This is a genomic window from Burkholderia sp. BKH01 (assembly GCF_025685725.1).
Lineage (GTDB): Bacteria > Pseudomonadota > Gammaproteobacteria > Burkholderiales > Burkholderiaceae > Burkholderia > Burkholderia pyrrocinia_C.
In genome coordinates this window covers 1-55,429 of the sequence record NZ_JAOTQT010000031.1, presented here as the reverse complement: position 1 = coordinate 55,429, position 55,429 = coordinate 1, and the positions used below count along the sequence as shown (strand labels likewise).

The following is a 55,429-nucleotide window of genomic DNA, read 5'->3' as shown; positions in this document are numbered from 1 at the left end:
CCAGGGGCGCGGCTACCTGCAGGCGGTGCCGGCAGTGTCGTCGATCACGCTCGGCGACCTGCACAACATCGATCGCCAGAAAGGGCTGATCGAACAGAACACGCGGCAGTTCGTGCAGCAAAAGCCGGCCAACAACGTGCTGCTGACGGGCGCGCGGGGCACCGGCAAGTCGTCGCTGATCAAGGCGTGCCTGAACGCGTATGCGAAGGACGGGCTGCGCCTGATCGAAGTCGACAAGGATGACCTGCACGATCTCGGCGACATCGTCGAGCTGATCTCGCAGCGTCCGGAGCGGTTCATCGTGTTTTGCGACGACCTGTCGTTCGAGGAAGGCGAATCGGGCTACAAGGCGCTGAAAGTCGCGCTCGACGGCTCGATCGCCGCGCAGTCGGACAACGTGCTGATCTACGCGACGTCGAACCGCCGCCATCTGCTGCCCGAGTACATGAGCGACAACGAGTCGTACAAGCATCTCCCGGACGGCGAGATTCACCCCGGCGAAGTCGTCGAGGAGAAGATCTCGCTGTCGGAGCGCTTCGGCCTGTGGGTCAGCTTCTATCCGTTCAAGCAGGACGACTACCTCGGCATCGTCGCGCACTGGCTGCGTCATTTCGGCTGCGCGGATGCGGAGATCGAGTCCGCGCGCGGCGACGCGCTCGTGTGGGCGCTCGAGCGCGGTTCGCGGTCGGGACGCGTTGCGTGGCAATTCGCGCGTGACTGGTCGGGTCGCAAGGAGCAGGCATGAGCACGGATCTCGCACAGGGCGCCGTGCGCGCGCCGGATGGCCGCAAGGTGACGGAAGTCGCGGTCGGCGTGATGGTGCAGCCGGATGGCACGGTCGGCCGCTGCCGTTATCTGCTCGCGCAGCGGCTGCAGGGCAAGCCGTATGAAGGCTACTGGGAGTTTCCGGGCGGCAAGCTGGAGGCCGGCGAGAGCGTCGAGGACGCGCTGGCGCGTGAACTGCACGAGGAACTCGGCATCGTCGTCACGGCGAGCCATCGCTGGCACACGCTCGAACACGATTATCCGCATGCGTACGTGCGGCTTTATTTCTGCAAGGTGACGGGCTGGACCGGCGAGCCGCACAGCAAGGAAGGGCAGGCGTTCGTGTGGCAGCAATTGCCGGTCGACGTCGCGCCGCTACTGCCGGCGGCGCTGCCGGTGCTCGAACTGCTCGAGAAGGAAGCGGCGTCGCAATGATGCCGCGGCGGCCTGCCTGAAAGGCGGGCCATATCGCCGGCGGGCGGTGCCGCGCGCCGCTCAGCTGTCGGGGCGGCCGTCCGTGCCGTCTTCTTCCGACGAAGGGCCTTCGTCGGACGTACCGCCGATCCGGTACTTTTCCGCAGCCCAGGCGCCAAGGTCGAGCTGCTTGCAGCGAGCCGAACAGAACGGGCGGAACTGATTTTCAGGGGCCCAGCGCACTTCGGCGCCGCAGGACGGGCATTTCACAACGGTAGTCATACGAAAGCGTCGATCCGGCACGCGGCCGTTACAGATTGCACAGTGTCAGATGGAACGGCACGTCGATGTCCACCGCGCGCGGCCGCACATCGCCGTCCTGCATGGTGAACCGTACCCACAACATGTATTTGTTCGCGCTCGCTTCGGGAATGACGCGCAACTCCGGCGGCACGCGCACCTGCATCAACTGGTACGTACGGCCGGACAGCATCTGCTGGTAGCTGCCCTGCATCGCCATGACCTTCGACGCCTGGCCCGATTCGCGCGCGAGGCGCAGCACGATCGACGCGGCGTCGCGCAGCGGCAGCATCGGCATGATCCACTTCGCGATGTCCTGGCGTCGCTGCTCGGCGGGCCATTGCTGCCACGCGTAGTACGACGGCAGGTCGAACTTGCAGGTGCCGCCGGGAATCACCGCGCGGCTGCGAATGCTGGCGAGCCACTCGTTGTCGATGAGGTGCTGCCCGGTCTTGCCCTGCATCTGCGCGAGATTCGCGAGCGTCTGCTCGATTTCGCCGAGCACGGCTTCGAGCGCGTTCTGCTCGATGCCCGGATTGCCGCGAAAGGGGGCGAGCGTCTGGCGCTGACGTTCGAGCTCCTTCATCAGATCCGATTTCAGGTCCGCGCGGCCGGTTACCTCGGCGATTTCGAACAGCGTCGTCAGCGCGACGTGGTGTTCACGCGGGTCCTCCTGAGCCAAAAAGAACGCGAAGCGCTCGAACAGGTCTTCGAGGCGCAGCAGCGTGCGAATTCGCTCGTTGAACGGATACTCGTAAAGAATCAAGCGCGCTCGCCTCTTGGGTAGGAATTGAAACAATGCAGCACATTCTAATGCTCACTCTCTACCCTAGCAACGCACCAATTTCGTACGCCATCACGATTGCGCGCGAAGCTTACTGCGCGGCGGCCGCGAACCCGAGATAGCGTTGGTGCAGTGCATCGACCTGCGCGGCGAGCGCATCGGGCGTCGTCGTGTCGTTGACGATCACGTCGTCGGCCGCCGCGAGACGGGCTTCGCGCGTCGCCTGTCTCGCGATGATCGCCTCGACCTGCTCGCGCGTGAACCCGTTGCGCTGCATCACGCGCGCGATCTGCGTCTCGACCGGGCAGTCGACGACGAGCACGCGATCGCTGCGCGCCTTCCAGTTGCCCGACTCGACGAGCAGCGGCACGACGAACATCACGTACGGGCCCTGCGCTTCGCGCGCCTCGCGATCGGTTTCCGCGCGGATCAGCGGGTGCGTGATCGCTTCGAGGCGCCGGCGCGCGTCGTCGTCGCCGAAAATCAGTGCGCGCATCTTCGCGCGATCGAGCGAGCCGTCCGCGGCAACGAAGCCGCGGCCGAATGCCTGTTCGATCGCAGGCATCGCGAGGCCGCCCGGCGCGGTGATGCGGTGGGCGATCAGATCGGTATCGACGAGCGATGCGCCGCGGGCGCCGAACAGGTCCGCGACGGTCGTCTTGCCGCTGCCGATGCCGCCGGTGAGTCCTACTGCGAACATGTCAGCCTCCGAGCGCCGCATAGAAGGGGGTGCCGAAAAACAGCGTCGCGACGCCGCCCGCCGCGAGGAACGGGCCGAATGGAATCGGCTCCTCGAAGCGCATGCGGCCGCGCCAGGTCGCGACGAGCCCGACGATCGCGCCCGTCACCGCGGCGAACAGCACGACCTGCGGCAGTGCGGCCCAGCCCATCCATGCGCCGAGCGCGGCGAGCAGCTTCAGGTCGCCGAAGCCGATGCCCTCGATGCCGCGCAACCATTTGAACAGCCAGTAGATCGACCACAGGAACAGGTAGCCGGCCATTGCGCCGATCACGGCCGCGCGCAGCGACGTGAACGTGCCGCCGAGGTTCAGCACGAGCCCGGCCCAGAGGAGCGGTAGCGTCATCGAATCGGGCAGGTAGCCGGTGCGGATATCGATTGCGCTCATCGCCAGCAGCGCGGCGCATAGCGCGAAGGCGGCAAGCGCGGCAACGGTCGGGCCGAACGCGGCGAGCGAGCCGGCGGCGAGCAGTGCGCACGCGAGTTCGACGAGCGGATAACGGATGCCGATCGCGTGGCCGCAGCGGCGGCAGCGTCCGCGCAGCATCAGGTAGCTGACAAGCGGGATGTTTTCCCATGCGCGCAGCACGTGGCCGCAATGCGGGCATGCGCTGCGCGGGCGCCACAGATCGTAGCGCGGCGGATAACCGTCGTCGGGGGCGCTGCCGGCGTTGCCGGTCGCTTCGGCGATCTCGGCCTGCCATGCGCGCTGCATCATCACGGGCAGCCGGTGCACGACCACGTTCAGGAAGCTGCCGATGCAAAGGCCGATGACGACCGCGAAAGCATACTGCAGCGCGGGCGGCAGCATCGCCAGCGCGAGCAGCGTGCTCTGGGGCGAATCGGGAACGGCGTACAGGGGCGCGGGCGTCATGAGGCTCAAGGTTCGGACTAAAAGGCGACAGAATCGGTTGCGATGCTACACCACGTTGCCGAGCTGAAGGATGGGCAGGTACATCGCGATCACGAGACCGCCGACGAGTGCGCCCAGGACGATGACGATCAGCGGTTCGCCGAGCGCCGCGAGCGTCTCGAGACGCGCGTCGAGCTGGCGTTCGCACAGCGCGGCGAGGTCGGCGAGCATCGTGTCGAGCGCGCCGGTCTCCTCGGCAACGGCGATCGGTTGCACGACGTCGTCCGGAAAGCAGCCGACCGACTGCATCGCGTCGGCGAGACGCGCGCCGCGCAGCACGCGTGCAGCGATGTGCGCGGTGGCCTGCTCGAACACCGGATGGCCGGCCGTGCGCTCGAGCGTGGCGAAGGCGTCTGCGAGCGGGACGCCGGCACTGAGCAGTGTCGCAAGCGAGCGGCACCAGCGTGCGGCCGCGAACCGCGTGAGCGCGCTGCCCGCGAGCGGGGCGTGCAGCAGGCGCCGCGCGAGCGCATGGCGCAGCGGCGCCGACCGCCGAAGCGCGTGATGGGCGGCAAGCGCCGTTGCCGCGGCAGCGGCCAAGAGCACGCCGCCCCACGCCGACAGCGCGGCGGACAGCGCAAGCAGTGCGCGGGTCGGCGCCGGCAGTGCGGTGCCGAAACCGTCGAAGATCTGCTGGAACGTCGGCACGACCCACACCATCAACGCAGCCGAGATCGCGAGCGCGAACAGGATGACGGCTGCCGGATACGCGAGCGCGGCACGCAGCTTGCGCCACTGCGCGTCGGCGCGCTCGCGGTGTTCCGCGACCCGTGTCAGCACGATGCCGAGCGAGCCGGACGCTTCGCCGACCTCGATCAACTGGCGATACAGCGTGCCGAACTGCGCTGGATAGCGTGCGAGCGCATCGGCGAAACGCTGCCCGCCGACGATTTCGCGGGCGAGACCCGCGGCGATGCGCGGCACGCCGTCGCGCGTGCGCGTACGCGCGAGCATCTCGAGCGACGGCGCGAGCGGCAGCCCTGCCTGCAGCAGGCTCGCGAGCTGGCGCGTGAAGCGTGTGATGTCGCGTGCGCCGGCCGTCGGCGGCCGGGCCGGCCCGCCGGTGTCGAGCGACAGCACCGCGATGCCGTCGCGCGCGAGCGCGGCGCGCGCAGCCGCGGCGTCGAAGGCGATGATGGTTCCGCGGCGCGGCGTGCCGTCGCGGCGGCGGCCGCGCCACGCGAAGCGGGTTTCACGCGGCGGCGTGCGCATGCTCACGCCGCCGGTGTCGCGGCGACGGCTTCCGCGATACTGGTCGTGCCGTCGCGGACGCGCGCGAATGCCGCGTCGCGCAGATTGCGCACGCCTTCGGCCGCCGCACATTGCGCGAGTTCGCCGACGCTCGCCCGCGCGACGATGCGTTCCGCCAGCGCGGGCGATACCGGCATCGTCTGATGCAGGCCGATGCGGCCGCGATAGCCGATGCCGTGACACGCGGAACAGCCGCGCGCGACGAACGGCCGCCATCCGGCCGCCAGAGCGGCCGGGTCGCAGCCGGCTTCCCGCAGTACGCGCGCCGGTGCGTCCGAGTGCACGCGGCAGGCGACGCACAAGCGCCGGACGAGGCGCTGCGCGGTGACGAGGTGCAGCGCGGCCGCGAGGTTGTACGGCGCGACGCCGATGTCGAGCAGCCGCGCGACGGCGGCCGGCGCGTCGTTCGTGTGCAGCGTCGACAGCACCAGATGGCCGGTCTGCGCGGCCTTGATCGCGACGTCGGCCGTCTCCGCATCGCGAATCTCGCCGACCATGATGATGTCCGGATCCTGCCGCAGCAGCGCGCGCAGCGCCGTCGCGAACGTGAGCCCCACCTTTTCGGCGACACCGACCTGGCTGATGCCGTCGAGCTGGATCTCGGCGGGATCCTCGACCGTGCAGACGTTGTGCGCGTCGCGATCGAGCATCTGCAGCGCGCAGTAGAGCGACAGCGTCTTGCCGCTGCCGGTCGGGCCCGTGACGAGCACGAGGCCGTGCGGTGCGCGTATCGCGGCCTCCATCGCGGCCGCCTGCTGCGCGTCGAAGCCGAGGCGGGCGAGCGTGAGATCGGGCGGCAGCGTTTCGAGGCGCCGCAGCACGAGCTTTTCGCCGAACAGCGTGGGCAGCGAACTGACGCGGTAGTCGCCGCGTGTGCCGCCGTCGATCGCGATGCGCAGCCTGCCGTCCTGCGGCAGTCGACGCTCGGCGATGTCCATGCGCGCGAGGACCTTGATCCGTGTGACGAGCGCGTCGCGCAGGTGTAACGGCGGCCGTGCATGTTCGTGCAGCACGCCGTCGATGCGCAGCCGGATGCGCCAGCCGGCTTCGAATGGTTCGACGTGGATGTCGGACGCGTCGCGCACGCGTGCCGCATGAAGCGTGTCGGTCAGCAGCCGCACGGCCGGTGCGTCGTCGAGCTGGGCCGCGTCGAGCGCGTGTGGCGCGGCGGCGGGCGGCACATCGGAGTGGGCGGGCGGCTGCTGCGTGCGCAGCGGCGCCCCGGGAGGAGGGAAATGCATGTGAGCCGGCGCATCGGCCGCCTGTTGAACGTGACCCGCAGATGGTCGCGTATCGCGGGCGGCGCCGGCAGTCGGCCGTTTGGTTAGGGCCTGTTCCCGCTGATAACAGGCCCTAACGCAGGGCGGTGCGTGCGGTGCGCGTGCCGCGCGGCTTGAAGAGCTTGACGGTGCGCACGGCCTGGTCGTCGCTGCGCATCACCTCGAGCATCACGTCGCCGATTTTCAGGCACACGTCGTCTTCCGGAATTTCCTCGAGGGTTTCGAGAATCAGCCCGTTCAGCGTCTTCGGCCCGTCGGTCGGCAGCTTCAGGTGCAACCAGCGGTTCAGTTCGCGCAGCGGCATGCCGGCCGTGACGATGCATTCGCCGTTCTCGTCCCAGCCGCCCGCGCGTTCGCTGCGCGGCATCGACGTTGTGAATTCGCCGATCAGCTCCTCGATGATGTCTTCGGGCGTGACGAGCCCTTCGAGTTCGCCGTATTCGTTGACGACGAGCGCGGTACGCTGCCGGGTCTCCTGGAAATACTGGAGCTGCTGAACCACCGGCGTGCCCGACGGCACGTAGTACGGCTCGGCGAGCAGCGAGCGCAGCGTTTCGCGGTCGAACTCCTGGTTGTGCAGCGCGGTCAGCGTCTTGCGCACGTGCAGCACGCCGAGCACCTTGTCGATGTCGCCCTCGTAGACGACGAGCCGGTTGTGATAGCAGGTTTCGAGCTCGTGCAGGACGTCGTCGAGCGGTGCGTAGAAGTTGAGCGATTCGATCTGGCGGCGCGGCACCATCACGTCGTCGACCGTAATGTTCTCGAGATCGAACAGGTTGAGCAGGATGCTGCGGTGCTTGGTCGGCATGAAACTGCTCGACTCGAGCACGATGGCCCGCAACTCGTCGGCCGACATCCGCTGGTCGCGGCCCTTCTTCGTGTTGATGCGCAGCACCCACAGCACGCCGTTCGCGAGCGCGTTGACGAACCAGACGACCGGCTTGAACACGCGCATCAGCGGTGCGATCACGAGGCTCGCGGGCAGGGCGATGCGTTCGGGGAAGGTCGCGCCGACGATCTTCGGCGCGATTTCCGCGAACACGATGATCAGGAACGCGACGATGCCGGTCGCGATCGACAGCGCGAGGTTGTTGCGGCCGAACGTATGCAGCGCGAGCGACGTCGTCAGGACCGGGATGATCGTGTTGAACAGGTTGTTGCCGATCAGGATCACGCTGAGCAGCAGGTCAGTGCGCGTGAGAAGCCCCTGGGTGGTCTTCGCGCCGAGCGCGCCCTGGCCGGCGAGATGCTTCAGCCGATGGCGATTGAGCGCCATCATCGCGGTCTCGGAAATGGAAAAGAAGCTGGAACAGAGGAGAAGCAGGAAGACGGCGCCGATTTGCGCCCATAAGGGAATTTGGTCCACGCGTCGGAAAGGGCAGTGAAGGACAGGGATGTGGGGAATATAGCAGAGGCCGGCGACCGCGATGTGTCGCGCGCGACACGATGGGCCCGCAGCGGCCGGACGAAAAAAAACCGTGCACGCAGTGCACGGTTTTTTCAAATCTGGTCGGGGTGAGAGGATTCGAACCTCCGGCCTCTACGTCCCGAACGTAGCGCTCTACCAGGCTAAGCTACACCCCGATTTGGACTCTTCCGATTTCGCAGTCTTCTTCAAGACCGCTGCGTCGTCAAGCAAGAACATAACTATAACGACGTTTCTTCGAAAATGGAATACCTTGGAGAAGAAATTTTTCGAGACTGGTGATCCCACCATGTCGAACGTGCGTCGTCGCAGCAGTGGCGACGACGCACGCAATGCGTTTACGACTGCCGCGACGTCGAGTAGGAGCACAGCGCGAGCAGGCTCTCCTTATAGATCGAATCGGGGAACGCGGCGATCGCTGCCGCTGCCGCCTGCGCTTCCTGGCGTGCGCATTCGAGCGTGTGATCCAGCGCGCCCGAGCGCGTGATCGCTTCGAAAATCGTGTCGAAGCGATCGGTGCCGCCCTGTTCGATCGCCTCGCGTGCAAGCGCCGACTGTTCGGGCGTGCCGCGTTCGATCAGGTAGATGAGCGGCAGCGTCGGCTTGCCTTCGCGCAGGTCGTCGCCGGCATTCTTGCCCATCGCCTCGACGGTGCCCGCGTAGTCGAGCCAGTCGTCCATGATCTGGAACGCGGTGCCGATCCGGCGGCCGTATTCGGCGGCGGCGGCCTCGGTCGGCGCATCGGCGCCGGCGAGCACCGCGCCCAGGCGCGCCGACGCCTCGAACAGCTTGGCCGTCTTGTAGCGAATCACCTGCATGTAGCGCGTTTCGTCGACGTCCGCGTCGTGCATGTTGAGAAGCTGCAGCACCTCGCCTTCGGAAATGATCGTCGTCGCTTCGGACAGGATCTCCATCACGCGCATCTTGCCGACGCCGACCATCATTTCGAACGAGCGCGAATAGAGGTAATCGCCTACCAGCACGCTCGCGGCGTTGCCGAACAGTGCGTTGGCGGTCTGGCGGCCGCGGCGCAGCTCGGATTCGTCGACGACGTCGTCATGCAGCAGCGTGGCCGTATGGATGAACTCGACGACGGCGGCCAGCACGTGCCGCTGGTGCGACGTCTCGCCTAGCGCACCGGCGACGAGCAGCAGCAATGCCGGACGCAGCCGCTTGCCGCCCGCGCCGATGATGTACTCGGCGATCTGGTTGATCAGCAGCACGTCGGACGCGAGGCTTTGCCGGATAACGCGATTCACCTGCTCCATGTCGCTGGTGATCGGAGCGAGCAGGTGGGCGGCGCTGAGGGTGGGGGAGGCGGTGGACGACGACATGATGATGGAATTGGGTGATGCCGCGGATTATAAGTCGAATCCGAGATCTCCCGGTCTGTCGGACGCGCCGCCGCAGCGATTTTGGCCGTTCGGCCGAGGCTGGCGTACGGCAATCGTCGATCGGTTTTGACTTGGGTGCTAACCCCATGTATAATCACGTGTTTTCCGCGCGTGGTGTGCGGAAAAATTGGATCCAGAGTGAGGTTCTCAATGTACGCGGTCATAAAAACCGGCGGCAAGCAGTACAAGGTTGCCGTTGGCGAAAAACTCAAAGTAGAACAGATACCGGCTGACATTGACGCTGAAATCACGCTCGACCAGGTTCTCGCAGTGGGCGAAGGCGAATCGATTAAGTTCGGTACGCCGCTGGTCAGTGGGGCTTCCGTCAAGGCCACCGTTGTGTCGCACGGTCGTCATGCCAAGGTCACCATCTTCAAGATGCGTCGCCGGAAGCACTACCAAAAGCATGGCGGCCACCGCCAGAACTACACTGAGCTGCGCATCGACGCGATCAACGCGTAAGCGCCTCGGTAAAGGAGCAATCAGATGGCACACAAAAAGGCAGGCGGCTCTTCCCGGAACGGCCGCGACTCCGAGTCGAAACGTCTCGGCGTGAAAGTGTACGGCGGCCAGGCAATCAACGCCGGCGGCATCATCGTGCGTCAGCGCGGCACGCGCATGCACGCAGGCGAGAACGTCGGCATGGGCAAGGATCACACCCTGTTCGCGCTGGTCGACGGTCACGTGAAGTTCGCGACGAAGGGCGCGGACAAGAAGCATCTGGTCATCGTTGTTCCGGCGGCTGCCTAAGTTCAGGCACCCACGGGCTTCGAGCCGAAAGGCCCCGCAGTCTTCGCGGGGCCTTTTTTATTTGGCCGCCGGGCGCATGTGCGTTCCGGCGACCGTCGCGCAACCGGCGTACGATCGGCCGAACGGCAGATTGTTCAAGCACGCCGGCGCGCGGCACAATAGCGGAAATACTGGGCGGAGTGACGAATGAAGTTCATTGACGAAGCACGAATCGAAGTCATCGCCGGCGACGGAGGCGATGGCAGCGCGTCGATGCGCCGCGAGAAATTCGTCCCGTTCGGCGGGCCGGACGGCGGCGACGGCGGCCGGGGCGGTAGCGTCTACGCGATCGCCGACCGCAACATCAACACTCTGATCGACTACCGTTACGCGAAGAAGCACCTGGCGCGCAACGGCGAAAACGGTCGCGGCTCGGATTGCTACGGCAAGGGCGGCGACGACGTCACGCTGCGCATGCCGGTCGGCACGATCATCAGCGACATGGATACCGGCGAGCTGATCGCCGACCTGACCGAGCACGACCAGCAGGTGATGCTCGCACAGGGCGGCGCCGGCGGCCTCGGCAACCTGCATTTCAAGTCGAGCACGAACCGCGCGCCGCGCCAGAAGACGGACGGCAAGCCCGGCGAGCGGCGCATGCTGAAGCTCGAGCTGAAGGTGCTCGCCGATGTCGGCCTGCTCGGCATGCCGAACGCGGGCAAGTCGACGTTCATCTCGTCGGTGTCGAACGCGAGGCCGAAGATCGCCGACTACCCGTTCACGACGCTCGCGCCGAATCTCGGCGTGGTGCGCGTCGGCCCGAGCAAGAGCTTCGTGATCGCCGACATCCCGGGGCTGATCGAGGGCGCAGCCGAAGGCGCGGGCCTCGGGCATCAGTTCCTGCGGCACCTGCAGCGCACCGGCGTGCTGCTGCATCTTGTCGATCTCGCCCCGTTCGACGAAAGCGTCGATCCGGTCGCGGAAGCGACCGCGATCGTCGGCGAGTTGCGCAAGTACGACGAGGCGCTCTACGAGAAGCCGCGCTGGCTCGTGCTCAACAAGCTCGACATGGTGCCGGAAGACGAGCGCGAGGCGCGCGTCGCGGATTTCCTCGACCGCTTCGGCTGGGACGGCCCCGTGTTCGAGATTTCGGCGCTGACGGGGCAGGGCTGCGAGGCGCTGTGCTACGCGATCTACGATTACCTGTCCGAGCATTCGGACGCGCATCGCGCGGCGGAGGCGGAAGATCTCGCGGCGGACGTGCGTTTCCGCGACGCGCCGCCTCCGAACGGCGGTGCAACGCCGGGCGACGACGCCTGAGCGGTTCCGGAACGCGCCGGGCGTGCCGCCCGGCGTCGGCGTTCAATCGCGCCCGGCCGGGCAGGCATCAGATACAGGAGACAGTGCGGGATGCGTTCGATCATCGCGGATTCGAAGCGATTGGTGGTGAAGGTGGGCTCCAGCCTCGTGACCAACGACGGCAAGGGGCTCGATCATGATGCAATCGGCCGCTGGGCCGCCCAGATCGCCGCGCTGCGCGTTCAGGGCAAGGAAGTCGTGCTCGTCAGTTCGGGCGCGATTGCCGAAGGGATGCAGCGGCTCGGCTGGAGCAAGCGGCCGCGGGAAATCGACGAGCTGCAGGCCGCCGCCGCAGTCGGCCAGATGGGGCTCGCGCAGGTCTATGAGAGCCGCTTCACCGAACACGACATCCGCACCGCGCAGATCCTGCTCACGCACGCCGACCTGGCGGATCGCGAGCGTTACCTGAATGCGCGTTCGACGCTGCTCACGCTGCTGCGTCTCGGCGTCGTGCCGATCATCAACGAGAACGACACGGTCGTTACCGACGAAATCAAGTTCGGCGACAACGACACGCTCGGTGCGCTCGTCGCGAACCTGATCGAAGGCGATGCGCTGATCATTCTGACCGACCAGTCGGGGCTGTTCACCGCCGATCCGCGCAAGGATCCGAACGCGACGCTCGTCGCCGAGGCCAATGCGGGCGCGCCGGAACTCGAGGCGATGGCGGGCGGTGCTGGCTCGAGCCTCGGCCGCGGCGGGATGCTGACGAAGATCCTCGCGGCGAAGCGTGCGGCGCACAGCGGCGCGAACACCGTGATCGCGAGTGGCCGGGAGTCCGACGTGCTCGTGCGTCTGGCGGCCGGCGAAGCGATCGGCACGCAACTGATCGCACGTACCGCGCGGATGGCGGCACGCAAGCAATGGATGGCCGATCACCTGCAGGTGCGCGGCCATGTCGTGATCGATGCGGGCGCGGTCGAGAAACTGACGGCCGGCGGCAAGAGCCTGCTGCCGATCGGCGTGACCGACGTGCAGGGCGCGTTCGCGCGCGGCGAGGTGATCGCGTGTGTCGGCCCCGACGGGCGTGAAGTGGCGCGCGGGCTCACGAACTACAGCAGCTCGGAAACGAAGCTGATTCAGCGTAAGCCGAGCGGCGAGATCGAGAGTGTGCTCGGCTACATGCTGGAGCCCGAACTGATCCATCGCGACAACCTCGTGCTGGTGTGACCGTCCGAGCCGGATCCGGCAACCAAACAAAAAGCCCGCGCGACGCGGGCTTTTTGCATGGTGCGGGACGGGGCCGGCGGCCTGTGGCGCGTACCGTCAGCGCAGCTGGCTCATCGCGGTGCGGTGAAACCGGATGTTCTCCAGGATCTGCTGGGTCGAGCCCTGCGGCATCTTGTTCGCGCAGAAGTAGTCCTGATAGAGCGACGAGTGGTACGCATTCAGTTCGCCGTTCTCGATGCGCCGCCAGTCGTTCTCGACCGTGCGGTCCCAGCCGTCGTGTTCCGAATTCAGGCCGGCATACTGCCGCCATTCGTAGGTGTCGCAGCGGATGCCTTCGTAATTTACATTGCGCGCACCGGCCGGGCTCGTGACGACGACGGCGTAGCGCACGACGCCATCGGTGCCGACCGCGAGCGACTTCGCATCGACGAAGAACTTGAGCGGCGTGTTCTGCGATACGTTGAACGGCAGCAGGTCACCCGTCTGCGGCAGCGGCGGCAGCGTGTCGACCGCGTTTTCCTTCCAGGTACCCTGGCGATCCAGCAGATACACGAACTCGCTGTCATCCTTGTTGGTCGGCGTCTTCGAATTCGCGCAACCGGCCAGCGCGGCCGCCGCGACAATCGATGCGAGCGCGAGAGCAATCGCTTTCAATATGCATTCCTCGTAAAAAAAGGGCGCGACACCAAGGTCGCGCCCGGTCATGCAGTCCGACTCGTCATTTGCCGACGATCACGTGGGGCGGCATCTCGTCGAGCGTGCTCGCTTCCACTTCGATCTCCGAACAGACTACCGATGTGTCGACAATCGTCAGCGTCTGCTGGGCCTGTGCGTCGATGACGCGCGGATAGCGCGACAGACGCGGCCCGCGCGGCTTTTCGGCTCGCTGCGCCGGGCGGCGCAGGAAGCGCGACAGTTCCGTCAGCGCCAACTGATAGACATCCCGCTTGAACTCGATCACCGCATCGAGCGGCACCCAGTACTCGTTCCAGCGCCACGCATCGAACTCCGGGTGATCGGTCGCGCGCAAGCAAATGTCGCAATCGCGTCCGACCATCCGCAGCAGGAACCAGATCTGCTTCTGGCCGCGGTAATGACCGCGTACTTCGCGTTTGATGAACTTGTCAGGCACCTCGTAACGCAACCAGTCGCGAGTGCGGCCGATTATCTTGACGTGTTCCGGATGCAGGCCCGTTTCCTCGTGCAGTTCCCGGTACATCGCCTGCATGGGGGTCTCGCCGTACTTGATCCCACCTTGAGGAAACTGCCAGGAATGCTCGCGGAGCCGCTTGCCCCAAAACACCTCGTTGCGCGCGTTCAAGAGGATGATGCCGACGTTCGGGCGAAAGCCTTCACGATCCAGCATACAACCACCTTCGAATCCTTTAAAATTGCTTTGATTATAAACAGATAACGGGCGCTGCGCACCGTGACGGAGCGAATCCGCGCGGGGCGCGCCGGCTGAATTGTCCCTGAATAGTCTGCTACGTCATCTGCGCCATCGTCGTTCGTCGCGCGCAGCTTTTTCACCTTGAAACTTTTTCGGGCGCCCCGCCTGGGGGCGCCGTTTTTGGAACCGTCCGCATGAAAGCTTCCCGTTTCTTTATCGGCACCCTGAAAGAAGCACCCGCCGACGCAGAGATCGTCAGCCACAAGCTGATGGTACGCGCCGGCATGATCCGTCGCGTCGCCGGCGGCATCTATAACTACCTGCCGGTCGGCCTGCGCTCGATTCGCAAGGTCGAGGCAATCGTGCGCGAGGAAATGAACCGGGCGGGCGCGATCGAGCTGCTGATGCCGGCCGTGCAGCCGGCCGAGCTGTGGCAGGAATCGGGCCGCTGGGAACAGTACGGCCCCGAGCTGCTGCGCTTCAAGGACCGCAAGGACAACGATTTCGTGATCGGGCCGACGCACGAGGAAGTCGTCACCGACATCGCGCGCAACCAGATCAAGAGCTACCGGCAGATGCCGGTGAATTTCTATCAGATCCAGACGAAGTTCCGCGACGAGATCCGTCCGCGCTTCGGCGTGATGCGTGGCCGCGAATTCATCATGAAGGACGCATATTCGTTCGACAAGGATGCGGCGGGCCTGAACGAGTCGTATCGCAAGATGTACGACGCGTATGTGCGCATCTTCACGCGCCTCGGTCTCGAATTCCGCGCGGTCGCGGCCGACAGCGGCTCGATCGGCGGCAACTTCTCGCACGAATTCCACGTGATCGCCGACACCGGCGAGGACGCGATCGCCTACTGCCCGACGTCCGAGTTCGCGGCGAACATCGAGGCGGCCGAAGCGCTGCCGCTGATTGCCGAGCGCGCCGCGCCGGCAGAAGCGATGGAAAAGGTCGCGACGCCGGGCAAGGCGAAGTGCGAAGCCGTCGCAGAACTGCTGGCCATCCCGCTCGAGCGCACGATCAAGTCGATCGTGCTCGCGACCGACAACGAAGGCGCCGAGCCGACCATCTTGCTCGTGATGCTGCGCGGCGACCACGACCTGAACGAGATCAAGGTATCGAAGCTGCCGGGCCTGAAGAACCACCGCTTCGCGACCGAGCAGGAAATCGTCGAGTGGTTCGGCACGCCGCCGGGCTACCTCGGCCCGGTCGGCACGAAGAAGCCCGTGAAGGTGATCGCGGATCGCACGGTCGCGAACATGAGCGACTTCGTCGTCGGCGCGAACGAGGTCGACTATCACATCGCGGGCGTGAACTGGGGCCGCGACCTGCCGGAGCCGGACGTCGCCGACGTGCGCAACGTGCAGAAGGGCGACCCGTCGCCGGACGGCAACGGCGTGATCGACATCTGCCGCGGCATCGAGGTCGGCCACGTGTTCCAGCTCGGCACCAAGTACTCGGAAGCGATGGGCGCGACGTTCCTCGACGAGTCGGGCAAACCGCAGCCGATGCTGATGGGCTGCTACGGCGTCGGCGTCACGCGCATTCTCGGCGCGGCGATCGAACAGAACTTCGACGACCGCGGCATCATCTGGCCCGAGTCGATCGCGCCGTTCGAGGTCGTGCTGTGCCCGATGGGCTATGACCGCAGCGAAATGGTGCGCGAGACCGCCGACAAGCTGTACGCGGAACTCGCCGCGGCCGGCATCGACGTGATCCTCGACGATCGCGGCGAGCGCCCGGGTGTGATGTTCGCCGACTGGGAGCTGATCGGCGTGCCGCATCGCCTCGTGATCGGCGAGCGCGGCCTGAAGGAAGGCAAGATCGAGTATCAGGGCCGCCGCGACGCCGAAGCGACGCTGCTGCCGGCCGACGCGGCCGCGGCGACGGTCGCGGAGAAGATCCGCGCCGCGCTCGCGCACTAAGCACGGCGACCGGGGGACACGATGGAATACACGTTCCTGTCGGCCACCGTGCTCCTGGTGCTGATCACCGATCCGCTCGGCAACATCCCGCTGTTCATTACGGCGATGCGGGACGTGCCGCGCGAGCGGCGCGTGAAGCTGATCCTGCGTGAAGTGGGGATCGCGTTCGTGATCCTGCTGTTCTTCATGGTGGTCGGCGACCGCTTCCTGCGGATGATGAGCCTCACCGACCTGTCGCTGCGGCTCGGCGGCGGGATCGTGCTGTTCCTGATCGCACTGCGGATGATCTTCCCGCATCCGGACGGCGCGCTCGGCAGCGATCCGCGCGCGGGCGGCGAACCGTTCATCGTGCCGCTCGCGATTCCGGCACTCGCCGGGCCGTCGGCGCTCGCGACGGTGATGCTGCTGACGTCGCAGGCGCCGGGCAAGATGTTCGAGTGGGTCGGCGCGCTGACGGTCACGATGCTCGTCTGTGCGATCACGCTGGTATTGGCCGAACGGATCCAGCAGTGGCTCGGCGAGCGGACGGTCGCGGCGTTCGAGCGGCTGATGGGCCTCGTGCTCGTCGCGATTTCGGTCGAGATGCTGCTGGCCGGCATCCGCGCGTTCGTGCACCAGCTGTAGGGCGGCGCGCGCACGAAAAAAAGCGGCGCTCCGGGAAACCGGAGCGCCGCTTTCTATTTATATGGCGGGCGGGGCGGCGATCAGACGTTCGTGGTCAGCGCGCGGATCGTCGGCAGGTTGCGCCAGTAGCCCTTCGCATCCATCCCGCAGCCGAACACGTAGCGGTCCGGCACCGAGAAGCCGCAGAAGTCGGGGTGCAGCGGTTTGGCCTTCGCGAGCGTCTTCTCGCACAGCACGGCCGACATGAAGCGCTGCGCGCCCATGTCGAGGATGCGGTCGCGGATCGCGGCCATCGTCTCGCCTTCGTCGAGGATGTCGTCGAGCACGAGCACGATCCGGTCCTTCACCGATTCGCGCGGCGCGACGCGCCAGTGCATCTCCGGGCTGCCCTGCGTCGTGTTGCGGTAGCGGGTCAGGTGGATGTAGTCGAATTCGAGCGGGAAATCGAGATGCGGCAGCAGCATCCCGGTAAACACCGCGGCGCCGCCCATCACCGAGAGAACGAGCGGGAACGCATCGCCGATCTCGGCGCGGATCGCGTCGGCCATCCGGGCGATCGACGCGTTGACGGCGTCGGCCGAGACGATCTCTTCGGAGTGGTCGAAAATGTGGAGGGCTTCTTCGCGGTTCATGTGTTCTGGCGGGCAGTCGGTATACAAATAAGGATGAAGCAGAACGGACGGCGCGCGCTACAGCAAAAACCCGCGCGCCGGCCGACGGGCGGAATCAGCGCATGCCGGGCATCATGCCCTTCAGGCCGCGCATCATCTTCTGCATGTTGCCGCCCTTCAGCTTCTTCATCATCGTACGCATCTGGTCGTACTGGTTCAGCATCCGGTTGACTTCCTGCACCGGCACGCCCGCGCCGGCCGCAATGCGGCGCTTGCGCGTCGCCTTGATGATTTCGGGTTTCGCGCGCTCGGCGGGCGTCATCGAGCTGATGATCCCTTCCATCCGGCGGATCTGCTTTTCGGCCTGGCCCATGTCGGCGCCGGCCGCCGCCTGCTGGAATTGCGCGGGCAGCTTGTCCATCAGCGACGACAGGCCGCCCATGTTCTTCATCTGCGAGATCTGCGCGCGGAAATCGTTCAGGTCGAAGTCGCCGCCTTTCTTGACCTTGTCGGCGAGCTTCTGCGCGGCCTGCACGTCGACGCCGCGCTGCGCTTCCTCGACGAGCGCGAGGATGTCGCCCATGCCGAGGATCCGGTTCGCCATCCGGTCGGGGTGGAACACCTCGAGGCCGTCGAGCTTCTCGGCGACGCCGACGAACTTGATCGGCTTGCCCGTGATATGGCGCACCGACAGCGCGGCGCCGCCGCGCGAATCGCCGTCGAGCTTGGTCAGCACGACGCCCGTGAGCGGCAGCGTGTCGTTGAACGCCTTCGCGGTGTTGACCGCATCCTGGCCGAGCATCGCATCGACGACGAACAGCGTTTCGGCGGGCTTCAGCGTGTCGTGCAGCGCGGCGATTTCCTGCATCATCGCTTCGTCGATGCCGAGGCGGCCGGCCGTGTCGACGATCAGCACGTCATGGTAGTGGCGCTTCGCCCAGTCGACGGCCGCGAGCGCGATGTCGACGGGCTTCTGGTCCGGCGTGGACGGGAAGAAATCGGCGCCGACCTGTTCGCTCACCGTTTTCAGCTGCATGATTGCGGCCGGGCGATACACGTCGCACGACACGGTCAGCACCTTCTTCTTGTACTTCTCGCGCAGCAGCTTCGCGAGCTTGCCGACGGTCGTGGTCTTGCCCGCGCCCTGCAGGCCGGCCATCAGGATCACGGCGGGCGGCGTGACAGCGAGGTTCAGCTCGGCGGCCTTGCCTTCGTAGTCGCCGCCGATCACGGCGGTCAGTTCCTTCTGGACCACGCCGACGAGCGCCTGACCCGGCGACAGGCTGCTGATCACTTCTTCGCCGAGCGCCTTTTCCTTGACCTTGGCGATGAATTCGCGGACGACCGGCAGCGAGACGTCGGCCTCCAGCAGCGCGAGACGCACCTCGCGGAGCATCTCCTGCGTGTTCGCCTCGGTGAGCCGGGCCTCGCCGCGCAGCGTCTTGACGACGCGCGCCATCCGTTGAGTGAGATTGTCGAGCATGGGGAGCGGTGGACAGTGGGGCCCGAAGGCGCGACGGAACCGAACAAAGGGAGCCGTCGCGGGAAGGGGGCCTAGTGTAAACTTCGAACATGGATATTGTACTGTATGCCCTCACCGCATTCCTGTACGGCGGCCTCGCCGTCGCAGGCTGGCGCACGCACCGCCAGGGTGCAACGCCGCTCGTCGCGAGCGTGCCGGCCGTGCCGGTTCCAGCGTCCGCCGCGTCCGGGATGAGCGGGGCCGGCCGCGCGCTGCTGTTCGCCGCGCTCGTTGCGCACGGCGTGCTGCTCCACATGACGATTTTTCCGAACGACGCGATGGTGTTCGGCTTCGCGTTCGCGCTGTCCGCGATGTTCTGGCTCGGCGCCGGCATCTACTGGATCGAGAGCTTTTTCTTCCCGCTCGACAGCCTGCGCCTGCTGGTGTTGCCGCTCGCGTGCGGCGCGTCGCTGCTGCCGCTGGTGTTCGGCGGCGTGCGGGTGCTTCCTTATGCCGCAGCGCCGCTGTTCAAGCTGCACTTCCTGATCGCGAACATCGCGTACGGCCTGTTCGCGATCGCCGCGCTGCACGCGATCCTGATGCTGATGGTCGAGCGGCGCCTGCAGTCGCTGCGCAACGGCGGGCGCGACGGCTCGACCGGCTGGATCGCGAGCTGGCTCGAAACGCTGCCGCCGCTGCTCACGCTCGAGAAGCTGCTGTTCCGCCTGATCGGCGCCGGCTTCGTGCTGCTCACGCTGACGCTCGCGTCGGGCATCCTGTTCAGCGAGCAGGTCGACGCGCGCGCGCTGCGGCTCGACCACAAGACCGTGTTCGCGATCCTGTCGTGGCTGATGTTCGGCGGCCTGCTGGTCGCCCGCAAGACGTCGGGCTGGCGCGGACGCGGCGCCGCGCGCTGGGTGCTCGTGTCGTTCGCCGCGCTGCTGCTCGCGTATGTCGGCAGCCGGTTCGTTTTCGAGGTGCTGCTGCACCGTTCCGTGGTTTGACCGCAGGTTTCCGATGCGACAGATTCTTCTCCTGATTCTTCTCTTCTTCGCTGGCTCGTGGCTCGCGCGCAAGGTGCGCCAGGCCCAGGAGCACGCGCAGGCGCGCACCGGCCGCGGCGCGGGTGACGACGGCGCGCGGGGTGCCGGCGCTGCGCGCCCGAACGGCGACACGCGGTCGCTGCCCGAGCCGATGGTGCGCTGCGCCGAATGCGGCGTGCATGCACCGAAGGGCGAAGCAGTCGTCGCGGGCGGCGAATACTTCTGCAGCGCCGAACACGCACAGCGCCACGCCGCGCGCGCGCGCGGTCACGACGCACGATGAGCGATGCGCCGCCGTTGTCGGTCGACGCGAACGGCTGGGTGCGCGAAGCGCGCCATGCGCCGTCGCCGAACTTCGAGGCGCGGCCCGCGGGTGCGGTGCCGACGCTCGTGGTCGTCCACAACATCAGCCTGCCGCCCGGCGAATTTGGCGGCGACGCGATCGAGGCGCTGTTCCTGAACCGCCTCGACTGCGATGCGCACCCCTATTACCAGAGTCACCTGCGCGGGGTGCGTGTGTCCGCGCACTTCCTGATCCGCCGCGGCGGCGAGCTCGTGCAGTTCGTGTCGTGCGACGAGCGCGCGTGGCACGCGGGCTCGTCCGAGTTCTTCGGTCGGGCGCGCTGCAACGATTTCTCGATCGGCATCGAGCTCGAAGGCGCGGACGACGTGCCGTTCGACGACGCGCAGTACGCGATGCTCGCCGCGCTTTCTCGCGCGCTCGCCGCGCGTTATCCGGTCGACGCGTTCGCGGGGCACTCGGACGTCGCGCCGGGCCGCAAGACCGACCCGGGCCCGCATTTCGATTGGCAACGCTTCGCGAGCGATGCCGGGTTTTCCGCCGAATACTTTCCTTTCCGTCAGCACTGATCGCGGGGTTTTTTGACCGGAGAAAGTTTTTTCTCCGACCAATGCCTTGTCGTGTCGGCGCGTGCGCGATGTCAAGACCTCTATCGCAAATTATCCGTTTTGACGTCGTCCGAATGTCCACTATACTTGGTGCCAGTTGAGCAGTTCTGCACTAGATATAGTGTGTGTCGCAGGGGAAACCCGAGCGGCACCGGCCGGCGGGCAACGCCGGCGGACAGGGTTCTCAGGGCGGCGCGTCAGGCCGGGCGGTCCGGGCGTCGCGATCAGCGCAGCGAACTTCGACGGGGTAGGGTACACATGACGAAGCACACGACCGGCTCGGTTGTCGCGCATCGACCGAACCGGCTTCCCCGGCGCATCGCTCGCCTCTTACCGCTCGCGCACCGCATTGCGCAGCGTTCGTTTTAATCCGCGGTTCTCTCCGCACCATCCAACACCAGGAGCTTTGCACATGCAAACCACCGACAACGCGACGTCCCAGTACGAGAGCGCCTCGAGCCGTCCGCTCGGCGGGACCGAACAGGGCGCGCAAGCGCTCGCGCCGCAGGCCACGTTCGCCGACTACAAGGTGATCCGCCGCAACGGCAGCGTGGTGTCGTTCGAGCCTTCGAAGATCGCGATCGCGGTGACCAAGGCTTTCCTGGCCGTCAACGGCGGGCAGGGCGCGGCATCGGCGCGCGTGCGCGAGCAGGTCGAACAGCTGACGCACAACGTCGTGCGCGCGCTCGTGCGCAGCCGCCCGAACGGCGGTACGTTCCATATCGAAGACATCCAGGATCAGGTCGAACTCGCGCTGATGCGCGGCGGCGAGCACAACGTCGCGCGTGCGTACGTGCTGTATCGCGAGAAGCGTCACCTCGAGCGCCAGCATGCGGGCGAGGAAGCAGCTGCGGCAGGCGGCGAGTCGAGCACCGGCATCAACGTCGTCGACAACGGCGTCTCGCGTCCGCTCGACCTGAACGCGCTGCGCGCGCTGATCGTGTCGTCGTGCGATGGCCTCGGCGCTGCGGTTAACCCTGAGCCGATCGTCGCGGAGACGGTGAAGAACCTGTACGACGGCGTGCCGATGAGCCAGGTCTACGACTCGGCGATCCTCGCTGCGCGCACGATGATCGAGAAGGACCCGGCATACAGCCAGGTCACGGCCCGCATCCTGCTGCACACGATCCGCCGCGAGATCCTCGGCGAGGAAGTCCTGCAGGCCGAGATGTCGGCCCGCTACGCGGAATATTTCCCGCAGTTCCTGAAGCGCGGCGTCGACGCTGGCCTGCTCGACGACAAGCTGCTGCAGTTCGACCTGAAGCGCCTCGGCGAAGCGCTCGATGCGAACCGCGACCTGCAGTTCGGCTATCTCGGCCTGCAGACGCTGTACGACCGCTACTTCCTGCACGTCGAAGGCACCCGCATCGAAATGCCGCAGGCTTTCTTCATGCGTGTTGCGATGGGCCTGTCGCTGAACGAGATCGACCGCGAAACGCGCGCGATCGAGTTCTACAACGTGCTGTCGAGCTTCGACTTCATGAGCTCGACGCCGACGCTGTTCAACTCGGGCACCCACCGCTCGCAACTGTCGTCGTGCTACCTGACGACGGTCGCGGACGATCTCGACGGCATCTATGAAGCGCTGAAGGAAAACGCGCTGCTGTCGAAGTTCGCCGGCGGTCTCGGCAACGACTGGACGCGCGTGCGCGCACTCGGCTCGCATATCAAGGGCACGAACGGCAAGTCGCAAGGCGTGGTCCCGTTCCTGAAGGTCGTGAACGACACGGCCGTCGCGGTCAATCAGGGCGGCAAGCGCAAGGGCGCGGTCTGCGCGTACCTCGAATCCTGGCACCTCGACATCGAGGAGTTCCTCGAGCTGCGCAAGAACACGGGCGACGATCGCCGCCGTACGCATGACATGAACACGGCGAACTGGATTCCCGACCTGTTCATGAAGCGCGTGATGGAAGGCGCCGACTGGACGTTGTTCTCGCCGTCGACCTGCCCGGACCTGCACGACAAGTTCGGCGCCGATTTCGAGAAGGCTTACACGGCTTACGAAGAGAAGGTCGCGCGCGGCGAGATCAAGCTGTTCAAGAAGATCCCGGCGGCGCAGCTCTGGCGCAAGATGCTCGGCATGCTGTTCGAGACGGGCCACCCGTGGATCACGTTCAAGGATCCGTGCAACGTGCGCTCGCCGCAGCAGCACGTCGGCGTCGTCCACTCGTCGAACCTGTGCACGGAAATCACGCTGAACACGAGCGACACCGAAATCGCGGTGTGCAACCTCGGCTCGGTGAACCTGGTCGCTCACCTGGTGAAGCAGGCCGACGGCAGCTACGCGCTCGACCACGACAAGCTGAAGCGCACGATCAGCGTCGCGATGCGCATGCTCGACAACGTGATCGACATCAACTACTACGCGGTGCCGAAGGCGCGTAACTCGAACCTGAAGCACCGCCCGGTCGGCATGGGCATCATGGGCTTCCAGGACTGCCTGCACCTGCTGCGCACGCCGTACGCGTCGGAAGCTGCGGTCGAGTTCGCCGACCGTTCGATGGAAGCCGTCTGCTACTACGCGTACCACGCGTCGACCGAACTGGCCGAGGAACGCGGCCGCTACTCGAGCTACCGCGGCTCGCTGTGGGATCGCGGCATCCTCCCGCAGGACACGCTGAAGCTGCTGGCCGAAGCGCGCGGCGGCTACGTCGAGGTCGACACGTCCGAGTCGCTCGACTGGACGACGCTGCGTTCGCGGATTGCCGCGCACGGCATGCGCAACTCGAACTGCGTCGCGATCGCGCCGACGGCGACGATCTCGAACATCATCGGCGTGTCGGCATGCATCGAGCCGACCTTCCAGAACCTGTACGTGAAGTCGAACCTGTCGGGCGAATTCACGGTGGTGAACGAGTACCTCGTTCGCGACCTGAAGGAACGCGGCCTGTGGGACGAAGTGATGGTCGCCGACCTGAAGTACTTCGACGGCATGCTGTCGCGCATCGACCGCATCCCGGCCGACCTGCGCGCGATCTACGCGACCGCGTTCGAAGTCGACCCGACGTGGCTGGTCGAAGCAGCATCGCGTCGCCAGAAGTGGATCGACCAGGCGCAGTCGCTGAACATCTACATGGGTGGTGCGTCGGGCAAGAAGCTCGACGAGGTCTACAAGCTCGCATGGTTGCGCGGCCTGAAGACGACCTACTACCTCCGCACGATGGCGGCGACGCACGTCGAGAAGTCGACGGTCGCACACGGCGCGCTGAACGCGGTGCCGACGGGGGGCGGTTCGAGCGGCGGCGGCGCGCAAGGCGCGGCAGGCGGCTTCGGTGCGGCGGGTGGCGATGCGTCGTCGGGCGCGATCGGTGCAGCGGCGGCACTCGCGCCGGTCGAGGCGGACGGTCCGGTGTGCACGATGCGTCCGGGCGATCCGGGCTTCGACGAATGCGAAGCGTGCCAATAACGCAGCGCGCTTGACCTGAAGATGTGCCGGGCGGCGCGCACGATGACCGATCGAGGTTGAAGTGTGCGCCGCTCTCAACTAAAAAAATGATAAGGAATCTGTAACGCGGCACCGGCGTTGCAGGCAGTGACAAGCGATCGAAACATCCCCGACGACGTCGCGTTTCGATCAGCGTTCGATGCGTCGAGCGCACCTCGCGATACACGCGCGACACACGTCGCGCTCTGCATGAACGACGATGCGTTGCTCAAAGTGTTGTATCGAGGTCGCAACGCGAATCGAAAAAAGGATTTTTCGTGAGCGAACCCTTTTATCGCTCAGGAAAAGATGGTACAAACCGTTCTAAATTGATGGTGAGAATTTATGCTCAACTGGGATGACGAGAAGACTGCCGTAACTCCCGCGAGCGGAGCGCAGCACAATGCGATGCGCGCCCCCGCAGGAGTGGCTGTCGGAATGCAGGCTGCGTCGCCTGCCGCCCATCAGGTCCGCGACATTTTCGAAGGCGATCTCGCGGTGCCTCCGCAAGCATCGGCTGTTCCCGCCGGCGGTTCGGAAGCGCGGGTCAATGTCGCCGACAAGCGCATCATCAACGGCCAGACTGACGTCAATCAGCTGGTGCCGTTCAAGTACAAGTGGGCGTGGGAAAAGTATCTGGCCGGTTGCGCGAACCACTGGATGCCGCAGGAAATCAACATGTCCCGCGACATCGCTCTGTGGAAGGACCCGAACGGTCTGACCGAGGACGAGCGCCGCATCGTGAAGCGCAACCTCGGCTTCTTCGTGACGGCCGATTCGCTCGCGGCGAACAACATCGTGCTCGGCACGTACCGCCACATCACGGCGCCCGAGTGCCGGCAGTTCCTGCTGCGCCAGGCGTTCGAAGAGGCGATCCACACGCACGCGTACCAATATATTGTCGAATCGCTCGGTCTCGACGAAGGCGAGATCTTCAACGCGTACCACGAGGTCGCGTCGATCCGCGCGAAGGACGAATTCCTGATCCCGTTCATCCACACGCTGACGGACCCGGCCTTCAAGACCGGCACGCTCGAAGCGGATCAGAAGTTGCTGAAGTCGCTGATCGTGTTTGCCTGCATCATGGAAGGCCTGTTCTTCTATGTCGGGTTTACGCAGATCCTCGCACTCGGCCGCCAGAACAAGATGACGGGTGCTGCAGAGCAATATCAGTACATCCTGCGCGACGAGTCGATGCACTGCAACTTCGGCATCGACCTGATCAACCAGATCAAGCTCGAGAACCCGCATCTCTGGACCACGGAATTCCGCGCCGAGATTCGCGAGCTGTTCAAGCAGGCTGTCGAACTCGAATACCGCTACGCCGAGGACACGATGCCGCGCGGCGTGCTGGGTTTGAACGCGTCGATGTTCAAGAGCTATCTGCGCTTCATCAGCAACCGCCGTTGCCAGCAGATCGGCCTCGATCCGCTGTACCCGAACGAGGAAAACCCGTTCCCGTGGATGAGCGAGATGATCGACCTGAAGAAGGAGCGCAACTTCTTCGAGACGCGTGTGATCGAGTATCAGACGGGGGGCGCGCTGTCCTGGGAATGACCCGCAGCAGCGAACCCGTTACATGATGGAGCAGCCGGTGGCCTCTCGGCCCCGGCCCAAGGTTTAGGAGCAAGAACGCCTGATGCAAAGCATGCCCGGTGCCTTAACGGCCCAACGATACGACCGGCACTTTGCGAACCCTTCAGTGGGATGGGCAAACTTCCCTCCGGATAAAGCGGACGGCCGTGTGGCGGTCCGCTTGATCAAGCGATTAGGGGTAGCGGCGCGAGGTGCGCCGGCTACCGACTTGATTTGGCGCGCGAGGCCGGGTGGTCACGCGCGCCATACCGTATTCATTAGCGTAAGCGCGCGGTATCTGCGTACGCCGATGAATAGCCCGCTTCGAAGCGCACGTCCTGAACAGCGTCCGCGGGAAGCGGGTTTTGACGAAGGGTGTAGTTTGAACTGACTCTCATCTGAACCTGAAGGAGAACAACATGGCTACCGCCAAGAAGAAACCGGCTGCTAAGAAAGTTGCTGCCAAGAAGACCGTCGCGAAGAAGGCCGCTGCTCCGGCGAAGAAGGCCGCTGCAGTGAAGAAGGTTGCTGCGAAGAAGGTCGCGGTGAAGAAGGTTGCCGCGAAGAAGGCAGCACCGGCGAAGAAGGCCGCTGCGAAGAAGGTCGCGGCAAAGAAGGTCGCAACGAAGAAGGTTGCAGCCAAGAAGGTCGCAGCAAAGAAAGTCGCAGTGAAGAAGGTTGCTGCCAAGAAGGCAGCGCCGGCCAAGAAGGCCGCTGCGAAGAAGGTTGCAGCCAAGAAAGTCGCAGTGAAGAAGGTTGCTGCGAAGAAGGCCGCACCGGCCAAGAAGGCTGCTGCCAAGAAGGCTGCACCGGCGAAGAAGGCCGCTGCTAAGAAGGCTGCGCCGGCGAAGAAGGCCGCTGCCAAGAAGGCTGCGCCCGCCAAGAAGGCTGCCCCTGCGAAGAAGGCCGCCGCTCCGGCGAAGAAGGCTGCTGCTCCGAAGAAGGCCGTCGTGAAGAAGGCTGCGCCGGCAACGACCGCGTCGACCGCATCGGTTGCGCCGGCATCGGGCGTGAAGACCGCGCTCAACCCGGCAGCGGCATGGCCGTTCCCGACCGGCAGCCGTCCGTAATCGCGGCTGACCAGTACCACCCGGGCACTCACGTGGTGTCCGTGGGTTGAGTAGCGCTACTCAATCAGTCCCGCCATCTGGCTCAGGTGGCGGGATTTTTTTCGTCCGTATTCGCCCAAGTGCGGGCCGTGGCGGGTACGGACGAAAAAAAACGCATGTGCAGCTTCGCACATGCGTTCGACCGCGGCTTGCGCCGCGTGCTGAGGTACCTGGTTAGTGCGTGACGCGCGTGACGCCGCCGCTCGACAGCAGTCGCACACGCTCGCCGGCGCGGAACGCTTCGCCGCTTGCTGCCTGCGTGATCGAGCGCAGGTCGCCGTTGTCGAGGCGCACGGTGATTTCGACACCGTTCGCCGTGCTGAGGTTTTCGCCGACCGCGTTGCCCGCGACCGCACCGACGAGACCGCCGGCGATCGCCGTCAGGATCGATCCCTTGCCGCCGCCGATCGCGCTGCCTGCGACCGCGCCGAGTGCGCCGCCGCCGAGCGTGCCGATCGCGCTGCCGCCGCCGTCGGACTGGATGCGTACCGCACGAACGCTTTCGACCGTGCCCATGCGGACCGTCTGTTCGCGCTGCGCCTGGCCGACGCTATAGACATCCGCCGAACCGGGGGCCGTGAAGCAGCCGGCGAGGGGCAGCGTGACCGTCAGCATGGCCGCGAGCGTGAGGTTTTTTTTCGTCAACATCTTTGCTCTCCCACAATATTCAATTGAGACTGTAACCGAATGCAGCCTCGAAGCGCGCGTCGATTTCGGCGCGCGTCAGTACGTAAGTCTGGGGCCCCTGGTGGGCGATCTTGATCGAGCCCATCAGGCTTGCGAGGCGGCCCGTGGTTGCCCAGTCGAGGTCATTCTCGATGCCGTACAGCAGGCCGCCCCGGAAGGCATCGCCGCAGCCGGTCGGATCGACGACACGCTCGGCACCCACGACGGGAATCTGTTCTTCGCCGTTTTTGTGAAGAATGGTGGAGCCGTGCTCGCCGCGCGTGATGATCAACGCCTGAACCCGGCTGGCGATTTCCTGTTCGGACCAGCCCGTCTTGTCGCTGACGAGCTTGCCTTCGTAGTCGTTGACCGCCACGAACGTCGCGAGTTCAATGATGCGGCGCAGCGTCGCACCGTCGAACAGCGGCAGACCCTGGCCCGGATCGAAGACGAACGGGACGCCGGCCTTCGCGAATTGCTCGGCGTGCTGGACCATCCCGTCGAAGCCGTCCGGCGCGACGATGCCGAGCTTCACGCCCGCCACTTCGTCCGCGCGATTCAGGTGCGACTGCATCATCGCGCCAGGGTGGAATGCGGTGATCTGGTTGTTTTCGAGATCGGTCGTGATCATGGCCTGCGCGGTGTGCGTTTCGGGCACCACGCGCACGCTGGCCTTCGACAGGCCGAGGCTGTCGAGGCGTTCGAGATAGCGGTCCGCGTCGTTCGCGCCGATCGTCGCCATGATGCGCGCGTCGCCGCCGAGCATGTGCAGCGCGTAAGCGATGTTCCCTGCGCAACCGCCGAATTCGCGTCGCATCGTCGGCACGAGGAAGCTCACGTTGAGAAGGTGAACCTGGTCGGGCAGGATGTGCTCGCGGAACCGACCTTCGAAGGTCATGATGTTGTCGTAGGCGAGCGAGCCGCAAATCAGCGTAGTCAAGGCGTGCGTTCCTGTAGAGAGCAAAGGGAAGCGGCCGCCCGGCCGGCGCGTGAACGGCCCCGTCGGGCCTCGCGCGGCAGGGCCGGGCGGCAGCGGGTTACTTCAGTGCGGCGAGCGCGGCGTCGTAGTTCGGCTCGTCCTTGATCTCGCCGACGAGTTCCGCGTGGATCACCTTGTCCTGCGCGTCGAGCACGACGACGGCACGTGCGGTCAGGCCGTTCAGCGGGCCGCTCGTCACGTCGACGCCGTACGCATTCGCGAATGCGCGGCCGGTGCGGAACGTCGAAGCCGTCACGACGTTCGCGAGGCCTTCGGTCGTGCAGAAGCGCGTGGCGGCGAACGGCAGGTCGGCGGACACGACGACCACGACCGTGTTGTCGAGCGACGACGCGGCTTCGTTGAACTTGCGGGTCGACGTCGCGCAGGTCGGCGTATCGAGGCTCGGCACGATGTTCAGCACCTTGCGCTTGCCGGCGAAGCTGGCGAGCGACAGGTCGGCGAGGTCCTTGCCGACCAGCTTGAAATCGGCGGCTTGGGCGCCGACGGCCGGGAACGTGCCGGCGAGATCGATCGGGTTGCCACCCAGCGTAACTTTGCTCATGTTCGTGCTCCGAAATAGCGCGCCGCTCGGGCGCGCGGGTTGAGACGGGCGCGCAGGCGCGCGCCGCGGCGCGTCACGGATAGAAGATCTGGACGCGGAAATTCGAGGCAGGCGTGCCGTTCGTTTCGACGCGGACGATCATCGTCTGCGTCTTGCCGGGCGGCAGCCCGGCGTCGATCGGCGTACCCGGGCGCACATAGTCGCGCGGCGCGAGCACGCGGCGAACGGTCACGTGATTGGTGTCGTCGAGCAGCGTCAGTTCGAGCGACGGGTACGCGAGCGCGACGCGGTAGCGGTTCGTCAGCGGTACCTTCAGCTCGAGCACGCGCGGGCCGTCGAGCTGGCGCAGGTCGGTCGCGTCGAGCCGCAGGCCGTCGATCGCGCGCGGCGGCGCGACCGTGCAGCCGAGCGGCGCGCAGGCCTGCCGGAACCAGCCCTGCGTGACGGGCCAGTAGATCATCAGCGTCTCGCGCTGCCACCATGCGAGTTGCGCGACGAGCAGGAAGGCCAGTACCGCGGCGACCAGGCCGCCGAAAAAGCCGCCGAGCAACCCGCGCCGCTGCGGCGCGCGCGTCTCGCGCGTGACGGCGAAGTGCGGGCGATCGTCGTCGGTCAGCGCGGCCGGGAACGGCGCGGCGGGCGTGTCGGCGGGCGCGACAGGAGTGTTGTCGTGCCGGGTGACGGCGTCAGGTTCGGATCCGGTTTCGGGTGCGATTTCGGGCGCGGTTACGGCCGGCGCCGGAGCGAATGCAAAACGCGGTTCGCGCGGGGCGCGCTCGTCGTCCGGTACGGCGAAGTGCGCGTTGCCCGCGGGTTCGGTGTCGTCGGCAGCGGTTCCTGCTTCGGACGGGAGGTGGGCGACGAAGCGGGGCTCACGCGGGTCGCGCTCGACGGGGGCGGGCGATGCTTCGGTTTCCTGCTCCGTCTGCTTCGAATGCGGTTCGACCGGTTGCGCGGCGGCAGCGGATGCGTCCAGCTCGGCGGGGGACGGGAACGGCGCGGGCGTACCCGACAGGTGAACGATCCCGGCTTCGGTGGCCGGGAGCGCGAGCGGCACCAGCGGCGCGGTGCGCACGGTCTGCACGTTGTGCTGCAGCGACGGATCGACGCCGCCGTCGAGCCACGGCGCCCACATGTCCCAGCCTTCCGGCTTGTAATCGGTGTCGGACGGCGACCCGGCCGGCGCGTCGGCGGCGAACAGCCGTGCAGGAGGAGCCTGATGGCGCGCGTCGCCGTCGTCCGCGTCCGGCGCGGCAGCCGTTTCCGTCAATGCCGGTTCGGGCTGCCGCGCGTACTCGGGAACGAGCGATTCCGACGCGTTGAAGACTTCGTGGCAATGCCCGCAGCGCACGAGCCCTTCATGCAGCGAGAGCTGTTCCTGCTGCAGGCGGAAGACGGTTTCGCAATGAGGGCAGCGCGTCGCAAGAAGCATGTCGAGCCGGGCGGCCTGCTGGCCAGAGTGAAGGACAGCGCTATTCTAATGGCTTTCCCGCCGGGTTCCGGCGAGGCATACCCAACCTTCGTGTTCGCGCCAGACCGAGATGTCGATGTAGCGCGCGTAGACGGCCGCGACTTCGTCTGCCTGGCGCGCGAGCACACCCGACAGCGCGATGCGCCCGCCCGGTTTGACCTTCGACGCGAGCATCGACGCCATCAGCTTCAGCGGGTTCGACAGGATGTTCGCGACGACGATGTCGAATTCGCCGTCCGGGCACGCATCGGGCAGCCCGTACGTGACTTCCGCGCGGTTGCGCTCGCTGTTCTGCCGTGCCGATTCGACCGCCTGCGGATCGATGTCGATGCCGATGACGGGGTTCGCCCCGCATTTCTTCGCGAGGATCGCGAGAATGCCGGAGCCGCAGCCGTAGTCGAGCACCGACTGGCCGGGCTTCACCGACTGTTCGAGCCATTCCATGCAAAGGCGCGTGGTCGGGTGGCTGCCGGTGCCGAACGCGAGGCCGGGATCGAGTTCGAGTACGAGCGCGTCGGGATCGGGCGCGTCGTGCCACGACGGCACGACCCAGATCCGCTCGCCGATCGGGATCGGTTCGAACTGCGATTGCGTGAGCCGCACCCAGTCCTGTTCCTCGACTTCGCGGACGTCGAATTTCGGTGCCTCGGCGAGGCCGATCTCGTTCGCGGCCGCGGCGAGCAGCACGGCTGGCTCGTGGTCGGGCGACAGCAGCGCGACCACGCGCGAGTGCTGCCACGCGGTGCGATCGGGCACGAGGCCGGGCTCGCCAAAGAGCGGCTGCTCGTCGGGCGTGTCGGCGTCGGCGTCCTCGACGGACACCGACAGCGCGCCGAGGTCGAGCAGCGCGTCGGACAATGCCTCCGCGTGCTCACGGGCCAGTTCGACGACGAGTTCGCGATAGCTCATGCTTACGCTTCTTCCGGTGCGACCTGCAGCTTCTGCGCGAGCCGGTTTTCGAGGTAGTGGATGCTGGTGCCGCCTTCGACGAACTTCGAGTCGATCATCAGCTCGCGGTGCAACGGGATGTTGGTCTGGATGCCTTCGACGACCATTTCCGACAGCGCGATGCGCATCCGGCTGATCGCCTGCTCGCGGGTCGCGCCGTAGGTGATCAGCTTGCCGATCATCGAATCATAGTTCGGCGGCACGAAATAGCCATTGTAGGCGTGCGAATCGACGCGCACGCCGGGGCCGCCCGGCGTATGCCACGACGTGATCCGGCCCGGCGACGGCGTGAACTTGAACGGATCTTCTGCGTTGATCCGGCATTCGATCGCATGTCCGCGGAACTGGATGTCGCGCTGGCGCAGCGCGAGCTTCTCGCCGGCCGCGATGCGGATCTGCTCCTGCACGATGTCGACGCCCGTGATCAGTTCCGACACCGGGTGCTCGACCTGCACGCGCGTGTTCATCTCGATGAAGTAGAACTCGCCGTTTTCGTACAGGAATTCGAACGTGCCCGCGCCGAGGTAGCCCATCTTCTTGCACGCGTCCGCGCAGCGGTCGCCGATGCGGTCGATCAGGCGGCGCGGAATGCCGGGCGCCGGTGCTTCCTCGATCACCTTCTGGTGGCGGCGCTGCATCGAGCAGTCGCGCTCGCCGAGCCAGATCGCGTTCTTGAACGCATCGGACAGCACCTGGATCTCGATGTGGCGCGGGTTCTCGAGGAACTTCTCCATGTACACCTGCGGGTTGCCGAACGCACGGCCGGCTTCCTCGCGGGTCATGTTGACCGCGTTGACGAGCGCGGCCTCGGTGTGCACGACGCGCATCCCGCGCCCGCCACCGCCGCCTGCCGCCTTGATGATGACCGGATAACCGATCGCGCGCGCAATCTTGACGATCTCCTTCGGATCGTCCGGCAACGCGCCTTCCGAGCCCGGCACGCACGGCACGCCGGTCTTGATCATCGTCTGCTTGGCGGTGACCTTGTCGCCCATCATCCGGATCGTTTCCGGGCGCGGGCCGATGAACGTGAAGCCCGATTGCTCGACGCGTTCCGCGAAATCGGCGTTCTCCGACAGGAAGCCGTAGCCGGGGTGGATCGCCTCGGCATCGGTGACTTCCGCGGCGCTGATCAGCGCCGGCATGTTCAGGTAGCTCAGGTTCGACGGGGCCGGGCCGATACAGACGGCTTCGTCCGCGAGGCGCACGTACTTGGCTTCCTTGTCGGCTTCCGAGTAGACGACCACCGTCTTGACGCCGAGCTCGCGGCACGCGCGCTGGATGCGCAGCGCGATTTCACCGCGATTGGCAATGAGGATTTTTTCAAACATAGCGAGTATTCGTCTCTTCGAGGGGCGCGCGAACGGCGCCTGGCGAGCATCGGCGGCGCGCGGCCGGAAGGCCGCGCGGCGGGCTTAGCCGATCACGAAAAGCGGCTGGCCGTATTCGACGGCCTGGCCGTTCTCGACGAGGATTTCCTTGATCACGCCGGCCTTGTCCGACTCGATCTCGTTGAGCAGCTTCATCGCTTCGATGATGCAGATCGTCTGGCCTTCCTTGACCGTGTCGCCGACCTGGACGAACGGGTCCGCACCCGGCGACGGCGCGCGATAGAACGTGCCGACCATCGGCGACGTCACGACGTGGCCTTGCGGGACGGCCGGCGCGGCTGCGGCGCCGGCTGCCGGAGCGGCACCTTCGGTCGGCAGCGCGACCGACGGAGCGGGCGCGCTGATTTGCGGGGCATACCCAGCCGTCGGCTGTACGTAGACCGGCGGTGCATTCTTGACGATGCGCACCTTGCCTTCGCCTTCCGTCACTTCCAGCTCGGAGATGCCGGATTCGGAGACGAGGTCGATCAGAGTTTTCAGCTTACGAAGATCCATCGGGAATTCCCCTTTCAATACGTGAAAGCGCCGGTTAGGGGCCGGCGCTGAATCTAGATCGCGAATTCAGCCGCGCGACGTGCCTTGCAGCTTGTCCAGCGCGTACTCGAGCGCGTACAGATAACCTTTCCAGCCGAGCCCGCAGATCACGCCTTCGGCCTGGTCGGAAAAGTAGGAGTGGTGCCTGAACGCTTCGCGGCGATGCACGTTCGACAAGTGAACCTCGACGAACGGGATGCCAACGCCGGCGATCGCGTCCCGGATCGCGACGCTCGTGTGCGTATACGCGGCCGGATTGATCAGGATGAAATCGGTCTGTTCCTCCCGCGCGGCCTGGATGCGGTCGACCAGCGCGCCTTCATGGTTGCTCTGGAACGACGACAGTTCGGCGCCGGCTTCCCGGGCACGCGCGGCAAGCGCCTGATCGATCTGTGCCAGCGTGACGCGGCCGTACACCTCCGGTTCCCGGGTGCCGAGAAGGTTCAGGTTGGGGCCGTGCAGCACCAGCAATCGTGTCATGGTCGCTTCTATTTCTGCGGAATTGCGCGAACTTTAGCGCTATTTAGAGAAATTTGTCTAGTTTTGCCGAACGGCCGAATTCGCCGGACCTGCAAGAATTACCGGTGCGGATGCAAAGTATCGGCGAATTCACGCGAAATTGCGGCGATCAACGGACAAATTGCCGTGAACGTGCGGGTCGGCGTTCGGGCAGGTTACAGCGCGTCGAGCGTCTTTTTCAGCTCGGACGGCTGGATTTGTCCTAATTTTGTCTCGCGAATCTTGCCGGTTTCGTCGATGACGACCGTAAACGGCAACGCACCGGCGGTATTTCCGAAATTACGGGCCAGATCGGCGCCCGCATAACCGCTGACGAAAACCGGATAGTCGACCTTCACTTTCTGCAGAAAGTTCTTCACGTTCTGCTCGGAATCGACGCCGATCCCGATGAAACGGATGCCTTTCTGTTTGTACTGATGCGACAGTGCGACGAGCTCGGGCATCTCTTCGACGCATGGGCCGCACCATGACGCCCAGAAATTGACGACGACCTTCTGGCCCTTGAAGGCGGACAACTTGGCCGGCTTGCCGTCGACACCCGTCAGCGCCGCTGCCCACAACTGGTCGACCGGGCTGCCCGCTGCGGCGGGCGAGGCGACGGCGGCGCCGTCGTCGGCATTGCCGCGGAACCAATGGCCGGCGGTAATCCCGCCGGCGACGGCGGCGGCGGCGACCACCGCGAGCGCCAACATGCGTTTCATCATCATCGTTGAATCATTCAGGTTCGGAAGGGGCTTTGCCTGCTTCGACGAGCGTGCGCAGTGCGGCGGCGTCCGCGCGGGCGACCCGGCCGCGCGAGTCGGCCTTGACCGCGCCGCGCAGGTCGTCGCTCGCATAGAGCGCGAGATGGATGCCGATCGCGTCCACGTCGCGCCGCGGGCGCCACAGGAAGCTCAGCGTCTCGACGTCGCCGCGGCCCGCGAAGTGCCGTGTTTCGGACACGTCGTACTGGATATTCTGGTTCAGCAGGTAGATCGCGACGTCCTTCGGGTTGTCGGTGAATGCCTGCAGATGGATATCCGAATGCGCGTTTGCGGTGCCGTTCAGCACGGCGCCCGTCACATATGGACGGAACTCGGCGAGCCGGCGCATCCAGTCGAGCGCGATCTCGCGCAGCAGGCGCAGTTCGTCCGGCTGCGTGTCGCTCTGGAACAGTGCGAGGTACTCGCGCAGTTCTTCCTCGATCTGATCGTTATCCGGCAGCCATTCGCCGGCAACGCGCGAATCGCCGAGCAACTGGCGCGCGGCCTTGCGTTTCGCGCCGGCATAGTCCAGCCCGTCCTCCGCGATCAGGCGGGCGGCGGACTGGGCGATTTCCTCGCGGACGCGCCGCGGGTCGACAAGAGGTTTGCGAGACATGATCCGGCAATCATACTAGATCGCCGCAGCGCCCGAACACGGGTGCGGCGGCCTGCCGCCCGGCGTGCCGGCGGCGTTCGCGCGCATCGTTCGGGCCGCCGGGCACGGCAGGCCGTCAGTTACAATACTGCTCTTTGTGTCGCGGCGACGAGCGCCGGTCGCACGGCCTGTCCGGCGCGCCGCAGACGCATCTTTTCCGAATCGACGGCGCCCGGCGGCGCGAAAGCATTCATCTATGCACATCCACATTCTTGGCATCTGCGGCACCTTCATGGGCGGTCTCGCCGTACTCGCGCGCGAGGCGGGCCACACGGTGACGGGTTGCGACGCGGGCGTCTATCCGCCGATGAGCACGCAGCTCGAGGCGCAGGGCATCACGCTGATCGAGGGCTACGGCGCCGAACAGATCGACCTGAAACCGGACCTGTTCGTGATCGGCAACGTCGTCACGCGCGGCAATCCGCTGATGGAGGCGATCCTCGATCGCGGCCTGCCGTACGTGTCGGGCCCGCAGTGGCTCGGCGAACACGTGCTGGCCGGCAAATGGGTGCTCGCGGTCGCGGGCACGCACGGCAAGACGACCACGTCGTCGATGCTCGCGTGGCTGCTGGAAGACGCGGGCCTGAATCCGGGTTTCCTGATCGGCGGCGTGCCGCTGAACTTCGGCGTGTCGGCGCGGCTCACCGATTCGAGCTTCTTCGTGATCGAGGCCGACGAATACGATACGGCGTTCTTCGACAAGCGCTCGAAGTTCGTCCACTACCGGCCGCGCACCGCGGTGCTGAACAACCTTGAATTCGATCACGCCGACATCTTCCCGGATCTCGCCGCGATCGAAACGCAATTCCATCACCTCGTGCGCACCGTGCCCGGGGTCGGCCGGATCGTCACGAACGGCCGCTCGGACGCGCTCGAGCGCGTGCTGGCGCGCGGCTGCTGGAGCGAGGTCGAGCGGTTCGGCGTCGACGGCGGCTGGCAGGCGCTGCCGGCCGAAGACGGCGTGCCGGTCGACGAGCGCTTTGCCGTGTATTCGCACGCGGAGCGCGTCGGCGAAGTCGCGTGGCAGGTGCAGGGCGATCACAACCGGATGAACGCGCTCGCGGCGATTGCCGCCGCGCGCCACGTCGGCGTGCCGCCCGCGCAGGCCGCCGCATCGCTCGCAGCGTTCCGCAACGTGAAGCGCCGCATGGAAGTGCGCGGCAGTGTGGACGGCGTGACCGTGTACGACGACTTCGCGCACCATCCGACCGCGATCGAAACCACGATCGCCGGCCTTCGTGCGCGTATCGGTAGCCGGAATGCCCGCATCCTCGCGGTGCTCGAGCCGCGCTCAAACACGATGAAGCTCGGCGTGATGAAGTCGCAATTGCCGGCGAGCCTGGCCGATGCCGATGTGGTGTTCGGCTACGGCGCGCCGACCGGGCGCGACGCACTCGGCTGGAATCTCGGCGAGGCGCTCGCGCCGCTCGGCGACAAAGCGCGCGCGTTCGACGATCTGCACCTGCTGGTGAAGGCCGTCACCGAGGCCGCGCGCCCGGGCGACCACGTGCTCGTGATGAGCAACGGCGGCTTCGGCGGCGTGCACCAGAAGCTGCTCGATGCGCTCGGGAGCCGCACGTGATCCTGTATCTGCACGGCTTCCGGTCGTCGCCGGAATCGCAGAAGTCGCGGCTGCTCGCCGCACGCATGGCCGAACTCGGCCGCACCGACGAGTGGCGGTGCCCGTCGCTGTCCGTGTCGCCGCTCGACGCGATCGCCGTCGCGGAAGCCGAGGTTGCCGGTGCGCGCGACGTGACCGTCATCGGCAGCTCGCTCGGCGGCTATTACGCCACGTGGCTCGCCGAAAAGCATGGCTGGAAGGCCGTGCTGCTGAATCCGGCCATCGTGCCGCAGCGCGATCTCGAGCAGCATCTGGGCGAACAGCCGCTGTGGCACGGCGGCGGCACGATCGTCGTCGAGCGCCATCACCTGCACGAGCTCGATGCGCTGCGCGTGCCGGCGATCACGCGTGCCGAACGCTACTATCTGTTCGCGGCGACCGGCGACGAAGTGCTCGACTACCGCGAGATGCTGGCCCATTACCCCGGCGCGAAAACGCACGTGATCGAAGGCAGCGATCACGGCATCAGCGAATTTGCCGACTATGTCGACGACGTTCTCGCGTTTTGCGACGGAAAAGCGCGATAAACCGGCCGCGTGCCGATCGAATCCCCATCATCATGCGGCGCCGCCGACGCGGCGTCCGGCAGTCTGAACGAGAGTACTGAGTGAACGTTTTCTTCGAGGAATCGGGCAGTTTCAAGGCGGGCAGCGTGCTGTCGCGCCAGGGCGACGCATTTCAGGTCGAGTTGCCCGGCGGGCGGCGTGCGAAGGTGCGCGCGAAAGACGTGCTGATCGAATTCGACAAGCCGGCTGCGGGCGAACTGATGCAGGAGGCCGACACGGCCGCGCAGCAGATCGATCTGGATTTCCTGTGGGAATGCGCGCCGGCCGACGAGTTCGCGTATACGGCGCTGGCCGAGGAGTACTTCGGCGCGGCGTACGGCCCGGTCGAGCGCGCGGCGCTGGTGCTGCGGCTGCACGGCTCGCCCGTCTACTTCCGCCGCAAGGGGCGCGGCCAGTACCAGCGCGCGCCGGAAGAGCAGCTCAAGATGGCGCTCGCGTCGCTCGAGCGCAAGCGCCAGCAGGCGCTCGTCCAGGCGCAGTATGAAGAGGAACTGAAGGCCGGCAAGCTGCCGGAAGCGTTCGCGGGCAAGGTGCTCGGGCTGCTGACGCGGCCGGACAAGAACGCGATCGAATACAAGGCGCTGGAAGCGGCGGCCGGCGCGCGCGGCGTGTCGCCGGCGCGGCTGATGCTCGACTGCGGCGGCATCGCGTCGCCGCGTGCGCTGCACGAGGCGCGTTTCCTCGCGGAATTCTTCCCGCACGGCACGGGCTTTCCGCCTGTCGCGGTCGGCGCGCTGCCGGACGACCTGCCGCGCGCGAACGTCGAGGCGTTCTCGATCGACGACATCACGACGACCGAAATCGACGACGCGTTCTCGGTCGAACACTTGTCCGACGGCCGCGTGCGGATCGGCGTGCACATCGCGGCGCCGGCGCTCGGCATCGTGCGCGGCGACGCGGTCGACGCGATCGCGCGCACGCGCCTGTCGACCGTCTACATGCCGGGCGACAAGATCACGATGCTGCCGGACGACGTCGTCGACGTGTTCACGCTGAAGGAGGGCGATTACCGCCCCGCGCTGTCGCTGTACATCATCGTCAATCGCGAAACGCAGGACATCGTCGCGAACGAGACGCGCGCCGAACTCGTGTTCGTGAAGAGCAACCTGCGTCACAACACGCTCGACGAACTCGTCAACGAAGAGACGCTCGCGGCCGGCACCGGCGACTATCCGCACAAGGACGACATCGCCGTGCTGTGGCCGCTCGCGCAGGCGCTGTTCGAAAAGCGGCAGCTCGCGCGCGCGGGCTACGGCCTGAAGCGCGAAGTGCAGCGCAACACCGACTACAACTTCTACGTCGACGGCGAGCACGTGTCGATCACGCCGCGCCGCCGCGGTTCGCCGCTCGACCTGATCGTTTCGGAGCTCGCGATCCTCGCGAACTCGACCTGGGGCGCGTTCCTGCACGACCACACGGTGCCCGGCATCTACCGCTCGCAGCGCGGCTTCGGCGCGCCGGGCCCGAAGCGCACGCGGATGCAGACGACGGCCGCGCCGCACGAAGGCCTTGGCGTGCCGCAGTACGCATGGAGCACATCGCCGCTGCGCCGCTACGTCGACCTCGTGAACCAGTGGCAATTGCTCGCGTGCGTGCAGCATGGCGTCACCGCGAAGCTCGCCGCGCCGTTCAAGCCGAAGGACGCCGACCTGTACGCGGTCGTGCAGGGCTTCGACGACACCTACACCGCGTATGCCGACTACCAGCGCCGGATGGAATATTTCTGGTGCCTGCGCTGGCTCGCGCAGGAGCAGAAGAAGCAGGTCGTCGCGACGGTCGTGAAGGGCGATCTCGTGCGCCTCGAGGAAATTCCGCTGCTGCTGCACGTGCCGGGGCTCGGCGTGCACGCGCGCGGCACGCGCGTGCTGCTCGACGTGATGTCGCTCGACGAGCTGACGATCGAGGCATCGGTGCGGCTGCTGAACGTGCTCGACGCGCCGACCGTGACCAGCGGTGAGACGGCCGAGGAAGAGGATGACGCCGAAGGCGGCGAGGACACGCTGATCGACGCGGAAGACGCTTCGGCCGAAACCGAGGCGGAAGCGCTGGCCGAAGCGGACGGCGCGGCGGCAGGTGAGGGCGGCGAAGCCGCGAGCGGCAACGACAGCGAAGAGGGGCGCGCATCATGAACGCGGTTGCGTCGACGAGCGGCGCCGACCGCTACGTGGTGTTCGGCAACCCGGTGGCGCACAGCAAGTCGCCGTTCATCCACGCGCAGTTCGCCGCGCAGACCGGCGAGGCGATCGAGTACGCGCACCGGCTCGCGCCGGTCGACGGCTTCGAAGCGGCCGTGCGTGCGTTCGTCGCCGAAGGCGGTCGCGGTGCGAACGTGACGGTGCCGTTCAAGCTTGAAGCGCATGCGCTTGCCGACACGCTGTCGCCGCGCGCGGCGGCAGCGGGCGCGGTGAACACGCTGCGCATCGACGCCGACGGAAGCATCTACGGCGACAACACCGATGGCGTCGGCCTCGTGCGCGACATCGAAACGAATCTCGGCGTGTCGCTCGCGGGTGCACGCATCCTGCTGCTCGGCGCGGGCGGCGCCGCGCGCGGTGTCGTGCTGCCGCTGCTCGAGCGCGCGCCGCTGTCGATCACGATCGTGAACCGCACCGCAAGCAAGGCCGAGGCGCTCGTCGGCCAGTTCATGCAGGCCGCGCACGATGCGGGCTGCACGCTCGCGGGCGGCGGCCCCGACGTGGTGCGCGCGGAGCCGTACGACGTGATCGTCAATGCGACGGCCGGCAGCCTCGACGCCGCGCTGCCGGAGTGCGACGCGGCCGCATTCGGCGCGGGCACGCTGGCGTACGACATGATGTACGGCGCGCAGCCGACCGTGTTCATGCAGCATGCGGCATCGCTCGGCGCACGCACCGCCGACGGGCTCGGGATGCTCGTCGAGCAGGCGGCCGAATCGTTCTTCATCTGGCGCGGCGTGCGGCCGGACGGTGCACCGGTGCTTGCCGCGCTGCGCCAGGCGCTCGCGGCGAGCTGAACGGAGCGCGGCACGTGGTGGCGGTAAGCGGCACGCAGCGCACGCGGACGGTGAGCCCGGCCCGCTGGGTCGTCTATGCGGGGGCGGTGTTCGCGGGTGCGTGGCTCGCGACGCAGCTGTTCTACCTCGCGCAGATCGCGCTGTGGTCGTTCGTGAACCCGGGCTCGACCGCGTTCATGCGCACCGACGCATGGTGGCTGTCGCGCGACAAGCCGCCCGCGCAGATCCAGCACCAGTGGGTGCCGTACGACCAGATCTCGCGCAACCTGAAGCGCGCGCTGATCGCATCCGAAGACTCCACCTTCGCGACCAACAACGGCTACGACGTCGACGCGATCCTGCAGGCATGGGAGAAGAACAAGGCGCGCGGCCACATTGTCGCGGGCGGTTCGACGATCACGCAGCAGCTCGCGCGCAACCTGTTCCTGTCGCGCGAGAAGAGCTACATCCGCAAGGGGCAGGAGCTCATCATCACGTGGATGCTCGAAACGGTGCTCGACAAGGAGCGGATCTTCGAGATCTACCTGAATTCCGTCGAATGGGGCCGCGGCGTGTACGGCGCCGATGCGGCCGCGCGCTATTACTACAGGATTCCCGCGAGCCGGCTCGGCGCGTGGCAGTCGGCGCGTCTCGCGGTGATGCTGCCGAAGCCGCGCTGGTTCGACGCGCATCGCGGCTCGGCCTACCAGGCCCAGCGCGCGGCGATCATCGCCCGCCGGATGGGCGCGGCCGAGCTTCCGCAATCGGAGTGAACGGCGCGCTCGCGCCGTCGCATTGCCCGTTTCGCCGCCGATGCGCCATTGGTGCGCTGCAGCGCATTCGTGTCGCGCGCATTTCGGGCCGCATCCTTTAGACGAATTCGTCTATTTCGCTTTGCTGAGCAATGCCGGTGACCGCGCGAATTTGTTTGCCGATATGGCACGAATTCCACGGTTTTTTAGCATTCCCGGGTAAACGCGAAAGGTATTGAAAGCAGTGTGAAATGCAATGTTTCGCGAATCGAAGCATTCCTGAAAGGTGTGCGCCGCACCGGCCGCCGGCCAAATATTTCCAAATTTTTCAAAGCCGATGTGCTCGCGTATATTGGCCAGCGCCTCGGCTTATCGGCCGCAATCGAGGCGGGGGGCGGCTTATCCGGCTGCTCGACACAAAAAACATCCGAGAGAAGGAAAGCAACGATGCCAGCGAGCAAAGCGAAGCTGTTGTTGGGGGTGGTTTTTTCTTCGCTGATTCTGACGGCCTGCAACGACGACGTGACATCGTCCGCTGCTGCCAGCGCCGACAGCTCAGCCGATCCCGCCAGTCAGGTGGACAGGGCGTACAACGATCCGAACAGTTATTCGTCGAGCGCGAACGCGTCGCTCGACGCATCCGCCGCGGTTGAAAAGGCGGCCGTCACGCATCACCAGATCACGCTGAACGGCAAGACGATCCGCTACACGGCCACGGCCGGCCACCTCGTCGCGCGCAATCCGCAGACGGGCGCGCCCGAAGCGTCGTTCTTCTACGTTGCCTACACGGCCGACAATCAGCCCGCGGCGAAGCGGCCCGTCACGTTCCTGTACAACGGCGGCCCCGGCTCGGCATCGGTGTGGCTGCACCTCGGCTCGTTCGGCCCGCGGCGGGTCCAGACCGGCGACCCGAACGCGAACGCGTCGACGTTCCCGTTCGTCGACAACCAGGAAAGCCTGCTCGACACGACCGATCTCGTGTTCGTCGATGCGATCGGCACCGGCTTCTCCGAAGCGATCGCGCCGAACACGAACCAGACGTTCTGGGGCGTCGACCAGGACGGCGGCGCGTTCCGCGATTTCGTGACGCGCTACCTGACCGTGAACCAGCGCAACAATTCGCCGAAATACCTGTTCGGCGAGTCGTACGGCACGCCGCGCACCGACGTGCTCGCGAACCTGCTCGAGACGGCCGGCGTGAAGCTTGACGGCATTGTGCTGCAGTCGTCGATCCTGAACTACAACACGAACTGCGACATGGCGAGCGACTATGTCGGCAACTCGAACAACGGCTCGAGCCCGGTGAGCTGCGCGGGCTTCGTGCCGTCCTACGGCACCGTCGGCGCCTACTACCAGCTGGACAATCCGAACCCGTCGAACCTGCCGCAGTATGCGGACCAGATGCGCCAGCTGACGGCCGGCAGCTACGTGCCTGCGGTGAACGCGTACCTGGCGAGCCATACGTCGCCGCCGCCGAGTCTCGTCACGACGATGGCGAATTCGACCGGTGTGAAGCAGGCGCTGTGGAACGCGAACTTCAACGTGATCCCGACCTTCTTCGACAACAGCTTCCAGCTGTCGCTGATCCCGGGCACGCTGATCGGCCGCTACGACGCGCGCGTGAACGTGCCGGTGTCGAGCCCGCTCGCGGCGGACGGCGATCCGTCGAGCACGTTCATCACGAAGCCGTTCACCGACACGATCGGCAGCTACCTGCCGAACGAGCTGAAGTACACCGCGCAGTCGGCCTACTCGTTGAGCAGCAATGCGATCAACACGTGGGACTGGACGCACGACGGCCTCGCGATGCCCGACACGATCCCCGATCTGGCCGCGGCGCTGACGCTGAATCCGTCGTTGAAGGTGCTGTCGCTGAACGGGTATCACGACATCGCGACGCCGTTCTACCAGACCGAGCTCGACCTCGCGCGGCTCGGGACGCAACCGAACCTGACGATCAAGGACTATCAGGGCGGACACATGGTCTATCTCGACGATACGTCGCGTCCGCAGGAGAAAGCCGACCTCGTGACCTTCTACAACGCGGCCGCGCACTGATGCTGCGCCGGGCAGGCGAGGCGCCCCCGGCGGCGCCTCGCCTGCCGTCGACGACCTCATTCCAGACTGGAGCCTGATATGAAGAATCGTTTCATCGTCGTTGCCGCGGTGCTCGCATGCGCCGCCGCTGCAGCATCCGTATCCGCGTTCGCACAGGCGAGCGACGCCGCCGCACCGGCGCGCGCGCGCCAGGCGCAACTCGGCGATCCGTACGTGCCGCCGGCCGCGCGCAAGCCGACCGCCGGCACGCAGACGACGGGCGCCGCGCTGCATGCGCAGGTGGTGCGCAAGCTCGCGCGGCAGTTCGACACGGCCGACACGCAGAGCACGGGTTCGATCACCGAGGCGCAGGCGCGCGCGGCCGGCCTCGGTTATGTCGCGAACCACTTCCGGCAGATCGATTCGGGCGGCAGCGGCCGCGTGTCGTTCGCCGACGTGCAGCGCTACATGCAGGCACGCAGCACGAGCCAGCAGTAAGCGCGGCGCGTTGTGAACAAACGGGGGCGGAACCTGCTGAGAGGCGGGTTCCGCCCCCGTGCACATGGCGCGGCCGTCGCGTCGCGTGCAGCGTATCTCGTCTGAATTCTCATTATCTGGACAACGCATTCAAATATTGGAGACGAGTGCGTGCGCTCCTACAATCCGAAGCACATCGACAGCTTCGGACCCACGCATCGCGCGGCGCCCGACGCACACGGAGACACATTCCATGAAGTTCGCCGGGCGCCTTATTCGGTGCATCGACCGCCGCCTCATCGCGACGCCGGACGCAGTTCCGGCGGCGCGCGAGCGGCTTCACCGATTCCGTTGAAGAAGCCCGCCCCCATGACCAAGATGCCCGTATCCCTTGCCCTCGATGCCCGGCGCGCGACGCCGGACGATGGGTCGCTGACCGACAGCATCGGCGCGACCAGCACGCCGCTCGATCTCGCCGCACAGCAGGCCGGCACGCAGACGCTGCTGCGCGGTCTCGCGATCCTCGAGGCGATCGCGAACGGTGCGCGCGACATGCGCGCGATCGGCGCCGCGCTCGGTACGACACGCAGCACGACGCACCGCCTCGTCAGCAGCCTCGTGCAGGCGCGCTACCTGCGCCAGGTGCAGGGCGGCTACCTGCTCGGCCCGAAGCTGATCGAGCTCGGCACGATCGCGCTCGAGCAGATGCCGCTCACCGCGGTGGCGCGCCCGCATCTCGAAGCGCTCGCGGAAGCGACGCTCGACACGATTCACCTCGGCGTGCGCGATGGCGACGACGTGCTGTACATCGACAAGATTCCCGGCACGCGCGGCCTCGAGATGCGCTCGCGCGTCGGCCACCGGATGCCGCTCGCATCGACGGGCATCGGCAAGGCGATGATGCTCGACCTCGATCCCGACCTGTGGCGCTCGCTGTTCGAGGCCGCGCGGCGCGCGCTGGCCGGCGTCAATTTCAAGCCCGACAACCGGCCGGAGACGAGCGCGTTCCTGCAGCGCATGGCCCATTACGCGGCCGGCGGCTATACGTTCGACCTCGAGGAGAACGAGGCGTCGATCCGCTGCGTGGCCGCGCCGATCCGCGACGCCTCGGGCGCGATCGTCGCGGCCGTGTCGGTCGCGAGCACGATTCCGTACATGCCGCACGACCGGATGGACGAACTGATTCCGCTCGTGCAGCGCGAAGCGCGAGCCATTTCCGCGGAACTGGGCTGGAGCCCGCCGCAGGGTACCCGCAGGATCAAACGATGACGACTTCGACCCGGACCGTTCCGGATGCACGCTCCGCCACCCCGTCGCTGATCGCGCTCGACTGGGGCACGACGTCGCTGCGCGCGTATCTGTACGACGCGCACGGCGCGCTCATCGACACGCGCAGCCGCGCGGCGGGCGTCATGCACGTGCCGGGCGGCGGCGCGCGCGCGTTCGACGCGGTGTTCGAGGAAGCATGCGGCGACTGGCTCGACCGCACGCCCGGCCTGCCGGTGCTCGCCGCCGGGATGGTCGGCAGCGCACAGGGCTGGCGCGAGGCGCCGTACGTCACGGTGCCGGCCGGCGCCGACGCGCTCGTCGCGGGCCTCATCACGGTGACGACGTCGCGCGGCGCGACGGTATCGATCGTGCCGGGCGTGATCGCGACGGGCGAATTGCCCGACGTGATGCGCGGCGAAGAAACGCAGATATTCGGCGCGCTCGCGAGCGATCCCACGCTTGATGCTGATCGTTCAGGGGTACTGATCGGCTTGCCGGGTACGCATGCCAAATGGGCGTGGGTGAAGGACGGGCTGATCGAGCGCTTCCAGACCTTCATGACGGGCGAGCTGTTCGCGGCGCTGCGCGACCACACGATCCTCGGCCGCACGATGCGCGCGGGCGCGTCGCCCGATCGCGCGGCGTTCGTGCGCGGCGTGTCGGTCGCGCGCGGCGCGCAGCGCACGGGGCTGCTCGCGACGATTTTCAGCACGCGCACGCTCGGCCTGACCGACCGGCTCGCGCCCGACGCGCAGGGCGACTACCTGTCCGGCCTGCTGATCGGCCATGAACTCAATGCGCTCGACGCGATGCTCGCGGAGCGCGGCATCGCGCTCGCGGACCAGCCGCTGCTGCTGATCGGCGCCGACGGCTTGTGTGCGCGCTACATCGATGCGCTCCACGTATTCGGCCACACGCACGCGCGGGTCGTCGCGCATGCGACCGAGCGCGGCCTGTGGCGGATCGCGTCGCGCGCCGGGCTCGTGCGCGCGGACGGCGAGCCTGTCCTGGCCGACCAATGAACCGATTGCAGAGGAACCCAGTCATGCCGTCCGACCTTACATTGCCCGCGCCGTACGCACCTCACGCCGCATTGATGCGCGCGTTCGATGCGTGCCCGCTGATCGCGATCCTGCGCGGGATCACACCCGCCGACGCGGCCGACCACGGGCATGCGCTGTACGAAGCCGGCTTCCGGATCGTCGAGGTGCCGCTCAACTCGCCGGATCCGTTCGACAGCATCGCAAAGCTGCGGCGCGCGTTGCCCGACGATGCGATCGTCGGCGCGGGCACCGTGCTGCGTGCCGAGTATGTCGACCGCGTGCAGGACGCGGGCGGCGCGCTGATCGTGATGCCGCACAGCGACGCGGCCGTGATACGCCGCGCACGCGAGCGCGGCCTCGCAAGTGCACCGGGCGTCGCGACGCCGACCGAAGCGTTCGCGGCGCTCGCGAACGGCGCCGACGTGTTGAAGATGTTCCCGGCCGAGCAGCTCGGCGTGACGGTCGTGAAGGCGTGGCGCGCGGTGATCGACCGCGCGGTGCCGCTGATCCCGGTCGGCGGAATTTCACCGGACAACATGCAGCCGTTCCTCGCGGCCGGCGCGAACGGCTTCGGGCTCGGCTCGGCGCTGTACCGGCCCGGCCAGGCGGCCGACGCGACCGCGGCGAACGCGCGCGCGTTCCAGGCCGGATTGCGCGTCGCGCGCGGCGGAGCCGTATGATGGGCCGCCTCGCGGGCAAGGTCGCGATGGTGACGGGCGCGGGCCGCGGAATCGGCGCCGCGATCGCCCGAGCGTTCGCGCGCGAAGGCGCGGCCGTCGCGCTCGTCGATCTCGACTTCCCGCAGGCGCAGCACACGGCCGCCGCGATCGCGCACGACGTCGACGGCGCGCGCGTGCTGCCGCTGCACGCGGACGTCGCACGGCAGGAGGCCGTGCGCGATGCGCTCGCGCAGACCGAAGCGGCATTCGGCCCGCTCGACGTGCTGGTGAACAACGCGGGCATCAACGTGTTCGCCGATCCGCTGACGATGACCGACGACGACTGGCGTCGTTGCTTCGCGGTCGATCTCGACGGCGTGTGGCACGGCTGCCGCGCGGCGCTGGAAGGCATGGTCGAGCGCGGCCGCGGCAGCATCGTGAACATCGCGTCGACGCATGCGTTCCGGATCATTCCGGGCTGCTTTCCGTACCCGGTCGCGAAACACGGCGTGCTGGGCCTCACGCGCGCGCTCGGCATCGAATACGCGGCGCGCAACGTGCGCGTGAACGCGATCGCGCCGGGCTACATCGAGACGCAGCTCACGCGCGACTGGTGGGACGCGCAGCCCGATCCGGCCGCCGCGCGCGCCGAGACGCTGGCGCTGCAGCCGATGAAGCGGATCGGCCGGCCCGACGAGGTCGCGATGACGGCCGTGTTCCTGGCGTCCGACGAGGCGCCGTTCATCAATGCCGCGTGCATCACCGTCGACGGCGGGCGCGCGGCGCTGTATCACGACTGACGCAACGATTCGAAAGACCGCACGTGCGACGGCCGCGCGCACGCTGCGTCGAAACCAACAAGCGGCTACATCCTGTTCGATGAAAACAAGGAGACACTGGAGATGAAACGCAGAACGTTCGTAACGCTGGCCGCGGCAGCCGCGGTGGTGATGGGTAGTCCGGTTGCGCACGCGGCCGACCCGGTCAAGATCGGCTTTCTGGTGAAGCAGCCGGAAGAGCCGTGGTTCCAGGACGAGTGGAAGTTCGCCGAGATGGCCGCGAAGGACAAGGGCTTCACGCTCGTGAAGATCGGCGCGCCGTCGGGCGAGAAGGTGATGAGCGCGATCGACAACCTGTCGGCGCAGAAGGTGCAGGGCTTCATCATCTGCACGCCCGACGTGAAGCTCGGGCCGGGCATCGTCGCGAAGGCGAAGTCGCACAACCTGAAGATGATGACGGTCGACGACCGCCTCGTCGACGGCGCGGGCAAGCCGATCGAGGCGGTGCCGCACATGGGGATCTCCGCGTACAACATCGGCAAGCAGGTCGGCGACGGCATCGCGGCCGAGATCAAGAAGCGCGGCTGGAACGTGAAGGACGTCGGCGCGATCGACATCACCTACGAGCAGCTGCCGACCGCGCACGACCGCACGAGCGGCGCGACCGATGCGCTGGTGGCCGCCGGTTTTCCGAAGGCGAACGTGATCGCGGCGCCGCAGGCGAAGACCGACACCGAGAACGCGTTCAACGCGGCGAACATCGCGCTGACGAAGAACCCGCAGTTCAAGCACTGGGTCGCGTACGGCCTGAACGACGAGGCCGTGCTTGGCGCGGTGCGCGCGGCCGAAGGGCGCGGCTTCAAGGCGGACAACATGATCGGCATCGGCATCGGCGGTTCCGAATCCGCGCTGAACGAGTTCAAGAAGCCGCAGCCGACGGGTTTCTACGGCACCGTGATCATCAGCCCGAAGCGCCACGGCGAGGAAACCTCGGACCTGATGTACACGTGGATCACGCAGGGCAAGGCACCGCCGGCGCTGACGCTGACGACCGGCATGCTCGCGACGCGCGACAACGTGTCGAAGGTGCGCGAGGAGATGGGGCTCGCGTCGAAGTAAGCGGCCCGCCGGCTGCCGCGGCAATGCGGCGGCCGGCGGTCGATGGATCAGGAAGTGGGGGGACGACGTGTCAGCGGCACTGCGTTTTGACAATATCGGCAAGGTATTTCCCGGCGTGCGCGCACTCGACGGCATCTCGTTCGACGTGCATGCGGGCGAGGTGCATGGCCTGATGGGCGAGAACGGCGCGGGCAAGTCGACGCTGCTGAAGATTCTCGGCGGCGAATACCAGCCCGATGCGGGCAGCGTGCTGGTCGACGGCCAGCCCGTGCAGTTCGCGAGTGCGGCGGCGTCGATCGCGGCCGGCATCGCGGTGATTCACCAGGAGCTGCAGTACGTACCCGACCTGACGGTCGCGGAAAACCTGCTGCTCGGCCGCCTGCCGAACGCGTTCGGCTGGGTGAAAAAGCGCGAGGCGAAGCGCTACGTGCGCGAGCGGCTTGCTGCGATGGGCGTCGATCTCGATCCCGATGCGAAGCTCGGGCGGCTGTCGATCGCTCAGCGGCAGATGGTCGAGATCTGCAAGGCGCTGATGCGAAATGCGCGCGTGATCGCGCTCGACGAACCGACGAGCTCGCTGTCGCATCGCGAGACCGAGGTGCTGTTCAAGCTCGTCGACGACCTGCGCGCGCAGGGCCGCGCGCTGATCTACATCTCGCACCGGATGGACGAGATCTACCGGCTGTGCGATGCGTGCACGATCTTCCGCGACGGGCGCAAGATCGCGTCGCACGACGCGCTGGCCGACGTGCCGCGCGAGAGGCTCGTCGCCGAGATGGTCGGGCGCGAGATTTCGGACATCTACCATTACGCGCCGCGCGCGCTCGGCGACGTGCGATTCACCGCCGAGGGCGTCGACGGCCCGGCGCTGCGCGAACCCGCGAGCTTCTCGGTGCGCGCGGGCGAGATCGTCGGATTCTTCGGGCTGGTCGGCGCGGGCCGCAGCGAACTGATGCGGCTCGTGTACGGCGCGGACCGCCGGCGCGCGGGCGTGCTGACGCTCGACGGCGCGCGCATCGACGTGAAGCGCACCGGCGACGCGATTCGCCACGGCATCGTGCTGTGCCCCGAGGACCGCAAGGAAGAAGGGATCATCGCGATCGCGTCGGTCGCGGAGAACATCAACATCAGCTGCCGCCGCCATTCGCTGCGCGCGGGGCTGTTCATCGACCGCAAGACCGAAAGCGAAACGGCCGACCGCTTCATCCAGCGGCTGAAGATCAAGACGCCGAACCGGCGGCAGAAGATCCGCTTCCTGTCCGGCGGCAACCAGCAGAAGGCGATCCTGTCGCGCTGGCTTGCGGAGCCCGACCTGAAGGTCGTGATTCTCGACGAGCCGACGCGCGGGATCGACGTCGGCGCGAAGCACGAGATCTACGACGTGATCTACCGGCTCGCCGAGCGCGGCTGCGCGATCGTGATGGTGTCGTCGGAACTGCCGGAAGTGCTCGGCGTGTCCGATCGTATCGTCGTGATGCGCGAAGGCCGGATCGCGGGCGAGCTGCCGCGCGAACAGGCGAACGAGCACGCGGTGCTGAACCTCGCGCTGCCGCAGACGAGCGCCGCCCAGGCGGCCTGACGCGGCACACGACATTCGAATCGACCAGGCGCGGCGTGGGCCGCGCGATGCAGGAGCAGGAGACACAATCATGCAAGTCAGGGAAAACCTCGCCGGCGCAGCCGTGAAGCAGTCGGCCGACGCGCTGGTTCCACAGCAAAGCGACCGGCAGAAGTGGTGGCAGCACCTCACCGAGTACAGCCTCATCGCGATCTTCGCGGTGATGTTCATCACGATGTCGCTGACGGTCGATCACTTCTTCTCGATCGACAACATGCTCGGCCTCGCGCTGTCGATCTCGCAGATCGGCATGGTCGCGTGCACGATGATGTTCTGTCTCGCGTCGCGCGATTTCGACCTGTCGATCGGCTCGACCGTCGCGTTCTCGGGCGTGCTGTGCGCGATGGTGCTGAACGCGACCGACAACACGTTCGTCGCGATCATTGCGGCGGTCGCGGCCGGCGCCGCGATCGGCTTCGTGAACGGCGCGGTGATCGCGTACCTGCGCATCAACGCGCTGATCACGACGCTCGCGACGATGGAGATCGTGCGCGGGCTCGGCTTCATCGTGTCGAAGGGGCAGGCGGTCGGCGTGTCGTCGGATACGTTCATCGCGCTCGGCGGGCTCACGCTGTTCGGCGTATCGCTGCCGATCTGGGTCACGCTGCTGTGCTTCATCGCGTTCGGCGTGCTGCTGAACCAGACCGTGTACGGCCGCAACACGCTCGCGATCGGCGGCAACCCCGAGGCGTCGCGGCTCGCGGGGATCAACGTCGAACGCACGCGCGTGTACATCTTCCTGATCCAGGGCGCGGTGACCGCGCTCGCGGGCGTGATCCTCGCGTCGCGCATCACGTCGGGCCAGCCGAACGCCGCGCAGGGCTTCGAGCTGAACGTGATCTCCGCGTGCGTGCTCGGCGGCGTGTCGCTGATGGGCGGCCGCGCGACGATCTCGGGTGTCGTGATCGGCGTGCTGATCATGGGCACCGTCGAGAACGTGATGAACCTGCTGAACATCGACGCGTTCTATCAGTACCTGGTGCGCGGCGCGATCCTGCTCGCGGCCGTGCTGCTCGACCAGTTGAAGAACCGCGGCGTACGCGACTGACCAGATTTCACGGAGACGAACCGCATGACCATCGACACTTCCGCGCACGACCCGCACGCCGCGAGCCATGCGCGCTTTGCGCGATACCCGAGCCTCGAGGATCGCGCGGTGCTGATCACGGGCGGCGCGACCGGCATCGGCGCGTCGTTCGTCGAGCACTTCGCGCAGCAGGGCGCGCGCGTCGCGTTCGTCGACCTCGACGCGGCCGCCGGCACCGCGCTGGCGGAAAGCCTCGCGCACGTGCCGCACGTACGTCATGCGCCGCTGTTCATCCAGTGCGACCTGACCGACATCGACGCGCTGCGCCATGCGATCGACGCGATCCGCGCGCGCATCGGCGCGATCGCGGTGCTCGTGAACAACGCGGCGAACGACACGCGCCACGCGATCGGCGACGTGACGCCCGAGTCGTTCGACGCGGGCATCGCTGTGAACCTGCGCCACCAGTTCTTCGCCGCGCAGGCGGTGATCGACGACATGAAGCAGCAGGGCGGCGGCGCGATCGTCAATCTCGGCTCGATCAGCTGGATGCTGAAAAACGGCGGTTATCCCGTCTACGTGATGGCGAAGGCAGCCGTGCAGGGCCTGACGCGCGGCCTCGCGCGCGACCTCGGCCCGTTCGGCATCCGCGTGAACTCGCTGGTGCCCGGCTGGGTGATGACCGACAAGCAGCGCCGGCTGTGGCTCGACGACGCGGGCCGTGCGGCGATCAAGGCCGGCCAGTGCCTCGATGCCGAACTGCTGCCGGCCGATCTCGCGCGGATGGCGCTGTTCCTCGCGGCCGACGACAGCCGGATGATCACCGCGCAGGACGTGATCGTCGACGGCGGCTGGGCCTGACCGTTCATACCGACCTGCATCGTTTCTTCGACGAAGGAAAGGAGCTCACCATGACCGCCACGTCCTCGCGCGCATCGTCGTCCACGAGCCAGTCGCGCCGCGCCCGCCTGGCCGCCGCCGCGCAGCCGGTCAGCCCGGGCCCGCAGACGGCCGTATTCGCGCAGGGCGTGGGCGCTGCGCATGCGGCGGCCGTCTCGCTGTCGAATGCGTCGCTGCGGCTCGACGTGCTGCCGCACCTGGGCGGCGGCATCGCACGCTTCGACTGGCGCGGCGACAACGGTGCGCTGGTGCCGGTGTTCCGCCGCTGCGAGCATCCGGAGACGGCGACGGACCCGAACGAGCTCGCGTGTTATCCGCTGCTGCCTTACTCGAACCGGATCGGCGGCGCGCGCTTCGAATGCGACGGGCGCAGCGTCGCGGTGCCGCGCAACCGCCGCGACGAGCCGCTGCCGATCCACGGCGACGGCTGGCTCGCGCCGTGGCAGGTGGACGATGCGACCGACACGACGCTGCAGTTGTCGCTCGATCGTGCGAGCGGCGCGCCTTATGCGTTCCGCGCGATCCAGTCGTTCGAACTCGACGACACGACGCTGTCGATCGCGCTGACGATCGAGAACGCGGGGCGCGCCCGGTTGCCGTTCGGGCTCGGCGTGCATCCGTTCCTCGTGCGCGACGCGGTGACCGAACTGGCCGCCGCGGCCGGCGGGCTGTGGCTGTCGGGCGCAGATTTCCTGCCGGTACGGCACGTGAGCGTGCCGCCGGCCTGGCAGTTCGGCGTCGCGTATCCGCTGCCGGCCGCGCTCGTCAATCACGCGTTCACCGGCTGGGGCGGCCACGCGACGGTGCACTGGCCGCGCCGCGGGCTGTCGCTGACCGTCGCGGCAGACGCCGACGCGTACGTGCTCTATACGCCGCCCGGCGAGGATTTCTTCTGCTTCGAGCCGGTCGATCATCCGATCAATGCGATGAACCTGCCGGGCGGCGCGGCCGCGCACGGGATGACGCTGCTCGCGCCGGGCGAGCGGCTCACGCGTCGTTTCGCGTTCACGGTCGAGCGCGCCGATGCGCGCGGCAATGCGGCAACACGCGAGGGACGCCGGCGACGCGGGTAAAATACGCGGTCTACCAACGGTTTGACGCGAGTACCCGCCATGTCTTCCCCGCTTACTTTCATCGAATCGCTGCGCGCCGCGTGGCAGCGTACGAATTCGCTGCTGTGCGTCGGCCTCGATCCCGAGCCGTCGCGTTTTCCCGTGCAGTTCGACGGCCAGCCCGACGCGATCTTCGAATTCTGCCGGCAGATCGTCGACGCGACTGCGCAGTACGCGAGTGCGTTCAAGCCGCAGATCGCCTACTTCGCCGCGCATCGCGCGGAAGACCAGCTCGAACGGCTGATCGCGCACATCCACCTTCAGCATCCGGGCCTGCCCGTGATCCTCGACGCGAAGCGCGGCGACATCGGCAGCACGGCCGAGCAGTACGCGCGCGAAGCGTTCGAGCGCTATCGCGCGGACGCGGTCACGGTGAACCCGTATATGGGCTACGACTCGGTCGAGCCGTACTTCGAGCACGAAGGCAAGGGCGTGATCGTGCTGTGCCGCACGTCGAACCCGGGCGGCTCCGACCTGCAGTTCCTGGAAACGGGGGGGCGGCCGCTGTACCAGGTCGTCGCGGATCTCGCGGCGAACAAGTGGAACGCGAGGAACGGCCAGCTCGGCCTCGTGGTCGGCGCGACGTTCCCGAAGGAAATCGAGATCGTGCGCGGGATCGTCGGCGACATGCCGCTGCTGATCCCCGGCATCGGCGCGCAGGGCGGCGACGTGCAGGCGACCGTCAACGCCGGCCGCACGGCCGACGGCACGGGCATGATGATCAACTCGTCGCGCGCGATCCTGTACGCGAGCAACGGCGAGGATTTCGCCGAAGCCGCGGCGCTCGCCGCGCAGAAGACCCGCGATACGATCAACGCGCATCGCTGATACGCTCCGGCCGCCCGTCCGGGTGGCCGACTTTCCGGCAGGCCCGCGCAGGCGGGGCCGTGTCGCGTTCCCGCGCAACTCTCCCGCTTCGTCCGCCTGCCCGGTCAGCCTTCGCGCTCGTCGAGCAGCTTCAAGAGCCCGCGCAGCGCATGCACGGCCGCCTGCGTGCGGATCTGTTCGCGGTCGCCCTTGAACACGAGCGTTTCGACGTCGGTGTGGAGCCGGTTGCTCCAGCCGAACGACACGGTGCCGACCGGTTTTTTCTCGTTGCCGCCCGCCGGACCCGCGATGCCCGTGACGGACAGCGCGACCTGCGCGCGGCTGTTGCGCAGCGCGCCTTCGGCCATCGCGCGCGCGACGGGCTCGCTGACGGCGCCGTGCTTGTCGATCAGGTCGGGCGGCACGCCGATCATGTCGATCTTGGCCTGGTTCGAATACGTGACGAAGCCGCGCTCGAACCACTGGCTGCTGCCGGAGATATCGGTGATCGCCGCGGCGATCATGCCGCCGGTGCAGGATTCGGCGGTGGCGAGCGTCAGGTGCTCGTCACGCAGCTTGTTGCCTGCGCGGATCGCAAGCTGGTGGACGACGGAATCGGTTGGCATGCGTCGGGAAACGGGAGTCGGGAAATCGGTCAGCCGACGACGGAGCGCCACAGGGCGATCACGAGCAGCGTCATGAACGCGGCGACCAGGTCGTCGGCCATGATGCCGAGCCCGCCTTTCAGGCGGCGGTCGAAATAGCGGATCGGCGGCGGCTTGAGCATGTCGAAGAAGCGGAACACGACGAACGCCCACAACTGGCCGACGAAGGTCGCGGGCGTGACGAACAGCATCACGAGCCAGATCGCGACGATCTCGTCCCAGACGACGGCGCCCGGATCGGACGTGCCCATCTTCCTCGCGGTGAAACCGGCGATCCACGTGCCCGCCACGAAGCCGGCCGCGATCAGCGCCCACCATTCGGGCACCGTCAGGTAGCGGCTCAGCACGACGAACGTAAGCCAGCCGAACAGCGAACCGAACGTGCCGGGCATGATCGGCGCGAGCCCGCTGCCGAAGCCGAACGACACGAGGTGTGCCGGGTGCGACAGCATGAAGCGCGCACTCGCGCGCTTCGGCGCGTGCTCGTTCGGTGCGGCGCCGGGGTCGTCCGCGGCGTGCGCGGGCGTCGGGTCAGTCTGCATGGAAGTGGTCGAAGCCGTGCAACGTGAGAGCCAGGGGCGCGCCGGCGGCGTCGCGCCACGCGATCGCGGGCTGCTCCGACGGCGCGGACAACGCGCGTATTGTACCGATTCGCGTGACCCGCACGCCGGCCGTCGCGCCGGCCGCTTCGACCGCCGCGCGGGCCGCGGCCGGGGCCGTGAAGCACAGCTCGTAGTCGTCGCCGCCCGCCAGCGTGCAGCGGCGCTGCACGTCGGGCGGCAGCGTCGCGAGCGCGGCCGAGCGCGGCACCGCATCGGCGTCGATCTCGGCGCGCACGTTCGAGCGCGTCAGGATGTGCTGCAGGTCGCCGGCGAGGCCGTCCGAGATGTCGAGCGCCGCGTGCGCGACGCCCGCGAGCGCGAGGCCGAGCGCGATG

The 55,429-nt window shown here is 66.9% G+C and carries 57 protein-coding genes and 1 tRNA gene (1 of these 58 cut by a window edge); 32 read left to right on the top strand and 26 right to left on the bottom strand.

All coding sequences use genetic code 11. The annotated features are described in order from the left end of the window. A protein-coding gene (locus tag OEJ37_RS30810; protein WP_152864753.1) for an ATP-binding protein crosses the window boundary here: on the top strand, positions 1-745 show its 3' portion. 125 nt of this gene lie to the left of the window's left edge; only the last 745 of its 870 coding nucleotides appear in the window; its start codon lies beyond the left edge, outside the window; it ends in the stop codon at positions 743-745. Beyond that, entirely contained in the window at positions 742-1,200 is a 459-nt protein-coding gene (locus tag OEJ37_RS30805; protein WP_174420901.1) for an NUDIX domain-containing protein, read from the top strand. The genes OEJ37_RS30810 and OEJ37_RS30805 overlap by 4 nt, the downstream gene beginning before the upstream one ends. Positions 1,201-1,260: 60 nt before the next feature. Here OEJ37_RS30805 and OEJ37_RS30800 read toward each other — a convergent pair whose 3' ends face one another. From OEJ37_RS30800 to OEJ37_RS30760, 9 genes are all read right to left on the bottom strand, one after another. Further along, positions 1,261-1,461 (bottom strand): DNA gyrase inhibitor YacG, encoded by a 201-nt coding sequence (locus OEJ37_RS30800; RefSeq protein WP_174420902.1) that lies wholly within the window; start codon positions 1,459-1,461, stop codon positions 1,261-1,263. Between the two features lie 28 nt (positions 1,462-1,489). Next, a complete protein-coding gene (gene zapD / locus OEJ37_RS30795) occupies positions 1,490-2,245 on the bottom strand; it encodes a cell division protein ZapD (RefSeq protein WP_034182650.1) in 756 nt (251 codons plus the stop codon). Between the two features lie 109 nt (positions 2,246-2,354). Beyond that, positions 2,355-2,963 carry a dephospho-CoA kinase gene (coaE, locus tag OEJ37_RS30790; RefSeq protein WP_174420903.1) on the bottom strand — a complete coding sequence of 203 codons (609 nt, stop codon included), beginning with the start codon at positions 2,961-2,963 and terminating at the stop codon, positions 2,355-2,357. Between the two features lies 1 nt (position 2,964). Then, complete coding sequence (locus OEJ37_RS30785; protein ID WP_174420904.1) at positions 2,965-3,876, bottom strand: prepilin peptidase; 912 nt, start codon at positions 3,874-3,876, stop codon at positions 2,965-2,967. Between the two features lie 45 nt (positions 3,877-3,921). Then, on the bottom strand, positions 3,922-5,127 hold the full coding sequence (locus OEJ37_RS30780; RefSeq protein ID WP_263348519.1) for a type II secretion system F family protein: 1,206 nt from the start codon (positions 5,125-5,127) through the stop codon (positions 3,922-3,924). Positions 5,128-5,129: 2 nt separating this feature from the next. Beyond that, positions 5,130-6,407 carry a GspE/PulE family protein gene (locus tag OEJ37_RS30775; protein WP_263348517.1) on the bottom strand — a complete coding sequence of 426 codons (1,278 nt, stop codon included), beginning with the start codon at positions 6,405-6,407 and terminating at the stop codon, positions 5,130-5,132. A gap of 112 nt (positions 6,408-6,519) precedes the next feature. Next, on the bottom strand, positions 6,520-7,812 hold the full coding sequence (locus OEJ37_RS30770) for an HlyC/CorC family transporter (protein ID WP_174420907.1): 1,293 nt from the start codon (positions 7,810-7,812) through the stop codon (positions 6,520-6,522). A 141-nt stretch (positions 7,813-7,953) separates the two neighbouring features. Then, a tRNA-Pro gene (locus tag OEJ37_RS30765) sits at positions 7,954-8,030 on the bottom strand. Positions 8,031-8,210: 180 nt separating this feature from the next. Next, positions 8,211-9,206 carry a polyprenyl synthetase family protein gene (locus tag OEJ37_RS30760; protein WP_034182656.1) on the bottom strand — a complete coding sequence of 332 codons (996 nt, stop codon included), beginning with the start codon at positions 9,204-9,206 and terminating at the stop codon, positions 8,211-8,213. Between the two features lie 210 nt (positions 9,207-9,416). Between OEJ37_RS30760 and rplU the strand changes: the two genes are divergently transcribed. The 4 genes from rplU to proB all read left to right on the top strand — a co-directional run bounded on the left by rplU (position 9,417) and on the right by proB (position 12,524). Next, on the top strand, positions 9,417-9,728 hold the full coding sequence (rplU, locus tag OEJ37_RS30755; protein ID WP_006025184.1) for a 50S ribosomal protein L21: 312 nt from the start codon (positions 9,417-9,419) through the stop codon (positions 9,726-9,728). 24 nt (positions 9,729-9,752) lie between these two features. Next, a complete protein-coding gene (gene rpmA, locus OEJ37_RS30750; protein ID WP_006476999.1) occupies positions 9,753-10,016 on the top strand; it encodes a 50S ribosomal protein L27 in 264 nt (87 codons plus the stop codon). 186 nt (positions 10,017-10,202) lie between these two features. Next, on the top strand, positions 10,203-11,315 hold the full coding sequence (gene obgE, locus OEJ37_RS30745; RefSeq protein ID WP_152858933.1) for a GTPase ObgE: 1,113 nt from the start codon (positions 10,203-10,205) through the stop codon (positions 11,313-11,315). A gap of 90 nt (positions 11,316-11,405) precedes the next feature. Further along, on the top strand, positions 11,406-12,524 hold the full coding sequence (gene proB, locus OEJ37_RS30740) for a glutamate 5-kinase (RefSeq protein WP_174420908.1): 1,119 nt from the start codon (positions 11,406-11,408) through the stop codon (positions 12,522-12,524). A 96-nt stretch (positions 12,525-12,620) separates the two neighbouring features. Here the strand turns inward: proB and OEJ37_RS30735 are convergent, their stop codons facing one another. Together OEJ37_RS30735 and OEJ37_RS30730 are read right to left on the bottom strand one after the other, a co-directional pair. Further along, the gene (locus tag OEJ37_RS30735) at positions 12,621-13,229 is read right to left on the bottom strand and encodes a CNP1-like family protein (RefSeq protein WP_174420909.1); all 609 of its coding nucleotides are present in this window, start codon (positions 13,227-13,229) and stop codon (positions 12,621-12,623) included. Between the two features lie 13 nt (positions 13,230-13,242). Next, entirely contained in the window at positions 13,243-13,890 is a 648-nt protein-coding gene (locus OEJ37_RS30730) for an RNA pyrophosphohydrolase (RefSeq protein ID WP_152858939.1), read from the bottom strand. A gap of 218 nt (positions 13,891-14,108) precedes the next feature. On the opposite strand from OEJ37_RS30730, the gene OEJ37_RS30725 reads away from it, so the two are divergent. Continuing rightward, positions 14,109-15,845 (top strand): proline--tRNA ligase, encoded by a 1,737-nt coding sequence (locus OEJ37_RS30725; protein WP_263348513.1) that lies wholly within the window; start codon positions 14,109-14,111, stop codon positions 15,843-15,845. Between the two features lie 21 nt (positions 15,846-15,866). Then, the gene (locus OEJ37_RS30720) at positions 15,867-16,469 is read left to right on the top strand and encodes a MarC family protein (protein WP_174420911.1); all 603 of its coding nucleotides are present in this window, start codon (positions 15,867-15,869) and stop codon (positions 16,467-16,469) included. Positions 16,470-16,549: 80 nt separating this feature from the next. On the opposite strand, the gene OEJ37_RS30715 is transcribed toward OEJ37_RS30720, so the two are convergent. Then, entirely contained in the window at positions 16,550-17,101 is a 552-nt protein-coding gene (locus tag OEJ37_RS30715; protein ID WP_047899742.1) for a hypoxanthine-guanine phosphoribosyltransferase, read from the bottom strand. Positions 17,102-17,195: 94 nt separating this feature from the next. Beyond that, entirely contained in the window at positions 17,196-18,563 is a 1,368-nt protein-coding gene (gene ffh, locus OEJ37_RS30710; RefSeq protein WP_174420912.1) for a signal recognition particle protein, read from the bottom strand. 89 nt (positions 18,564-18,652) lie between these two features. On the opposite strand from ffh, the gene OEJ37_RS30705 reads away from it, so the two are divergent. From OEJ37_RS30705 to OEJ37_RS30675, 7 genes are all read left to right on the top strand, one after another. Further along, a complete protein-coding gene (locus tag OEJ37_RS30705; protein ID WP_034182665.1) occupies positions 18,653-19,546 on the top strand; it encodes an inner membrane protein YpjD in 894 nt (297 codons plus the stop codon). A 13-nt stretch (positions 19,547-19,559) separates the two neighbouring features. Beyond that, complete coding sequence (locus OEJ37_RS30700; RefSeq protein WP_263348509.1) at positions 19,560-19,868, top strand: PP0621 family protein; 309 nt, start codon at positions 19,560-19,562, stop codon at positions 19,866-19,868. Then, complete coding sequence (ampD, locus tag OEJ37_RS30695) at positions 19,865-20,455, top strand: 1,6-anhydro-N-acetylmuramyl-L-alanine amidase AmpD (RefSeq protein ID WP_174420914.1); 591 nt, start codon at positions 19,865-19,867, stop codon at positions 20,453-20,455. The genes OEJ37_RS30700 and ampD overlap by 4 nt, the downstream gene beginning before the upstream one ends. Positions 20,456-20,906: 451 nt before the next feature. Further along, positions 20,907-23,900: a ribonucleoside-diphosphate reductase subunit alpha gene (locus tag OEJ37_RS30690; protein ID WP_174420915.1), complete on the top strand. Its 2,994-nt coding sequence runs from the start codon at positions 20,907-20,909 to the stop codon at positions 23,898-23,900. A 363-nt stretch (positions 23,901-24,263) separates the two neighbouring features. Further along, entirely contained in the window at positions 24,264-25,475 is a 1,212-nt protein-coding gene (locus OEJ37_RS30685; protein ID WP_152858957.1) for a ribonucleotide-diphosphate reductase subunit beta, read from the top strand. 82 nt (positions 25,476-25,557) lie between these two features. Further along, complete coding sequence (locus OEJ37_RS30680; protein WP_152858959.1) at positions 25,558-25,884, top strand: hypothetical protein; 327 nt, start codon at positions 25,558-25,560, stop codon at positions 25,882-25,884. 28 nt (positions 25,885-25,912) lie between these two features. After that, entirely contained in the window at positions 25,913-26,563 is a 651-nt protein-coding gene (locus tag OEJ37_RS30675) for a histone H1-like DNA-binding protein (RefSeq protein ID WP_069746258.1), read from the top strand. Between the two features lie 213 nt (positions 26,564-26,776). Here the strand turns inward: OEJ37_RS30675 and OEJ37_RS30670 are convergent, their stop codons facing one another. The 10 genes from OEJ37_RS30670 to OEJ37_RS30625 all read right to left on the bottom strand — a co-directional run bounded on the left by OEJ37_RS30670 (position 26,777) and on the right by OEJ37_RS30625 (position 35,031). Beyond that, the gene (locus OEJ37_RS30670; RefSeq protein WP_174420916.1) at positions 26,777-27,250 is read right to left on the bottom strand and encodes a glycine zipper 2TM domain-containing protein; all 474 of its coding nucleotides are present in this window, start codon (positions 27,248-27,250) and stop codon (positions 26,777-26,779) included. Positions 27,251-27,269: 19 nt separating this feature from the next. Continuing rightward, complete coding sequence (locus tag OEJ37_RS30665; protein WP_174420917.1) at positions 27,270-28,208, bottom strand: carbohydrate kinase family protein; 939 nt, start codon at positions 28,206-28,208, stop codon at positions 27,270-27,272. Between the two features lie 97 nt (positions 28,209-28,305). Beyond that, positions 28,306-28,809: a thiol peroxidase gene (gene tpx / locus OEJ37_RS30660; RefSeq protein ID WP_034182673.1), complete on the bottom strand. Its 504-nt coding sequence runs from the start codon at positions 28,807-28,809 to the stop codon at positions 28,306-28,308. 73 nt (positions 28,810-28,882) lie between these two features. Continuing rightward, positions 28,883-30,241 carry a DUF3426 domain-containing protein gene (locus OEJ37_RS30655; RefSeq protein WP_263348498.1) on the bottom strand — a complete coding sequence of 453 codons (1,359 nt, stop codon included), beginning with the start codon at positions 30,239-30,241 and terminating at the stop codon, positions 28,883-28,885. 45 nt (positions 30,242-30,286) lie between these two features. Next, complete coding sequence (prmA, locus tag OEJ37_RS30650) at positions 30,287-31,189, bottom strand: 50S ribosomal protein L11 methyltransferase (protein WP_152858965.1); 903 nt, start codon at positions 31,187-31,189, stop codon at positions 30,287-30,289. A gap of 2 nt (positions 31,190-31,191) precedes the next feature. After that, the gene (gene accC / locus OEJ37_RS30645) at positions 31,192-32,559 is read right to left on the bottom strand and encodes an acetyl-CoA carboxylase biotin carboxylase subunit (RefSeq protein WP_174420919.1); all 1,368 of its coding nucleotides are present in this window, start codon (positions 32,557-32,559) and stop codon (positions 31,192-31,194) included. 84 nt (positions 32,560-32,643) lie between these two features. Beyond that, positions 32,644-33,114 carry an acetyl-CoA carboxylase biotin carboxyl carrier protein gene (gene accB, locus OEJ37_RS30640; RefSeq protein WP_174420921.1) on the bottom strand — a complete coding sequence of 157 codons (471 nt, stop codon included), beginning with the start codon at positions 33,112-33,114 and terminating at the stop codon, positions 32,644-32,646. A gap of 66 nt (positions 33,115-33,180) precedes the next feature. Continuing rightward, the gene (gene aroQ, locus OEJ37_RS30635) at positions 33,181-33,633 is read right to left on the bottom strand and encodes a type II 3-dehydroquinate dehydratase (RefSeq protein ID WP_011350880.1); all 453 of its coding nucleotides are present in this window, start codon (positions 33,631-33,633) and stop codon (positions 33,181-33,183) included. Between the two features lie 194 nt (positions 33,634-33,827). Beyond that, positions 33,828-34,379 carry a TlpA family protein disulfide reductase gene (locus tag OEJ37_RS30630; protein ID WP_263348489.1) on the bottom strand — a complete coding sequence of 184 codons (552 nt, stop codon included), beginning with the start codon at positions 34,377-34,379 and terminating at the stop codon, positions 33,828-33,830. Positions 34,380-34,386: 7 nt separating this feature from the next. Further along, a complete protein-coding gene (locus OEJ37_RS30625; protein ID WP_034182679.1) occupies positions 34,387-35,031 on the bottom strand; it encodes a hypothetical protein in 645 nt (214 codons plus the stop codon). A 235-nt stretch (positions 35,032-35,266) separates the two neighbouring features. Between OEJ37_RS30625 and mpl the strand changes: the two genes are divergently transcribed. From mpl to pyrF, 17 genes are all read left to right on the top strand, one after another. Further along, positions 35,267-36,652 (top strand): UDP-N-acetylmuramate:L-alanyl-gamma-D-glutamyl-meso-diaminopimelate ligase, encoded by a 1,386-nt coding sequence (gene mpl, locus OEJ37_RS30620; RefSeq protein ID WP_174420923.1) that lies wholly within the window; start codon positions 35,267-35,269, stop codon positions 36,650-36,652. After that, positions 36,649-37,218, top strand: coding sequence for a YqiA/YcfP family alpha/beta fold hydrolase (locus OEJ37_RS30615; RefSeq protein ID WP_263348485.1), 570 nt, complete (start codon positions 36,649-36,651; stop codon positions 37,216-37,218). Before mpl ends, OEJ37_RS30615 begins: the two co-directional genes overlap by 4 nt. 80 nt (positions 37,219-37,298) lie before the next feature. Next, positions 37,299-39,386 carry an RNB domain-containing ribonuclease gene (locus OEJ37_RS30610; protein ID WP_263348483.1) on the top strand — a complete coding sequence of 696 codons (2,088 nt, stop codon included), beginning with the start codon at positions 37,299-37,301 and terminating at the stop codon, positions 39,384-39,386. Further along, entirely contained in the window at positions 39,383-40,249 is an 867-nt protein-coding gene (gene aroE, locus OEJ37_RS30605) for a shikimate dehydrogenase (protein WP_174420926.1), read from the top strand. The genes OEJ37_RS30610 and aroE overlap by 4 nt, the downstream gene beginning before the upstream one ends. A gap of 14 nt (positions 40,250-40,263) precedes the next feature. Beyond that, a complete protein-coding gene (gene mtgA / locus OEJ37_RS30600; RefSeq protein WP_174420927.1) occupies positions 40,264-41,001 on the top strand; it encodes a monofunctional biosynthetic peptidoglycan transglycosylase in 738 nt (245 codons plus the stop codon). A 426-nt stretch (positions 41,002-41,427) separates the two neighbouring features. Then, on the top strand, positions 41,428-43,038 hold the full coding sequence (locus tag OEJ37_RS30595; RefSeq protein WP_263348479.1) for a S10 family peptidase: 1,611 nt from the start codon (positions 41,428-41,430) through the stop codon (positions 43,036-43,038). Between the two features lie 78 nt (positions 43,039-43,116). Next, positions 43,117-43,515 carry an EF-hand domain-containing protein gene (locus OEJ37_RS30590; protein ID WP_174420929.1) on the top strand — a complete coding sequence of 133 codons (399 nt, stop codon included), beginning with the start codon at positions 43,117-43,119 and terminating at the stop codon, positions 43,513-43,515. 348 nt (positions 43,516-43,863) lie between these two features. Next, positions 43,864-44,763 (top strand): IclR family transcriptional regulator, encoded by a 900-nt coding sequence (locus tag OEJ37_RS30585; RefSeq protein WP_111017759.1) that lies wholly within the window; start codon positions 43,864-43,866, stop codon positions 44,761-44,763. Beyond that, on the top strand, positions 44,760-45,785 hold the full coding sequence (locus OEJ37_RS30580; RefSeq protein WP_263348477.1) for a 2-dehydro-3-deoxygalactonokinase: 1,026 nt from the start codon (positions 44,760-44,762) through the stop codon (positions 45,783-45,785). The genes OEJ37_RS30585 and OEJ37_RS30580 overlap by 4 nt, the downstream gene beginning before the upstream one ends. 23 nt (positions 45,786-45,808) lie before the next feature. Further along, entirely contained in the window at positions 45,809-46,486 is a 678-nt protein-coding gene (locus tag OEJ37_RS30575; protein ID WP_263348474.1) for a 2-dehydro-3-deoxy-6-phosphogalactonate aldolase, read from the top strand. After that, a complete protein-coding gene (locus OEJ37_RS30570) occupies positions 46,486-47,265 on the top strand; it encodes an SDR family oxidoreductase (protein ID WP_174420966.1) in 780 nt (259 codons plus the stop codon). The genes OEJ37_RS30575 and OEJ37_RS30570 overlap by 1 nt, the downstream gene beginning before the upstream one ends. Positions 47,266-47,367: 102 nt before the next feature. Continuing rightward, positions 47,368-48,363 (top strand): arabinose ABC transporter substrate-binding protein, encoded by a 996-nt coding sequence (locus OEJ37_RS30565; RefSeq protein ID WP_175921069.1) that lies wholly within the window; start codon positions 47,368-47,370, stop codon positions 48,361-48,363. 67 nt (positions 48,364-48,430) lie between these two features. Then, the gene (gene araG, locus OEJ37_RS30560; protein WP_174420934.1) at positions 48,431-49,942 is read left to right on the top strand and encodes an L-arabinose ABC transporter ATP-binding protein AraG; all 1,512 of its coding nucleotides are present in this window, start codon (positions 48,431-48,433) and stop codon (positions 49,940-49,942) included. Positions 49,943-50,012: 70 nt separating this feature from the next. Then, complete coding sequence (araH, locus tag OEJ37_RS30555) at positions 50,013-51,029, top strand: L-arabinose ABC transporter permease AraH (protein WP_174420935.1); 1,017 nt, start codon at positions 50,013-50,015, stop codon at positions 51,027-51,029. Between the two features lie 24 nt (positions 51,030-51,053). Further along, a complete protein-coding gene (locus tag OEJ37_RS30550) occupies positions 51,054-51,869 on the top strand; it encodes an SDR family NAD(P)-dependent oxidoreductase (protein ID WP_174420936.1) in 816 nt (271 codons plus the stop codon). Between the two features lie 50 nt (positions 51,870-51,919). Beyond that, a complete protein-coding gene (locus OEJ37_RS30545; protein ID WP_174420937.1) occupies positions 51,920-52,981 on the top strand; it encodes an aldose 1-epimerase in 1,062 nt (353 codons plus the stop codon). Positions 52,982-53,020: 39 nt separating this feature from the next. Further along, positions 53,021-53,848: an orotidine-5'-phosphate decarboxylase gene (pyrF, locus tag OEJ37_RS30540; RefSeq protein WP_174420938.1), complete on the top strand. Its 828-nt coding sequence runs from the start codon at positions 53,021-53,023 to the stop codon at positions 53,846-53,848. A 104-nt stretch (positions 53,849-53,952) separates the two neighbouring features. Here the strand turns inward: pyrF and OEJ37_RS30535 are convergent, their stop codons facing one another. The 3 genes from OEJ37_RS30535 to OEJ37_RS30525 all read right to left on the bottom strand — a co-directional run. Next, positions 53,953-54,453, bottom strand: coding sequence for a CinA family protein (locus OEJ37_RS30535; protein WP_263348464.1), 501 nt, complete (start codon positions 54,451-54,453; stop codon positions 53,953-53,955). Between the two features lie 29 nt (positions 54,454-54,482). Continuing rightward, positions 54,483-55,034 (bottom strand): phosphatidylglycerophosphatase A, encoded by a 552-nt coding sequence (locus tag OEJ37_RS30530; protein ID WP_263348462.1) that lies wholly within the window; start codon positions 55,032-55,034, stop codon positions 54,483-54,485. Next, a partial coding sequence (locus OEJ37_RS30525) for an AIR synthase-related protein (protein ID WP_263348459.1) occupies positions 55,024-55,429 on the bottom strand: 406 nt, incomplete at its 5' end. The genes OEJ37_RS30530 and OEJ37_RS30525, both read right to left, overlap by 11 nt.

Excerpts from the sequence above, each read along its gene's own strand:
- OEJ37_RS30570 (WP_174420966.1), top strand. The coding sequence starts at position 46,486 with ATGGGCCGCCTCGCGGGCAAGGTCGCGATGGTGACGGGCGCGGGCCGC.
- OEJ37_RS30680 (WP_152858959.1), top strand. The coding sequence starts at position 25,558 with ATGCAAAGCATGCCCGGTGCCTTAACGGCCCAACGATACGACCGGCAC.
- OEJ37_RS30725 (WP_263348513.1), top strand. The coding sequence starts at position 14,109 with ATGAAAGCTTCCCGTTTCTTTATCGGCACCCTGAAAGAAGCACCCGCC.
- OEJ37_RS30730 (WP_152858939.1), bottom strand. The coding sequence starts at position 13,890 with ATGCTGGATCGTGAAGGCTTTCGCCCGAACGTCGGCATCATCCTCTTG.
- rplU (WP_006025184.1), top strand. The coding sequence starts at position 9,417 with ATGTACGCGGTCATAAAAACCGGCGGCAAGCAGTACAAGGTTGCCGTT.
- mpl (WP_174420923.1), top strand. The coding sequence starts at position 35,267 with ATGCACATCCACATTCTTGGCATCTGCGGCACCTTCATGGGCGGTCTC.
- rpmA (WP_006476999.1), top strand. The coding sequence starts at position 9,753 with ATGGCACACAAAAAGGCAGGCGGCTCTTCCCGGAACGGCCGCGACTCC.
- obgE (WP_152858933.1), top strand. The coding sequence starts at position 10,203 with ATGAAGTTCATTGACGAAGCACGAATCGAAGTCATCGCCGGCGACGGA.
- pyrF (WP_174420938.1), top strand. The coding sequence starts at position 53,021 with ATGTCTTCCCCGCTTACTTTCATCGAATCGCTGCGCGCCGCGTGGCAG.
- OEJ37_RS30630 (WP_263348489.1), bottom strand. The coding sequence starts at position 34,379 with ATGATGATGAAACGCATGTTGGCGCTCGCGGTGGTCGCCGCCGCCGCC.
- OEJ37_RS30675 (WP_069746258.1), top strand. The coding sequence starts at position 25,913 with ATGGCTACCGCCAAGAAGAAACCGGCTGCTAAGAAAGTTGCTGCCAAG.
- aroE (WP_174420926.1), top strand. The coding sequence starts at position 39,383 with ATGAACGCGGTTGCGTCGACGAGCGGCGCCGACCGCTACGTGGTGTTC.
- OEJ37_RS30805 (WP_174420901.1), top strand. The coding sequence starts at position 742 with ATGAGCACGGATCTCGCACAGGGCGCCGTGCGCGCGCCGGATGGCCGC.
- OEJ37_RS30580 (WP_263348477.1), top strand. The coding sequence starts at position 44,760 with ATGACGACTTCGACCCGGACCGTTCCGGATGCACGCTCCGCCACCCCG.
- OEJ37_RS30625 (WP_034182679.1), bottom strand. The coding sequence starts at position 35,031 with ATGTCTCGCAAACCTCTTGTCGACCCGCGGCGCGTCCGCGAGGAAATC.
- OEJ37_RS30535 (WP_263348464.1), bottom strand. The coding sequence starts at position 54,453 with ATGCCAACCGATTCCGTCGTCCACCAGCTTGCGATCCGCGCAGGCAAC.
- coaE (WP_174420903.1), bottom strand. The coding sequence starts at position 2,963 with ATGTTCGCAGTAGGACTCACCGGCGGCATCGGCAGCGGCAAGACGACC.
- OEJ37_RS30565 (WP_175921069.1), top strand. The coding sequence starts at position 47,368 with ATGAAACGCAGAACGTTCGTAACGCTGGCCGCGGCAGCCGCGGTGGTG.
- OEJ37_RS30550 (WP_174420936.1), top strand. The coding sequence starts at position 51,054 with ATGACCATCGACACTTCCGCGCACGACCCGCACGCCGCGAGCCATGCG.
- OEJ37_RS30685 (WP_152858957.1), top strand. The coding sequence starts at position 24,264 with ATGCTCAACTGGGATGACGAGAAGACTGCCGTAACTCCCGCGAGCGGA.
- OEJ37_RS30705 (WP_034182665.1), top strand. The coding sequence starts at position 18,653 with ATGGATATTGTACTGTATGCCCTCACCGCATTCCTGTACGGCGGCCTC.
- OEJ37_RS30735 (WP_174420909.1), bottom strand. The coding sequence starts at position 13,229 with ATGACCGGGCGCGACCTTGGTGTCGCGCCCTTTTTTTACGAGGAATGC.
- OEJ37_RS30585 (WP_111017759.1), top strand. The coding sequence starts at position 43,864 with ATGACCAAGATGCCCGTATCCCTTGCCCTCGATGCCCGGCGCGCGACG.
- OEJ37_RS30655 (WP_263348498.1), bottom strand. The coding sequence starts at position 30,241 with ATGCTTCTTGCGACGCGCTGCCCTCATTGCGAAACCGTCTTCCGCCTG.
- aroQ (WP_011350880.1), bottom strand. The coding sequence starts at position 33,633 with ATGACACGATTGCTGGTGCTGCACGGCCCCAACCTGAACCTTCTCGGC.
- OEJ37_RS30715 (WP_047899742.1), bottom strand. The coding sequence starts at position 17,101 with ATGAACCGCGAAGAAGCCCTCCACATTTTCGACCACTCCGAAGAGATC.
- OEJ37_RS30690 (WP_174420915.1), top strand. The coding sequence starts at position 20,907 with ATGCAAACCACCGACAACGCGACGTCCCAGTACGAGAGCGCCTCGAGC.
- OEJ37_RS30545 (WP_174420937.1), top strand. The coding sequence starts at position 51,920 with ATGACCGCCACGTCCTCGCGCGCATCGTCGTCCACGAGCCAGTCGCGC.
- OEJ37_RS30785 (WP_174420904.1), bottom strand. The coding sequence starts at position 3,876 with ATGACGCCCGCGCCCCTGTACGCCGTTCCCGATTCGCCCCAGAGCACG.
- OEJ37_RS30595 (WP_263348479.1), top strand. The coding sequence starts at position 41,428 with ATGCCAGCGAGCAAAGCGAAGCTGTTGTTGGGGGTGGTTTTTTCTTCG.
- prmA (WP_152858965.1), bottom strand. The coding sequence starts at position 31,189 with ATGAGCTATCGCGAACTCGTCGTCGAACTGGCCCGTGAGCACGCGGAG.
- OEJ37_RS30775 (WP_263348517.1), bottom strand. The coding sequence starts at position 6,407 with ATGCATTTCCCTCCTCCCGGGGCGCCGCTGCGCACGCAGCAGCCGCCC.
- tpx (WP_034182673.1), bottom strand. The coding sequence starts at position 28,809 with ATGAGCAAAGTTACGCTGGGTGGCAACCCGATCGATCTCGCCGGCACG.
- accB (WP_174420921.1), bottom strand. The coding sequence starts at position 33,114 with ATGGATCTTCGTAAGCTGAAAACTCTGATCGACCTCGTCTCCGAATCC.
- ffh (WP_174420912.1), bottom strand. The coding sequence starts at position 18,563 with ATGCTCGACAATCTCACTCAACGGATGGCGCGCGTCGTCAAGACGCTG.
- ampD (WP_174420914.1), top strand. The coding sequence starts at position 19,865 with ATGAGCGATGCGCCGCCGTTGTCGGTCGACGCGAACGGCTGGGTGCGC.
- accC (WP_174420919.1), bottom strand. The coding sequence starts at position 32,559 with ATGTTTGAAAAAATCCTCATTGCCAATCGCGGTGAAATCGCGCTGCGC.
- proB (WP_174420908.1), top strand. The coding sequence starts at position 11,406 with ATGCGTTCGATCATCGCGGATTCGAAGCGATTGGTGGTGAAGGTGGGC.
- OEJ37_RS30530 (WP_263348462.1), bottom strand. The coding sequence starts at position 55,034 with ATGCAGACTGACCCGACGCCCGCGCACGCCGCGGACGACCCCGGCGCC.
- OEJ37_RS30780 (WP_263348519.1), bottom strand. The coding sequence starts at position 5,127 with ATGCGCACGCCGCCGCGTGAAACCCGCTTCGCGTGGCGCGGCCGCCGC.
- OEJ37_RS30760 (WP_034182656.1), bottom strand. The coding sequence starts at position 9,206 with ATGTCGTCGTCCACCGCCTCCCCCACCCTCAGCGCCGCCCACCTGCTC.
- OEJ37_RS30575 (WP_263348474.1), top strand. The coding sequence starts at position 45,809 with ATGCCGTCCGACCTTACATTGCCCGCGCCGTACGCACCTCACGCCGCA.
- araH (WP_174420935.1), top strand. The coding sequence starts at position 50,013 with ATGCAAGTCAGGGAAAACCTCGCCGGCGCAGCCGTGAAGCAGTCGGCC.
- OEJ37_RS30670 (WP_174420916.1), bottom strand. The coding sequence starts at position 27,250 with ATGTTGACGAAAAAAAACCTCACGCTCGCGGCCATGCTGACGGTCACG.
- OEJ37_RS30720 (WP_174420911.1), top strand. The coding sequence starts at position 15,867 with ATGGAATACACGTTCCTGTCGGCCACCGTGCTCCTGGTGCTGATCACC.
- OEJ37_RS30800 (WP_174420902.1), bottom strand. The coding sequence starts at position 1,461 with ATGACTACCGTTGTGAAATGCCCGTCCTGCGGCGCCGAAGTGCGCTGG.
- OEJ37_RS30590 (WP_174420929.1), top strand. The coding sequence starts at position 43,117 with ATGAAGAATCGTTTCATCGTCGTTGCCGCGGTGCTCGCATGCGCCGCC.
- OEJ37_RS30700 (WP_263348509.1), top strand. The coding sequence starts at position 19,560 with ATGCGACAGATTCTTCTCCTGATTCTTCTCTTCTTCGCTGGCTCGTGG.